Consider the following 49382-nt stretch of genomic DNA (forward strand, 5'->3'; position numbering starts at 1 on the left):
CTGCTGGTGCTGGCCAACCTGGCGCTGGGCCTGCTGATCTCCACGCGCGCGCGTTCGCAGTTCCAGGCGATGCAGATGACCCTGTTCCTGTTCCTGCCGTCGATCCTGCTGTCGGGCTTCATGTTCCCGTTCGCCGGCATGCCGCGGCCGGTGCAGTGGCTGGCCGAAGTGCTGCCGCTGACCCACTTCCTGCGCCTGGTGCGCGGCATCATGCTGCGCGGCGCCTCGCTGTGGGAGCTGTGGCACGACGCACTGGCGCTGCTGGCCTTCATCGTGGTGATGATGACCCTGGCGATCCTGCGTTTCCGCAAGCGCCTGGATTGAAGGCAGGGGGTCGGATCCCCGCAGGGGCTCCGACCCCCTTTGCCGGGGACTTATTCCGCCACCACGCGCCCGCGCAGCGAATTGGTCAGCGCTTCGGTGATCAACACATCCACGAACTGCCCGATCAGGCGCGCAGGCGCCGGGAAATTCACCGACCGCATGTTCTCGGTCTTGCCGGTCAGCTCGTTCGGGTTCTTGCGCGACGGCCCTTCCACCAGCACGGTCTGCACGGTACCGACCATCTTCTCCGAGATGCTGGCGGCGTGCGCATTGATGCGCTCCTGCAGGCGCGACAGGCGCGCATGCTTCTCGGCATCGCTGATCGTGTCCTCCAGATCGGCCGCCGGCGTACCCGGTCGACGCGAATAGATGAAGGAGAAACTGTGGTCGAAGCCGATGTCCTCGATCAGCTTCATGGTCTTCTCGAAGTCGGCATCGGTCTCGCCGGGGAAGCCGACGATGAAGTCCGAGCTGATTGAAATGTCCGGGCGCACCGCGCGCAGCTTGCGGATCTTCGACTTGAATTCCAGCGCGGTGTAGCCGCGCTTCATCGCCGACAGCACGCGGTCGCTGCCGGCCTGCACCGGCAGGTGCAGGAAGTTGGCCAGCTGCGGAACGTCGCGGAACGCATCGATCAGCGAATCGCTGAACTCGAGCGGGTGCGAGGTGGTGAAGCGGATGCGGCCGACCCCATCGATCTCGGCGATGGTGCGGATCAGCAGGCCGAGGTCGGCAAACTCACCGTCTCCATACGGGCCGCGATAGGCGTTGACGTTCTGGCCGAGCAGGTTGATCTCGCGCACGCCCTGCGCGGCGAGCTGCGCCACTTCCACCACCACGTCCTCGAACGGGCGGCTGACTTCGGTGCCGCGGGTGTAAGGCACCACGCAGAACGAGCAGTACTTGGAACAGCCTTCCATGATCGACACGAACGCCGAGGCACCTTCGGCGCGTGGCTCGGGCAGGCGGTCGAACTTCTCGATCTCGGGGAAGCTGATGTCCACCTGCGGGCGCTTCTGCTCGCGGCGTGCGCGGATCAGTTCCGGCAGGCGATGCAGGGTCTGCGGACCGAACACAAGGTCCACGAACGGGGCGCGCTTGATGATCGCTTCGCCTTCCTGCGAGGCAACGCAGCCGCCCACGCCGATGATGACCTCGCGGCCCTTGTTCTTCAGGCCCTTCCACACGCCGAGTTGGCTGAACACCTTCTCCTGCGCCTTCTCGCGGATGGAGCAGGTGTTGACCAGGATGACGTCGGCGTCGTCCGGGCTGTCGGTCAGTTCCAGGCCATCGCTGGCGGCAAGCACGTCGGCCATCTTGGCCGAGTCGTACTCGTTCATCTGGCAACCGTGGGTCTTGATGTACAGCTTGCCCTTGACCTGGTCAGGCTTGCGCGGACCAGCGGGCAGGGCAACGAGCGGGGTACCGCCCGGCGTGGCGGGCGGAAAGACGTCTGGCGTCCCGGTCATGGCGCTTAATCCATTCGGGTGGCGGGAAAGCGGGCAATTCTACCCGCATCCCGCGCCAGCCGCCGCGCCCTTGTAGAGCCGAGCCCACGCTCGGCTGCTCTTCCCGCTTCCCATGGGGCAGCCTGGCATGGCCTGGCTCTATTGAAGCCAGCCGAGCGTGGGCTCGGCTCTACAAGGGGGCGATGCTTACGCCGCACAAGGGGCGCTGCTTACGCGGCCGCCAGCTTCGCATCGATCTGCCGCGAACGGTCGAAGGCGGTCATCGCGCTCATCCGTGCGATGTAATCAGCCGTGGCCGGCGCAGGTTGCACCAGGCCGAAGGCCGTGGTCCAGGCCAGCGCATTGCCCCACAGCACGTCGGCGGCACTCATCGTCTCGCCGAGCAGGTACGGGCCCTGCGCCAGCTGGGCCTCGACCACCTGCAGCACGGTCTCGGCGTCGTTGTACGGCGACATCAGGCGCGGCGGCGGCTCGCGGTGCATCGCCTTGTCGATCATCGCCGGCTCGAAACAGGCACCGTAGAAGGCCATCCAGCGCAGGTAGGGGCCGCGCAGGGCGTCGCCGATCGGCGGGGCCAGCCCGGCCTCCGGATACAGATCGGCCAGGTACAGATAAATGGCGACCTGCTCGGTCACCAGTGCGCCGTTGTGAACGATGGCCGGGACCTTGCCCATCGGGTTGATGGCCAGATAGGCCGGGGCCAGGTTGGCACCGGCCTTCAGGTCCAGCACCTGCATGCGGTAGTCGGCACCCAGCGCTTCGAGCAGGGCCACGGCGCCGCTCGAACGGGATCGGGCGGCGTGGTACAGGGTGATCTGGCGTGAGTTCATGGCATTGCTCCTTGCGGTGGGTGGGTGAACTGGAAGCCATCCTGAGGCACTATTGCGGACGACTTCTGTCCTCGATTCTTCATGCGCCATACCGCCCATCGACTGCTGCGCCTGATCGCCCTGCTGCAGGCCCGCCGCCAGTGGTCCGGGGCTGAGCTGGCCGAGCGCATGGGCGTGGACCGGCGCAGCATCCGCCGTGATATCGAACGCCTGCGCGAACTGGGCTATCCGGTGCGGGCCTCATCGGGGGTCGGCGGCGGCTATCAGCTCGGGGCAGGGGCACCGGTGCTGCCGATGCTGCTGGACGAGGACGAGGCGACGACCCTGGCGATCGCCCTGCGTGCCGCGTCAGCGACCGTCGCTGGCATCGACGACACCGCGCGGGGCCTGTTGTCCAAGCTCGATCCGCTGGTCCCCACCCGTCGCCGGCGGCAGGCCGGCGAGGTGCATGCGGCGACGGCCACCCTGTCCGACCTTCCCTCTACCGACGCACGCCTGCTGGGACGGCTGGCCCAGCACTGCCGGCAGGCGTCACGGCTGGCCTTCGAGTACCGCAGTGCGCAGGAGGAGGTGACCCAGCGCGAGGTCGAGGCGCAGCACCTGGTCAACTATGGGCGGCGCTGGTACCTGCTGGCCTGGGACCTGGGCCGCCAGGACTGGCGCACCCTGCGCGTGGACCGGATGGGCGCGGTGCGCGAATGCTCCGGGCCGGGCATGCATCGGCGCCCGCCCGCGCCCCCGGACGTGATGGTGCGGCAGGCGGTCAGCCAGGCGCCCTTCGCGCTGCAGGCGATCGTCCGCCTGGCCGGCAGCCGCACCGAGCTGGAAGGGTGCATCCCGCCGTGGTGTGGTGTGCTGGAGGCTGATGGTGCCGACCATTGCCTGTTGCGCATGGGCGCCGAGAGCCGCGGCATGATGCTGGCGCAGATCCTCAGCCTGGACCGGGTGCCGGTGGCGTTGTGGACCACACCGCCGGGCCTGCGCGATGAGCTGGCACAGCGTTTGGCCGGATTGGGCCAGGTGCTGGCTGTGCCGCCGGTCACAGGCTGAGCCACATCGCTTGGCAAGCCCCGGCGAAGCTGGGACACTCGCGGCATGAAGGGGATACTGGGGACAACGGCGATCATCATCGCTGCGCTGACCGCTGCGCCGGCCAGCGCTGGCACCCTGTACAAGTGCCAGGGCGCCGACGGGGTCACCAGCTACGTTAGCAAGCGAGTGGCCGGCGCGCGTTGCAGCAGCATCAGCTACAGCCGTGATACCCGCCCGGCACCGCGCCCCGTGGTGGCCGCACCGAAGCCTGCGCCGACCTCGGTGGCCAGCATCGAACGCAATCCGGTCGCCGTGGCGGCCAGCGCCGCTGCGCCCGCTGCAGTCGCGCCGACGCCTGCTGCACCCGCGCCTGCCGCGGTACCGACGGCCTCGCGGGCCGGGCGGATGGTCAGCGGCCAGGTCTATTCCTTCATGAAGGATGGGGTGCGCCACTACACCAGTGCGCGGCCGACCCAGGTCGCCAACCTCGGCCCGGTGCGTACCATCCGCTACAGTTTCATGGAGCGCTGTTATGCCTGTGGCGTCAACCCACGCGTGGACTTCGGTTCGGTGCGCTTGAACACCACCGCGTTCCAGACCGAGATCACCTCGGCCGCACGCGAGTTCGGCGTCGAAGAAGCCGTGGTGCGCGCCATCATCCACGCCGAGTCGGCCTACAACCCGACCGCGCTCAGCCGCGCCGGCGCGCAGGGCCTGATGCAGCTGATGCCGCCGACCGCGGCCCGCTTCGGGGTCAGCGATTCCTACGATGCCGCGCAGAACATCCGTGGTGGCGTGCAGTATCTTGCGTGGTTGCTGAAGCGCTTCAATGGCGACCTGACCCTGGCTGCGGCCGGCTACAACGCCGGCGAAGGCGCGGTCGACCGCCACGGTGGCGTGCCGCCCTACAGCGAGACCCAGTACTACGTGCGCCGGGTCGGACAGCTGGCCGAGCGTTACCGCACCGCATTGACACACCAGTAGTGCCGGCCGCTGGCCGGCAACCCCGTAATCAATGTTGTTGCAATGCGTTGTGTGGCGCGCGACGGTTCCGCTACACTCGCCCATGATTCAATGCGGCTCTGGCCCCCACCGGATCCGCTGGCAGCCTTAAAGCTACCTAATCAATATCGGAGTGCCGGATGGCCAACGATGGGGTACACGATCCAGTCAACACCGGACGTCGGCGTTTTCTTTCTGCCACCACTGCTGTGGTTGGCGCCGTCGGCGTCGGATTCACCGCCGTTCCTTTCATCAAATCCTGGAACCCCAGTGCCCGTGCCAAGCTTGCCGGTGCACCGGTGGTCGCCGACATCAGCGCCCTGCAGGAAGGCCAACGCCTGATCGTGGAGTGGCGTGGCCAGCCGATCTGGATCGTAAAGCGGTCCAAGGCGATCCTGGATGCACTGCACGGGCTGGATGGCCGCCTCAAGGACCCCGAGTCCGGCGAGAAGGACCAGCAGCCGGACTACGTGCTGAAGCAGAACCCCGAGCTGCGCTCGATCAAGCCGGACATCTCCGTGCTGGTCGGCCTGTGCACGCACCTGGGCTGCTCGCCGGAAATGGTCGCCGAGATCCGGCCTGAGCCCTACGACCCGCAGTGGAAGGGGGGCTACTTCTGCCCCTGCCACAAGTCGCGCTTCGACATGTCCGGCCGCGTCTTCAAGGATGTGCCGGCACCGATCAACCTGAAGGTGCCCGCGCACCATTACCAGGACGACAACACCATCATCATCGGTGTCGATCCGCAGGGGGCAGCCTGATGGCCAATATCCTCGCCCGTACCGCCAGCGGCGTCGCCGACTGGGTCAATGCCCGCGCGCCGGGCCTGATGCCGGTCTACCGCAAGCACGTTACCGAGTATTACGCGCCGAAGAACTTCAACATCTGGTACTACTTCGGTTCGCTGGCACTGCTGGTGCTGGTCAACCAGATCGTCACCGGCATCTTCCTGACGATGCACTACAAGACCAACGCCGCCGAGGCGTTCGGCTCCATCGAATACATCATGCGTGATGTGGAGTGGGGCTGGCTGATCCGCTACATGCACTCCACCGGCGCCTCGCTGTTCTTCATCGTGGTCTACCTGCACATGTTCCGCGGCCTGCTGTACGGCAGCTACCAGAAGCCGCGCGAGCTGGTGTGGATCCTGGGCATGCTGATCTACCTGGTGCTGATGGCCGAGGCCTTCATGGGCTATGTGCTGCCGTGGGGCCAGATGTCGTTCTGGGGCGCCAAAGTGATCATCTCGCTGTTCGGCGCGATACCGGTGATCGGCAACGGCCTGACCGAATGGATCATGGGCGACTACCTGCCCAGTGACGCCACGCTCAACCGCTTCTTCGCGCTGCACGTCATCGCACTGCCGCTGGTGCTGCTGTTGCTGGTGGTGCTGCATCTGGGCGCGCTGCACGAAGTGGGGTCGAACAACCCCGATGGCGTGGAGATCAAGAAAGGACCGAAGGGCAACCGCTGGTCGCCGAATGCGCCGGCCGACGGTATTCCGTTCCATCCGTACTACACGCTCAAGGATGGTGTCGGCGCCGGCTTCCTGCTGATCATCGCCGCCTTCATCATCTTCTTCGCACCGGGCTTCGGCGGCCTGTTCCTGGAACACGACAACTTCACCGAGGCCAACCGCCTGGTGACCCCCGAACACATCAAGCCGGTCTGGTACTACACGCCTTACTACGCGATGTTGCGCGTGGTACCGAACAAGCTCGGTGGCGTGCTGGTGATGTTCTCGGCCATTGCGATCCTGTTCCTGGTGCCGTGGCTGGACAAGGCCAGGGTGAAGTCGGTGCGCTACCGCGGCTGGATCTCGAAGGTGATGCTGGGCGTGCTGGCGGTGTGCTTCGTGTGGCTGGGCGTGATCGGCTCCGGCCCGGGCACCGACGTGCATGAAACCTACATCGGGCGGGTGCTGACCTTCCTGTACTTCGCGTTCTTCATCACCATGCCGCTATGGACAAGGTTGGACAAGACCAAGCCGGTACCGGAGAGGGTGACCACGCATGACTGAGCGCTGGATGGTCCGGCTGGCCCTGACGGCCACCCTGATGCTGGGCAGTTTCCTGGCCTCCGCCGCCGAGGGCGGCACCAAGCTGCTGCAGGCCGGCAACGACCTCGGTGACCGCGCCTCGCTGCAGCGGGGTGCGCAGCTGTACATGAACTACTGCTCCGGCTGCCACGCGCTGAAGTACCTGCGCTACTCGCGGATGGCGCAGGACCTGGGCCTGACCGAAGAAGAGGTGATGAACAACCTCAACTTCACCGGCTCGGCGATCGGCGACCCGATCCCGGTGGCGATGCCCAAGGAGAACGCGGAGAAGTGGTTCGGCAAGATGCCGCCCGATCTCAGCCTGATCTCGCGCGTACGGGGCAGTGACTGGGTTTACACCTATCTCAAGTCGTTCTATCTGGACAGCAGTCGCCCGCTGGGCTGGAACAACGCGCTGTTCGCCAACGCCTCCATGCCCAACCCCCTGTGGGAGATGCAGGGGCTTCAGCATGCAGTGCACGGCAAGGCGGAAGCGCCCGGTATGGACCCGCCGGTGACCGGCCTGAAGATTGAAACGCCGGGATCGGTCGATGCCGGGCAGTACGACCAGGCCGTGCGGGACATCACCAACTTCCTCGAATACGCCGGCGAACCGGCCGCACTCAAGCGCCAGCAGCTGGGCGTGTGGGTGATCCTGTTCCTGGCCCTGCTGACCTTCCTGCTGTACCTGCTGAAGAAGGAATACTGGAAGGACGTTCACTGATTCTGCCACCGGCCATCGCATGGGCCTATTGGCTTTTGTGATGGTCGGTTGCACACTCGGGGAGGAGTCGACCGCTGGCACGGTGCCGGCGGCGCCGATGCGGCAGGCGGTCTCCTGTCGTGGGAGAGCCTTTGATGGCGGCGAGCGTACGCATGCGCAATACACTGACGCTGTTTTCCTCGAACGACGACGTACTGTGCCACCGTGTACGCCTGGTCCTGGCGGCCAAGGGCGTCACCTTCGACTTCGTTCCGGTCGATCCGCAGAACCCGCCTGAAGACCTGATCGACCTCAATCCGTACCACTCGGTGCCGACCCTGGTCGAACGCGAGCTGGTGCTGTACGCCGCATCGGTGGTCAGCGAGTACCTGGATGAGCGCTACCCGCATCCGCCACTGATGCCGGTCGACCCGTTGTCGCGTGCACGCATCCGCCTGGCCATGCTCCGCATCGAGCACGACTGGGTGCCGCAGGTGCAGGCCGTCCAGCTGGGCAACAAGACCCAGGCCGAGGCCGGGCGCAAGCGCCTGAAGGAACTGCTGACCGCCTCGCTGCCGCTGTTCAAGGCCAGCAAGTTCTTCCTCAACCCGGAAATGAGCCTGGCCGACTGCGCGATGGCGCCGATCATCTGGCGCCTGCAGTCGCTGGATGTGCCGCTGCCGAAGGACGGCAAGGCGATCGAGGACTACGGCAACCGCATCTTCCGCCATCCGGGATTTGTCCGCAGCCTGACCGAGCAGGAAAAGAAACTGCGCGACCTGCCGGTCTGATCCGGCCCCGCGTTACCCGTCTGCACGCCGACCGGCGTGCAGACGATCCGCCCCGGCGGGGCGCCGGGCGCGTACACTTCACGCATGACCGAAGACTTCTTCCACATGACCAGCCACCGCCCGTACCTGCTGCGGGCGCTGGTGGAATGGATCAACGACAACCAGCTGACCCCGCACATCCTGGTCGACGCCGGCGTCCCCGGCGTGCAGGTCCCGCCTTCGGCGGTCAAGGATGGCCGGGTCGTGCTCAACATCGCCGAACGTGCCGTGGTGCGGCTGATGATCGACAACGAAATGGTGAGCTTCTCGGCCCGCTTCTCCGGAACCAGCTACCCGGTGCAGGTGCCGATCAGCGCCGTGCTGGCGGTCTACGCCCGCGAGACCGGGCAGGGCATGGCATTGCCGGATGACATTCCGGGCAACGAAACCGCACCGACCCGCGATGAGCTGCTGCACGAGGAAGGCACGCCGCCGGACGACACGCCGCCGGCCAGTCCGCCGCCGAAGGGCCGCCCGAACCTGCGCGTGGTCAAGTAACCCTTCCGACGCCGCCTCGATGGGCGGCGTCTTCCTTTGCAGGTTTTACCGGTGGGTGCCGGAATTGTGTGGGTGCCGACCGTTGGTCGGCACACCTTCAGTTCTTACACATCCTCGGCGTCCTCCACATCCGGCCGGATCTGGCTGATCCGCGCGGCACCGGGGCCGGTGAACGAGATCAGCTGGTCGCCACGCAGCACCATGCGGCCCACGTGGCGATCGATGCCATCGTAGGAATACTCGAATTTGAAGGTGCGCTCGAAACCGAGCCGGCCATCCTCGCCACGCGACAGTCGCAGGCCGGTGGCGTGCACCGCCTGGTCCAGCCACTGCACGTCGGCGGCGCGGCAGGCATTGCGTCCCAGCTCGACCGCGCGCTCGGCGGCCGAGCGTGCGGCGTTCCAGAAGAAGTAGATGATTCCGCCGGCAATCAACAACAGCAGCAGGGTAGGCATGGCGTCAGCCGTCAGAGGTCGATCCGGGAAAGATGGCGGCGAACGTGCGCTGGATCAAGCACGGGTATCACCGCCTCGGCGGTGGCTGGCCCGTCGTCGGCGCTGCGGGCGCGTTGGCCGGTACGGCCTGCATCGGCGCTGCGGAGGGTGACGGCATCACCAATGGCGCAGTCGCGGTCAGCTGCAGCAGCGCTGCCCAGTCCTGGCGGTTGAAGCTGCATTCGTCCTCGCGGCCCGGCGTGCAGCTGGGGTCGATGCCGGTGCTGTTGCGTTCGCGTGCCGGGGGCAGCTTGATCAGCCCGGTGCGGTCCAGCGGCAGCAACCGCATCGCCACGGTGTTCATCACGTTGCCACCGACCAGGTACAGGGTCTGGTCGCCTCCCAGGTTGGCAGCCACCACCACTTCGCAATGCGATTTCCAGTGGCCCACCGAACCGTTGCCCAGCGCCTGCACCAGCCCGCTGTGGCTGAGCGTCGTGCTGCGGTCGCGCAGGAAGCACAACAGGTCGCCCGGTGCGGGCTTTGCGGTCGCGGGATCGACCAGCCGGTACGGCACGCCCGAGGGGCCGCCCTGGTACGCGGCACGGATGTAGTCGATGTGGCGCGGCGACGTGTTGAAGCCGGGAACGCCGGCCTGCACCATCACCCAGGAAATGAAAGCGGCCGACCACGGGTTGTCGATCAGGAACGCGCGGCAGTCGCTGTCGGTGTAGCGCGTGCCCAGTGGTGCCAGACAGCTGCTGGCGCCGGCGATGCTGCCCATCGCGTTGAGCGTGCCGCTGTTGCGCCAGTAGCCGGCCACGCGCTGCCAGGCGATCAGGCCGTTGTCGGCCAGGTGATCGCTTTCGGCTTCGGTGACGCTGAGGCTGGCGGCGCGGCCATCGCGATCGATGAAGGGCCGGAACCACAACCGGTGCTCGTTGCAGGCGGTATTGCGGATGGCCACCGCCAATGGGCTCAGGCCGAAGCGGGGAGGGACATCGCAGGCTTCAGCGGCTGCGGCGGACAAGGGGGCTGCCGCGAGCAGCAGACAGGCAGGCAAGAGCATCCGGCGCATGCGCGGCTCCTGTGGGGGATGCCCGCAGCGTCGCAGAGGCTGGCGTAGCCGAGCCGTGAAGGCGCCCGGGTCGTGTAGAGCCGAGCCTACGCTCGGCTCATCGCGCAAAGCGGGTGCCGGGCGCGCCGCAGATCGAGAAGCAGCCGAGCGTGGGCTCGGCTCTACAAGGTCCCGTAGGCCTCAAGCCGGCGGCGGGCCCAGCTTCAACGACAGATCGATGGCCTGCACATGCTTGGTCAGTCCGCCGATGGAGATGCAATCGACGCCATCCTCAGCGATCGAGCGCAGGCCGCCCAGGCCGACGCTGCCGGAGACTTCCAGCGGAATGCGTCCGGCGGTGATGCGCACCGCCTCGCGGCGCAGGTCGGGACTGAAGTCATCCAGCAGGATGCGTTCGCAACCGGCTTCGAGCGCCTGGCGCAGCTGTGCCAGGTCTTCGACCTCGACCACCAGTGGCAGCGCAGGCCACTGCCGGCGTGCGGCGGCCACCGCCGCGGCCAGCGAACCGGCGGCGCGGATGTGGTTCTCCTTCAGCATCACCGTGTCGTACAGGCCGAAGCGGTGGTTTTCGCCGCCGCCGCAGCGCACCGCGTACTTCTGCGCCAGGCGCAGGCCGGGCAGGGTCTTGCGGGTGTCGAGGATGCGGGTACCGGTACCGGCCACCGCGGCCACGTAGCGGGCAGTGGTGGTCGCCGTGCCGGACAGCGTCTGCAGGAAGTTCAGCGAAGTGCGCTCGGCACTGACCAGGCTGCGGCTGCGCCCGTGCAGCAGGGCCAGCACGGTGCCGGCGGTGACGGCATCGCCTTCGGCGATGTGCCATTCAATGCGCACGTCAGGGTCGAGCGCGCGATGGGTAGCGTCGAACCAAGGGCGCCCGGCGATCACCGCATCCTGCTTGCACAGCAGGTAGGCGCTGTCGGCCTGGTCGGGGAGCAGGGCGGCGGTGACATCACCGCTGCCCAGGTCCTCGGCCAGCGCGCGCGCGACATCGGCGGCGACAATGGCCGCATCCGGCGTCGGCAGCGTGCTCATGCCGCCGGGAAGTCGGCGATCTGGGCGGTCGGAATGGCTTCCTCGGCCAGCAGCACCGGGATGCCGTCGTCGACGCGGAACACCTGCTTGCGGTCACGGGTGACCAGCGCCTCGCGCAGCGGCTGCGCCAGCGGGTTGCCATCGGCCTTGGTCACCGTGCCGGCGGAAATGGCCTTGTTGAGGGCTTCCAGGCCCTTGCCATCCAGCAGGGACAGGGGCTGGCGGGTGTCCGGGGACACCAGCAGGTCGAGCAGCTTGCGATCCATGGTTCTTCGTCTTGCGTGGAAGACGGCTAGAATACGTCTTTAAGGCAGGTGACGGCCAATGACCCCCAACCCGATCGCGCCGCTTGTCGGCATCGTCATGGGTTCCCGTTCCGACTGGGAAACCATGCAGCACGCCGCCCAGAAGCTTGAAGCCCTGGGTGTTCCGTTCGAAGTGAAGGTGGTGTCCGCGCATCGGACGCCGGATGTGTTGTTCAGTTACGCCGAGCAGGCGGGCCCGCGTGGCCTGCGCGCGATCATCGCCGGTGCCGGCGGGGCCGCGCACCTGCCGGGCATGATCGCGGCCAAGACCGCCGTGCCGGTGCTGGGCGTGCCGGTGCAGTCCAAGGCCCTCAACGGAATGGATTCCCTGCTGTCGATCGTGCAGATGCCGGCCGGCATCCCGGTCGCCACCTTCGCCATCGGCAACGCCGGCGCCTCCAACGCCGCGCTGTTCGCGGCGGCGATGCTGGCCAGCGACCAGCCGGCGATCGGCCAGGCGCTCGATGCCTTCCGTGCACGCCAGACCGAAGACGTGATGGCCCACGACGATCCGCGCCAATGAGCCTGACTGTCGGCATCCTGGGCGGCGGCCAGCTCGCCCGCATGATGGTCCTGGCCGGTGCGCCGCTGGGGCTGCGCTTCGAACTGTACGACCCGGCCGCCGACGCCTGCAGCGGCCCGCTGGCGCCGCTCACCGTGGGCGCCTTCGACGACCGCCAGGCCTTGGCGGACTTCGCCGCCAAGGTCGATGTGGTCACCTTCGATTTCGAGAACGTGCCTGCCGACAGTGCACAGTTCCTGGCCGACCGCGTGCCGGTCTATCCGCCGCCGGCCGCGCTGGCGATGGCCCAGGACCGGTTGAGCGAGAAGACCCTGTTCCAGCAGCTGGGTATTCCGCTGCCGGCCTTCGCCGACATCCGCAGCCGCGACGAGCTGGCGGCGAAGGTGGCTGAGTTCGGCCTGCCGTGCATCCTCAAGACCCGCCGCCTCGGCTACGACGGCAAGGGTCAGTTCCGCCTGCGCAGCGAAGCCGACATCGACGCCGCATGGGATGCGCTCGGTGCCCAGGTGGAGCGCACCGGACTGATCCTGGAAGGCTTCGTGGCCTTCCAGCGCGAGGTCAGCGTAGTGGCCGTGCGTGGCCGCGATGGCAGCTTCGAAGCCTGGCCGGTCACCGGCAATTGGCATGTCGACGGCGTGCTGTCGGCCAGCGTGGCACCGGCGGTGCTGTCCGACGCCGAGCAGCAGGCAGCGATCGGCTATGCCCGCCGCGTCGCCGAGCACCTGCAGTATGTGGGCGTGTTCGCACTGGAGCTGTTCTGTCGCGACGGCGAACTGCTGGCCAACGAGATGGCACCGCGCGTGCACAACTCCGGCCACTGGACCATCGAAGGCAGCGAGACCTCGCAGTTCGAGAACCATCTGCGTGCGGTGCTGGGCCTGCCGCTGGGCAGCACCCGCATGCTCGGCCATGCCTGCATGCTGAACTGGCTGGGCGCGATGCCCGATCCGGCGCCGGTGCTGGGTCAGGCCAGTGGCCATTGGCACGACTACGGCAAGGAGCCGCGCGAAGGTCGCAAGGTCGGCCACGCCACGTTGCGCGACGATGATGCCGCTGCATTGGCCGATGCGCTGGACCAGGTCGGCCTGGAGCTGGACCGCCAGGCCCAGGTGGCGCCGGCAGTGCACGCGCTGCGCAACCGCTGAGCCCGGGCGTGCCGGCCAATGGCCGGCACAACCTTGTATGCCTGCAACGGTGTGGCGCGCCGGTGCAGGCATCGGCGCACCATTGCCGGTGGTAGCGTGGAGCTCCTTTCACAGGAGTCACGACCATGCTCGACTGGAATGCCTACCGCAAGGAACTGAAGGGCCGCATCGGCGAGATCGGCAAGCTCTCGCCGGACACGGTCAAGGGCTACGCCACCCTGGCCAATGCCGGTGCCCAGACCAACCATCTGGATGCCAAGACCCGTGAACTGATCGCATTGGCGGTGGCGGTGACCACCCGCTGCGACGGCTGCATCACCGTGCACGTGGACGCTGCGCTGAAGCATGGCGCCAGCCGCGAGGAAATCGCCGAAGCACTGGGCGTGGCGGTGTCGCTCAACGCCGGCGCGGCGCTGGTGTACTCGGCGCGGGTGATGGACGCGGTGGCTGCGCACGAGAACGCGTGACGCTCCGCTCTGCATTTCGGTAGCGCCGGCCGCTGGCCGGCAACCCCGGTGTCCTTGTACGTCCAGTGGGTTGCCGGCCAGCGGCCGGCACTACCCCGTGACCAAGCCGCTGCCTCAGCGCAGCTGGCTTTCGGCGAATTCCCAGTTGACCATCTGCCAGAAGGCATCCAGGTGACGCGCGCGATCATTCTGGTAATCGGTGTAGTAGGCGTGCTCCCAGACATCGCAGCACAGCAGCGGGGTGCTTTCGCCGGTCAGTGGCGTGCCGGCGTTGCGGGTGGCCTGGATGCCGAGCTGGCCACCGGGGTGCTGCACCAGCCACACCCAGCCCGAGCCGAACAGGCCCAGCGCGGTGCGGTTGAATTCCTCGCGCAGACGCTGCGCATCACCGAACTGGCGCTTGACCAGCTCGCCCAGCCGGCCCTGCGGCTCGCCGCCGCCGCGCGGGCGCAGGCACTGCCAATAGAAGCCGTGGTTCCAGGCCTGGGCGGCCGCATCGAACAGCGTGCCCTGGGCATGGCGCACGATCTCTTCCAGTGACGCCTCCTCCCACTCGGTGCCGAGAGTGCCGGCGTTGACCGCGTCAACGTAGGCGCGGTGGTGGTGGCCGTGATGCAACTCAACGGTCTGCGCGGACAGGTGGGGCTGCAGGGAGCCGGGGAGGTAGGGCAGGGCAGGCAATTCGACGGGCATGGACAGGTTCGTGGCCAGGGGACGGCGGTAGCCTGTTCCATCCGCTTACAATGGCGGCTACCGTGGGCAGTCTAGCCGACCATCACGGTCGGTTTGTCCGGCGAAGCAAGGAGTGTGGTTGTGGCGGTAATGCAGCAAATCCAGGCCGAGGTCGATCGTTACCCGCTCGTGCTGTTCATGAAGGGCACCCCGCAATACCCGATGTGCGGCTTTTCCAGCCGCGCCGTGCAGGCGTTGATGGCAGCCGGCGCCGTCACCCTGCGCACTGTCAACGTGCTCGAAGAGCCGGAGATCCGCGCCAACCTGCCGCGCTTTTCCAATCTGCCGACCTTCCCGCAGCTGTTCATCAATGGTGAGTTGATCGGCGGCTGCGACATCGTCATGGAACTGTTTGAATCCGGCGAGCTCAAGCGCATCGTCGAAGAGGCGACCCAGGGATGAGTGCCTGGCCGTCGACGTCACCGACTGACGGGGCGATCGATGGCCGCCCGTTGCAGGATCGCGTCGTGCTGGTCGCCGGCGCCGGGGGAGGGCTGGGCAGTGCCGCGGCGGTCGCCGCAGCCGCAGCCGGTGCCACCGTGGTCCTGCTGGGACGCAAGCCGCGCCGGCTGGACCGGGTCTATGCCCAGGTCCAGGCGGTCGGTCCGGAACCGCTTCTGTACCCGCTGGACCTGGAAGGCGCCAGCCCCGATGACTATGCCGAACTGGCCCAGGCCCTGCAGCGCGAGCTGGGGCGACTGGATGGACTGCTGGTCTGCGCCGCGCATTTCCCCGGGCTGACTCCGTTTGAACTGGCTGACCCGGCCAGTTTCGCCCGTGCGGTCCATGTCACCCTGACCGCACCGGCCTGGCTGGCCCAGGCCTGCCTGCCGCTGCTGCGGCAACGCGAGGATGCCGCCATGGTGTTCGCGGTCGATGCTCCCGAACGGGTCGGACAGGCCTATTGGGGGGGGTATGGCGTGGCCCAGCACGGCCTGCGTGGCCTGATCGCCAGCCTGCACGATGAACTGGGCCGCAGTCCCGTCCGGGTCAGCGGCCTGTACCCAGGCCCCCTGCGCACGGCGCTTCGGGCCCGCGCCTATTCCGTGGACCAGGACCCGGCTGCGCAAGGCCCGGAAGCCGCGGCGGCCGCCGCGGTGACCCTGCTGTCCGCCGCTGGGAGCACCTGGCGCGGGCAGATTCTCGATGCCAGTGAGACGCCCCGGGAAAGGTGAGCCCTGTGGAAAGACGGAGTGAAGAACCCGTCACGATTGCGTTGCGAACCGGTGCCGTTTGTCGCACAACCGTCACATTGATGGCGTAGCGTGTTAATCTAGTGTTAACCGTTAGGGCTGCCTTCAGCCGAGCGGTAGGGAACCCCAGATAACTCTCCGATCAGCCACCCGCAGGGCTGCTTGGATGCGCTTTTTTTCCGCCATCGCCAACTCGCATCGAGGCTACCGAAAAATGACCCACCCACTCCGGATGTCCAAGCTTACCCTTGGTCTCGTGGCTGCACTTGCTGCCGCTCCCGCCTTCGCCCAGAGCAGCACCTCCGCCGGTGTCGGCGGCCAGGTGATGTCCGCTGCAGGCCAGCCTGTCGCCGGCGCTGAAGTCACCATCACGCACACCGAGTCGGGCACTGTTTCGCGTGCCACCACCGATGCGTCGGGCCGATACAACGCGCGCGGCCTGCGCGTGGGTGGTCCGTACACCATCACCATCACCAAGTCCGGTGAAGGCACCAAGACCGAGGAAGGTGTCTACCTGAACCTGAACCAGGTCAACACCGTCAACGCCAACCTGGGCGGTGACCTGGCTGCAACCAACCTGGACGCGGTGAACGTTGTTGCCACCGCCGGCGGCCTGGACCTGTTCAGTGCCAACAAGATGGGCACCGGCACCAACGTGACCCGCGAAACGATGGATGCGCTGCCGTCGGCCAGCCGCAACATCCAGGACTACGTGCGTCTCGACCCGCGCATCTCGCAGGTCAGCAAGGCGGACGGCGCGATCTCGGCCGGCGGCCAGAACACCCGTTACAACGCCATCCGCATCGACGGCATCAGCGCCTCCGATCCGTTCGGCCTGGGTTCCAACAACCTGCCGACCGAGCGTCAGCCGGTGTCGATGGACGCCATCCAGGAAATCAACATCGACCTGGCCAACTACGACACCACCATCGCCGGTGGCACCGGCGCGGTGATCAACGCCGTGACCAAGTCGGGTACCAATGAATTCCACGGCACCGTGTACGGTTCGTACCGCGACAAGGACATGGTCCGCTCGCGCCTGGAAGGTGACAAGCAGGACTTCAACGGCTTCGAGGACGAGAAGACCTACGGCATGACCTTCGGCGGTCCGATCGTCAAGGACAAGCTGTTCTTCTTCACCAACTATGAAAAGTACGAGCGCTCGGCTGCCGGCGTCGCCCTGAGCGACACGCCGATCGGCCGTGGCACCATCACCCAGCAGCAGATCACCGACGTCCAGAACTTCCTGGGCAAGCTGGGCTACGACCCGGGCAGCCTGGCGGCGCCGAACAGCAAGACCGAGATCGAAGAGTATGCGGTCAAGCTGGACTGGAACATCAACGAGAACCACCGTGCGGCCCTGCGCTACAACAAGATGGAGCAGAACGTCGTTCGCTTCCCGCAGGTCAGCAGCAGCGCCATCTCGCTGAGCAACTTCTGGTACCAGCAGCCGACCCAGTACGAAACCTGGATGGGCGAACTGTTCAGTGACTGGTCCGAGAATTTCTCGACCGAGTTCAAGGTCTCGCACAAGGATTACTCGGCCAACCGCGTCCCGCTGGTGGACATGCCGCAGATCCGCATCAAGTCGGGCAACGATTCGCTGTACGTCGGTACCGAACAGAACACCCACGTCAACATCGTCGAGTCGAAGGAACTGAGCGCCTTTGGTGCCGGTACCTGGTACATCGGTGACCACACCGTCAAGTTCGGCTTCGATTACTCGAAGAATGACCTGATGAACTTCTACGGCCGCAACCTCAACGGCGTGTACGAATTCAACAGCGTCAACGATTTCCTGTCGGGCAAGGCTTCGCGCTACCAGCTGCGTGCTCCGCGCGCCGATGGCAGCCGCAGCGACATCCCGGCCGACTTCACCCTGAAGAACACCGGCGTGTTCGTGCAGGACACCTGGGCGATCAACTACAACCTGAACCTGATGTTCGGCGTGCGCATCGACATGCCTGACTTCAGCACCCAGCGACTGTACAACCCGCGCATCGAGCAGCTGTACGGCTTCAACAACACCAAGCTGGTCGACAAGAACCTGGTGCAGCCGCGCGTCGGCTTCAACTACACCTTCGACAGCGATCGCCCGACCCAGCTGCGCGGTGGCGTGGGCCTGTTCGGCGGCGCCGCCCCGAACGTGTGGCTGGCAGGTGCCTACCAGAACACCGGCCTGAACTACATCGAGTACGACGAGCGCAGCATCCCGGCCGGTGCCTTCACTCCGGACGGCAACAACCCGTACATCCCGGCCGGTGGCCCGGCTTCGGCCCGTCAGAACGTCGACATCATCGCGCCGGGCACCCGCCTGCCGTCGGTGTGGAAGGCCAACCTGGCGTTCGACCATGAGCTGCCGTGGTACGGCATCGTCGCGTCGGCCGAAGTGCTGTTCACCAAGGTCAAGGACGGCATCTACTTCGACCGTCTGGACGTGTCGGCGCCGACCGCCTTCGGTCAGGATGGCCGCGCGATCTACTGGAACGCCGCTGGCCGCAACCAGGCCAATACCCGTATCGACAAGGGTGTCGACTACGGCATGTCGACCGGTACCAAGGGTGCGGTTGACCGCGCCAACCGTCCGTCCGACATCGGCGATGTGCTGGTCCTGCGTAACACCGACAAGGGCCGCGGCACCCAGGCCACCTTCTCGCTGGCCAAGCCGTTGACCGAGAACTGGGGCTGGTCGCTGGGTTACACCTACACCAAGTCCACCGAAGTCAGCCCGCTGTCCAGCTCGCAGAACACCTCGAACTGGAACAACACGCTGATCTTTAATGCCAACGAGAACGTGGCCTACAACTCGCGTTATGCGATGAAGGACCGCGTCACCGGCACCCTGGAGTGGAAGCACAACTTCTTCGGTGACAACGCCACCCGCGTCGGCCTGTTCTACGAAGGCCGTTCGGGCCGTCCGTACAGCTACATCTTCTACAACGATGCCAACGGCGACGGTGCTGCCACCAACGACCTGTTCTACGTGCCGAAGGGTCCGGGCGACGTGCTGTTCACCGGCGGTGCCGCGATGGAGAAGCAGTTCTTCGACTGGCTGGCGCAGAACCCGGAACTCGATGCCTACCGTGGCAGCGTGGTCCCGGCCAACCGCCACCGCGCCTCGTGGGTCAACAGCTTCGACGTCCGCGTCAGCCAGGAATTCCCGGGCTTCATGAAGGGTCACAAGGGTGAAGTCGCCCTGGACATCATGAATGTCGGCAACCTGCTGAACAAGAAGTGGGGCCTGATCGACGACTACGGCTTCTACTCGACCCGTCGCGTTGCCAACTACGCAGGTATCGATCCGGCCACCGGCAAGTACGTGTACTCCTTCACTGGTTCGACCGACAACCCGTCGGTGCAGGAAAACAACAACGACAAGGGCAACACCGCCGTGTCGCGTTGGTCGATGCAGCTGACCCTGAAGTACAAGTTCTGATCCATCAGCGCTTGAAGCGGTAAGTGGAAACGGCCGGGGAAACCCGGCCGTTTCCCGTTCAGGCGAAAGTCCTTGCAGGGCGTGGGGCAACGGCGTAGCATCCAGAAATGTGCGCGGTGCCAACGCCGCCGATGCGGTCCCGGAATGGCGGACGCGGGTGGCACACATCCAACGGTCGGGTTTCCCGGCCGTTTTGCTTTTTAAGGGGGCGGCAGTACAGTCGGAAACCTTGAAGGAAGCGAAAAATTGGATATGACCACGAACGAAAAATCGGCCCGTGCACTGCCGGTGCAGGATGCCCGGATCTACCCGCGCGGTGGGCTGGATGTGCTGTCGCGGGCCGAGGTGGCCCGCCTGCGCGATGCCTCCGCCGGCGGCATGCATGAGCTGCTGCGCCGCTGCGCGCTGGCCGTGCTGACCAGCGGCAGCGCCTCGGACGATCCGCGCGCCGCGCGCGATCTCTACCCTGATTTCGACATCCAGGTGGCGCAGCAGGATCGTGGCGTGCGCATCGATCTGGTCAACGCGCCGGCGATGGCCTTCGTCGACGGCGAGATCATCCGCGGCGTCGCCGAACTGCTGTTCGCCGTCGTGCGCGACCTGGCCTACATGGCCATCGAAATGGGCCCGGCCTACGCGGCCGAGCTGGAGTCATCCGAGGGCATCACCAACGCGGTGTTCGGCCTGCTGCGCAACGCGCGCATCCTCAATCCGGGTGATCCGAACCTGGTGGTGTGCTGGGGCGGACACTCGATCTCGCGCGACGAATACCTGTACACCAAGCAGGTGGGCTATGAACTGGGCCTGCGCGGCCTGGACATCTGCACCGGCTGTGGCCCGGGTGCGATGAAGGGCCCGATGAAGGGTGCCACCATCGCCCACGCCAAGCAGCGCCGTACCGCGACGCGTTACATCGGCCTGACCGAGCCGGGCATCATCGCCGCCGAGTCGCCGAACCCGATCGTCAACCACCTGGTGATCATGCCGGACATCGAGAAGCGCCTTGAGGCCTTCGTCCGCATCGGGCACGGCATCATCGTGTTCGCCGGTGGCGTCGGCACCGCCGAAGAGATCCTGTACCTGCTCGGCATCCTGCTGCGCGAGGAGAACAAGGACCTGCCGTTCCCGCTGATCCTGACCGGCCCGACGGTAGCGGCACCGTACTTCGAGCAGATTGATCGCTTCATCCGCCTGACCCTGGGCGATGCGGCTGCCGAGCGCTACGAGATCATCATCGGCGACCCGGTGGCGGTTGCGAAGAAGATGGCCACTGGCATCAAGCGCGTGCGCGAGCACCGCCTGGCGCAGAAGGACTCGTTCTTCTTCAACTGGTCGATCGAGATTCCGTGGGAGTACCAGCAGCCGTTCGTACCCACCCACGAAGCGATGGCGGCGTTGGACCTGCACCACGGGCGTGCCCCGCACGCGCTGGCGGCCGACCTGCGCCGCGCGTTCTCGGGCATCGTCGCCGGCAACGTGAAGGAAGACGGCATGCGCCGCATCGAGCAGTTCGGGCCGTTCCAGATCCACGGCGACCCGGACATGATGCAGGCGCTGGATGCGCTGCTGCGCGCCTTCGTCGAACAGCGCCGGATGAAGATCTCCGGCGAGTACCAGCCCTGCTACCAGGTGCTGGCCTGAACCCGGGCCGGCGCGATGGGGATCGCGCCGGCACTGGCAGGGAAGGGCGGGTCGTCAAGCCTTTGACGCCCGTCGCCCCGGATTGACCGTTCATCCTGCCGCCGCTTGCCGGTGGCGGGGCGATGGCCCATCGTGGCCACCAACACGCTGGGGAGCGTCCAATGTCTTTGCGCCGGCAAAACGGCTTCACGCTGGTTGAACTGATGGTCACGCTGGCCGTCTTCGTGGTCCTGGCGTCGATCGCCTATCCGAGCTTCCGCGGCATGATCCGCTCGAACCGGCTGGCGACCGCCAACAACGAGCTGATCGCGCTGGCCAACCTGGCCCGCAGCGAAGGCATCCGCAACAGCAACGGTGGCGGCGTCTGTGGCAGCGCCGATGGCAAAGCCTGTGATGGCGACTGGTCCAAGGGGGTACTGGCCTGGTCGGACCTGGATGGCGACGGCCAGATGGGCAGCAATGACGTCGCGCTGCGCTTTTCACAGGGCAATCCGCAGCTGAGCGTAGTTGGCCCGCCGGGCGCGGTCATCGCCTTCGACGGGCGCGGCCGGCGCAGGGCGGTCGCCGATCAGACGCTGGTGCTGTCGCCGGATGCGTGCAAGGCCGGCGAATCGAAAAGCACGTTGACGATCAACCAATCCGGCCAGGTCCGGGTGACCAAGGGAACCTGCTCATGAGCCGCCGCAACCTGGCCCGCCCGCGTTCGTCGCAGGGGGGCTTCAGCCTGATCGAAGTGATGGTGGCGGTGCTGATCCTGGCATTCGGGCTGCTGGGCTTCGCCCTGCTGCAGACCACCAACGTCCGCTTCGTGCAGAGCGCGAACTACCGCACCCAGGCGACCAACCTGGCCAACGACCTGATCGAACTGATGCGCGCGCAGCGCACCGACACCCTGGCCGGTGGCGCCTATTCCTCGGCCTCGTTCTCGGCCGGCTCGGTGAAGCCCAGCGGCGCCTGCGCCTGGCCGACCGGCGCCGCCGTGACGCCGCAGGCGAACGTCGCGCGCTGGCAGTGCGAGGTCGCACGCACGCTGGGCGAGAAGGCCAGCGCACAGGTGACCTTCGTGCAGAGCACCGGCGAGGTCACCGTGGCCATCAGCTGGGGTGACCAGCGCTGGGATCCGAAGGACCCCGACAGCCTTACCACCTTCGGCCTGACGACCTTCCTGTGAACATGCCCATGAGTCCAATTTCGCGCACCCGAGGCCTGTCGCTGATCGAACTGATGATCGCCATGGTCATCGGCCTGGTCCTGATGCTGGGCGTCACCCAGATCTTCATCGCCTCGCGTGCGGCATCGCGCCTGTCCGAAGGTGCGGCCCGTACCCAGGAGAACGCGCGCTTCGCGCTGGACTTCCTGCAGCGTGACCTGCGCATGGCCGGCCACTTCGGCTGCGTCAACGACCAGGCCCATGTGGTCAAGAACACCGGCGATGTGGGTTATCACCTGGGCATCAGCTCGGGCAGTGGCGACCCGCAGGATTTCTCGGTTCCGGTGCAGGGGTATGAGGCGGCAGGTACGGCGCCGGGCGCCACCCTGACCCTGGGCCGCGCGTGGAGCGCGGCGCAGTCGGTGCCGAAGAGCATCGCCAACCTCAAGCCGGCGCCACTGCCGGGCAGCGACATCCTGGTGCTGCGCCTGATGAGTCCGGAAGGGGCCGTGGTGACCGGCATCTCCGTGGCCGCGGGCGCGACCACGCTGACCGTCTCCAGTGATGGCATGGCCCGGCTGAAGGCCAACGCCGCAGGTGCGCCGACGGTCTTCGGCATAGCCGACTGCACCCGTGCCGACGTGTTCCCGGCCACCATCAGCGGTTCGACGGTGAAGGTGGACAAGGTCGACCTGAGCAACTATTCGATCAACAACGCGATGACCATGCTGTATCGCGCCGATGGCATGGCGTACTACATCGCGACCAATCCCAATGGCGAGCCGGCGCTTTACCGGGCACGCGCGAATGGCGCCGGCGGCTACGCAGATGGCGAGGAGCTGGTGGAAGGCATCGAGAACATGCAGTTCCTGTACGGACTGGATGCCACCCCGGATATCGCCCTGCCCACGCCGCCGACCGGTCGCATCGTCGACCAGCGCGTGGCCAGTGCGGTCAGCACCGGTACCGATGCCACCGCCGCAGGGCAGTGGCGCCGCGTCGGCATGGTGCAGGTCGGCCTGCTGGCGCGCAGCCCGCAGCGTGCGTCGGCCGAGGCGCCGGGCAGCGCGGCCACCTATCCGGCCATCCTCGGGGTGGGCTTTGCCCCGGCCAATCCTTACGACCAGCGCCATCGGGGCGCCTATGAAGCGTCCGTTGCGCTGCGCAACCGCTTGTTCGGGAACTGACGACCATGCGCACTCATCCTTCCTCCCGACGCCGTCCCTTCGTTGCCCAGGCACGACAGCAGGGTGCCGTTCTCTACGTCGCGCTGATCATGCTGGTGCTGCTGGCCCTGCTGGGCGTCATCGGCATGCAGGTGGCCGGCATGCAGGAGCGCATGGCGGCCGGCTACCGGGCGACCAACATGGCGTTCCAGAACGCCGAAGGCGCGGCACGCAGCGCCGAGAACGCGGTGGAGAACATCGCCAATCGCAAGGATGCCGGTGCCAATCCGGCCGTAGCGTCCGCCGACATCAGCCAGCAGTGCGATGACGGCTTCGATCCGTCGGCCTGGGTCGCGAAAACCAAGCTGGGCAGCAAGCCGGCCATCTATGTCCGTGAGATCCAGGGTTGCATCCAGGGGGAGGGTGCGCTGGACATGGGCAAGTCGGTGGAGAAGCCAACGCCGGTCTACCAGATCACGACCTATGCCGGTGATACCACCAGTGATGCGACGTCGCGTGCGGCGATCGATACCGTATTCAAGCTGTGAGGGTGGGGAGCCCATGAACACTCGCAACCGCAGGATCCTGGCAGGCGTTGGCCTTGCCGTGTTGGCCGCTGGCGGCTATCTGGCGCATACCTTGTTTGCCGCACAGGCGCAGGGCGTGCTGGCACAGGAGCCGATGAACGTGCAGACCCGCGCGACACCGGCGTTCATCATGGCGGTGGACGATTCGGGTTCGATGAACTTCGAGCGCATGTTCCCCGGTGGTGACGGCCGCATGCGCTGGAACAGCAACACCAACAGCTTCTTCAACAACGACGGAAGCTTCTTCAGCGTGGGCTCGGCGTGTGCCAACAACTCGGTGGACTGTTACCTCTACCTTTACCCGCACGCGGAATTCAACAAGGAATATTCACCGGGCCGGGCCATTCCGCCGTTGGACATCTACGGCTTCGCGCGTTCGCATGTCTACAACGCCAGTTACTTCAATCCGGCAGTGACCTACCGGCCGTGGACCAATGCCGACGGCACGCTGTGGCCGAATGCCTCGATCACCCAGACCCGCGCCGATCCCCGGTCCGGGCAGCGCGGCTACAATGCCGTGTACAACATGACCGTCAATCGCGCCGAGACGTCGGAGAAGTTCCAGTTCGTCAGCGGCATGCGGATTCCCGACCTGTCCGGCACCGGCAATGAATACTATGTCGACAGCTGGTGGGATGGCGGGTGGAAGACCGCTGCGATCAGCAACACCGGCAATACCACATACGCGATCAGCTACTTCCCGGCCACCTTCTACCTGCCGGCCGCAGCGCCTGCACCGGACGGATACAAGACCGACGACGCCAGTCGCCCGGTGATCAAGGGTGCCTGTGGTCCGGGCTGCGACATGCGCCGCTACCAGATCAAGCCGGGCAACTACTCGAGCCCGGCCGCCTACAACGCCGCGATCCAGAATTTTGCCAACTGGTTCCAGTACCACCGCAACCGCGTGCTGGCGATCGTCGGTTCGTCGACTGCGGCGCTGGTGAGCGTCGATACGATGCGCGTGGGCTACTTCACCATCAACAAGCTCAGCAACGCGACCATGTATGACATGGTCACCAATCGTGCCGATCTCTACAAGCAGATCTACACGCTCACCGGCAATGGCGGCACGCCCAACCGCCGCGCGGTTGAATATCTGGTCGACCAGTTCCGTCGTACCGATGCCGACGCCCCCGTGCAGCTGGCCTGCCAGCGCAATGGCGGCATGCTGTTCACCGACGGCTACACCAACTCCGGCAATGCACCCAACGGATCGTTCGGTGATGCGGACTCGGTGAATTCCACGCACCTGCCGTCCATTCCGTTCGCCGATGGCTACAGCAATACCATCGCCGACATCGCGGCGGCGGCCTATGCCGGCGCCCGCACACCCCTGCGCACCGGCACCAGCTTCCCGGCCGGCCAGGTGCCGGTCAGTGACAAGTGCAGTTCGCTGGACAAGAGCAGCCCGGACTGGAAGCGCCTGGACTGCCAGACCGACCTGCACATGAACTTCTACGGCGTGACCCTGGGCGCGCAGGGCAAGATCTATGGCGTCAACCAGGCAGCGACCGACGATCCCTACAAGAACCCGCCGAACTGGGCTGGCAACGGCAACCCGCTGAATGTCGACGACGGTACGGTCATCGATGAACTGTGGCACGCGGCCGTCAACAGCCGTGGCGAGTTCATCAATGCGCAGACGCCGGCCGACGTCACCGAGGCCATGCGCCGGGTACTGTCCTCGATCACCGGTGGTGCGTCGCCTTCAGGCACGATCGGTATCAGTGGTGCACGCATCGGTACCGGTTCGTTGGCGGTCACCCCGCGTTATGACATCACCAACAGCGGCACTGATTGGTCGAGCAAGCTGACCGCGTCCAGCGTCAAGGTCAACGCCAACCAGGTGGCCGAGCTCACCGAGGTGTGGGAAGCCTCCAGCCGCCTGACATCGTCCGGTCGCCGGATCGTCGCCAACAAGCTGGGTTCGCCGGTGGATTTCAACAGCGCCCGCATCAGCCTGCAGGACCTGTGCAGCAAGCCCAGCGGCAAGTACGCGACGATGCTGGTGTGCTCCACCGACAAGCTGACGGCGATCAAGGCTGATCTGGCCAGTGCCATCAACTATCTCAGTGCCGACAGCTCGACCGAGGTCCGCAACGGCGGCAAGTATCGTGACCGCACTACGCCGCTGGGTGACATCGTCAATTCGGCGCCGGTGGTGAGCTCGCCGCTGGACGACTACGGTTACCGCCAGTTGGGTGGCACCTACGCAAAGAGCTATACGGACTACCTGGCCACCAAGGCCAAGTCGCAGCGGTACATGGTCTATGTCGGCGCCAATGACGGCATGCTGCACGCCTTCGACGGCGGCATGAAGGCCGATGCCAAGCAGGACGGCACCGGTGGCACGGAGAGCTTTGCCTACATCCCGGCCACCGCGCTGGGCCACATGGCCAACCTGCTGTTCCCCTACAAGTCCGACACGGCCGACCAGACCTTCCGTCATCGTTACTACGTCGATGGTCCGGTGACGGTGTCCGATACGTTCAACGGCACCGCCTGGCAGACCAGCCTGGTAGGCACCACGGGTGCGGGTGGCCGTTCGGTGTTCGCACTGGACGTCACCACGCCGGGCAGCTTCGGCACCGGCAACGTGCTGTGGGAAATCAGTGACATCAATTCGTCGCTGCGGGATGAGGTGCGCAACAACATCGGTTTCGTGCTGGGCAAGCCGGTGATCGTGCCGGTGAAGAGTGGCACCGGCGTGGCCTGGAAGGCGATCTTCGGTAATGGCTACGGCAGCGCCAACGGCAAGGCGGTGTTGTTCGTGGTCGATATGGCCAGTGGCGACATCCGGATGATCGAAGCCGTCGAGGGTACCTCGGGCGCTGGCATCTCCGGTGACAACGGATTGGGCAATGTGGTCGTTGTCGATCGTTGGACCGGTACCAATCAGGATGCGCGCGGTCGTGATGGCCTGGCCGACACCGTCTATGCCGCCGATCAGCGTGGCGCCGTGTGGAAGTTCGACCTGACCAGCAGTGCGAATACCACGTTGACCGTGCCGATGTTCACCAGCCAGGTTGCCCAGGACTCCTCCAACAGGACCTACCGTCAGCCGATCACCGGTGGCATGACCGCCGCGACCGGTCCTTCGGGCGGCGTGATGCTTTACTTCGGCACCGGCAGCTTCTCCTTCACCAGCGACAAGGATGACAAGTCGCAGCAGGCGCTGTACGCCGTGAACGATCTGTCGGGCAAGACGGTGACCTCGACGGTGACCGCTGCCAACCTGGTTCCGTACACGGCCGCGGCCGCCGCTGCAGGCGTTGATGAGCGCAAGATCACCGCGGGTGCGGCGCCGGCCAACGCCCGCGGCTGGATGATCCAGCTGCCTGCCGGCAACGGTGAACGCGCAGTAGGTAACCCGATCCTGGTCAGTGGCATTGTCTTCATGCCGACCTATGTACCCAACATGGAAACGGTTGGCTGTTCGACCAGTGGTTCGAACTGGCTGTTCGGGTTGTCGTCGATCAGCGGCCTGCCGATGCTGGAGAACGTCCGTTATGGCTCGCCGACCGGCAGCCGACCCGCCTCCGGCACCGCGGCCATTGCATTGAAGACAGGAGGAACCGCGCCGGTGCGTGACGTTTCGCTGTCGGTGTTGCCACGTCCGACGGACAACAAGGCACCGCCCGGTGGCAGCTCCTGCTGGATGGCGGTGGGCGCTGCGGGCAGCCAGTCGCTGTATCTGCCTTACCCGTGCGGTCGCCAGTCCTGGCGCCAGCTCCAGTAACCCAAGTGCGAGGATCCACGCCCATGTTGCACACTCCCATGCCTCGCCGCGCGGCTGGCTTCACGCTCATTGAATTGATGATCGTGGTGATCGTCATCGGCATCCTGGCGGCGATCGCCATTCCGTCTTACCAGGAGTACGTGCGCCGATCGCATCGCGCCGTGGTGAAGGCGGACCTGGCCGAGTATGCGCAGCGTGCGGAGCGCTACCACACCAGCAACAACTCCTACACCGGCTACGCACTGCCGACCAAGGTGTCGCCGCGTGATGGAGGGACTGCACGCTACAACCTGGATTACAAGGGAGACGGCACCAGCTTCACCATCACCGCCACCCCGCAGGGCACGCAGGCCAAGGACAGCTGTGGCAAGTTGAGCGTGGACCAGGCCAACCGCAAGACGGCCGACGGTGGCGTTGCCAGCTGCTGGTGAAACAGGTGTTGATCTTCCTGTAATCGACCAGTACAATGCGCCTCCCCGCCCGAATAGCTCAGCCGGTTAGAGCACTTGACTGTTAATCAGGGGGTCGTTGGTTCGAGTCCAACTTCGGGCGCCAGATACTGCAGAAGCCGCGAGAAATCGCGGCTTCTGCTTTTCTGCGCAGGCATTCAGCAGGGTGTATCGCGGTTCACGCGCTCACTCCGGACGCGGCCGCCATTGTTGACGATCAATGCGCCATGCAGCTGGTTGCCCGCGCAGATGCGCAGGGTCAGGTTGGCCCCCGGGCTGCGTCCATCTGCCTGGAAGAACAGCAGCGGACGCCCGCTGCTGGCCTGGGCAAGGATCGAGACGTCCGAGCGCCCGGTGTGGTGGCTCAGGATCGCCTCCGGCGAGGCAGGTCCTCCGCGCTGGTCGCCGCTGCGGTAGATGATCCAGCCGGCGCTCCAGTCGTCACTGCAGTGCCGGCCGTCGACACTGGCGCAGAGGCCGATCAGCTCCCGTCTGCGCACGGCCTCGCTGCGTGCGCCGGACAGGCTGGCATGCAGGGTCAGTTGCAGTGCATCGGCGCGTTGCCGCAGCAGCAGGGGCTGCAACGCCGGCCAGGACGCGGCCAGCAGCACCGCCAGCACAGTGATGACCACCAGCAGTTCGGTCAGGTGCACGCCCCGCGCAGAGCGGGGGCCGAGCGGGCAGGGGGCTTGGGCAGTGCGCATGCATCCAGCCTCCGCGCCCGGCTGTGCGGCCGCCATCGGGAATCCCCGTAGCGGTCTGCCCGGAGACCCCTCAGCCGGCCGTCACCCCTCGCCCCGTATACTGACCCTTCCCGGGAACTGGCAACACCATGAGCGACAGTTTTGAACTTGTCTCGCCGTATTCGCCGGCGGGCGACCAGCCCAACGCCATCGCGAAGCTGACCAGCAACTTCGAGGCCGGCATCGCCAAGCAGACCCTGCTGGGCGTGACCGGCTCGGGCAAGACTTACACCATCGCCAACGTCATCCAGAACGTTCAGAAGCCGACGCTGATCATGGCACCGAACAAGACGCTGGCGGCGCAGCTGTATGGCGAGTTCAAGGCTTTCTTCCCGCACAATGCGGTGGAGTACTTCGTCAGTTATTACGACTACTACCAGCCCGAAGCCTACGTGCCGTCGTCGGACACCTTCATCGAGAAGGACAGTTCGATCAACGAACACATCGAGCAGATGCGGCTGGCCGCGACCAAGACCCTGCTGTCGCGCCCGGACGCGATCGTGGTGGCCACGGTGTCCGCGATCTATGGCCTGGGTGCGCCGGAAGACTACCTTTCACTGCGCCTGATCCTGTCCAAGGGCGAGCGCATCGACCAGCGCGACCTGATCAACCACCTGACCCAGCTGCAGTACACGCGCAATGAGTACGAGCTGCAGCGCGGTACCTTCCGCGTGCGCGGCGAAGTGATCGACGTGTTCCCGGCCGAGTCGGACAGCGAAGCACTGCGCCTCGAACTGTTCGATGGCGAGGTCGAGAAGATCACCCTGTTCGATCCGCTCACCGGCGAGACGCTGCGCAACATGCAGCGCTTCACGGTCTACCCGAAGACCCACTATGCGACCACGCGCGAGCGCGTGCTGGCGGCGATCGAGACGATCAAGGTAGAGCTGAAGGAGCGGCTCGAGCAGCTCTACGCGCAGAACAAGCTGGTGGAGGCGCAGCGCCTGGCGCAGCGCACGCAGTTCGACCTGGAAATGATGGCCGAGGTCGGTTACTGCAACGGCATCGAGAACTACTCCCGGCACCTGACCGGCAAGAATGCCGGCGAGCCGCCACCGACCCTGTTCGACTACCTGCCGCCGGATGCGCTGCTGGTGATCGATGAATCGCATGTGACCATTCCGCAGATCGGCGCCATGTTCAAGGGTGACCGCTCGCGCAAGGAAACCCTGGTTGAGTTCGGTTTCCGCCTGCCGTCGGCGCTGGACAACCGCCCGCTGCGCTTCGAGGAATGGGAGGAGCGCTGCCCGCGCAGCATCTACGTGTCGGCCACGCCCGGGCCCTATGAACTGCGTGAAGCCGGTGACGAGATCACCGAACTGGTGGTGCGCCCAACCGGCCTGATCGACCCGGTGGTGGAGATCCGGCCGGTCGGTACCCAGGTCGACGACCTGATGAGCGAGGCCAACGCGCGCATCAAGGCGGGCGACCGCGTGCTGGTCACCACGCTGACCAAGCGCATGGCTGAAAACCTCACCGAGTACCTCACCGAACACGGTATCCGCGTGCGCTACCTGCACTCGGACGTGGATACGGTCGAGCGCGTGGAGATCATCCGCGACCTGCGCCTGGGCAAGTTCGACGTGCTGGTCGGCATCAACCTGCTGCGTGAAGGCCTGGACATGCCCGAGGTATCGCTGGTGGCGATCCTCGATGCCGACAAGGAAGGCTTCCTGCGCTCCACCGGCTCGCTGATCCAGACCATCGGCCGCGCCGCACGCAATGTGCGCGGCAAGGCGATCCTGTACGCCGACAAGATCACCCGCTCGATGCAGGCGGCGATCGATGAGACCGACCGGCGCCGTGCCAAGCAGGTCGAGTACAACGAAGAACATGGCATCGTGCCGCGCTCGGTGGCGCGCCCGATCGTCGATGTCCTCGAAGGCGCGCGTTCGGATGCCGCCGAGAAGGAAGCCAAGAAGGGTAAGGGCAAGGGCCGGGCGAGTGTGGCCGAAGAAGCGGCCGACTATCGTTCGCTGTCTCCGGCGCAGCTGGCGACCCGTCTCAAGGCGCTGGAACAACAGATGTACCAGCACGCCAAGGACCTGGAATTCGAAGATGCCGCACGGGTGCGTGACCAGATCCGGCAGCTGAAGGAAGCCAGCCTGGGCTGAACGTGGCAGTGCAGCATCATCTTCACAAAAGTGTTGCGCTTCACGGCCCGCATCCGTAATATACGCGGCCTGCACCGACGCAATCGCGGAAATGCAGAAGCAAAACGGGCGGTTAGCTCAGCGGTAGAGCACTACCTTGACATGGTAGGGGTCACAGGTTCGAACCCTGTACCGCCCACCACGAAGTCCTCGGAAGAGGGCTGTCGTGAACTGCAAAGCCCGGCCCTGGCGCCGGGTTTTTACGTAACAAGGCCAGCCTTCGGGCGGCAAGAACAAGATGGGCGGTTAGCTCAGCGGTAGAGCACTACCTTGACATGGTAGGGGTCACAGGTTCGAACCCTGTACCGCCCACCACGAAGTCCTCGGAAGAGGGCTGTCGTGAACTGCAAAGCCCGGCCCTGGCGCCGGGTTTTTACGTAACAAGGCCAGCCTTCGGGCGGCAAGAACAAGATGGGCGGTTAGCTCAGCGGTAGAGCACTACCTTGACATGGTAGGGGTCACAGGTTCGAACCCTGTACCGCCCACCACCTGCTCCCGGCGTTGCCGGTGAAGTGGTGGAAACGATGAAAGCCGGCCCCGGGGCCGGCTTTTTTCGTTCCGGGGAGCCTGGCGTTCCCGCGAAGCTGCATCCGTGCCGGTTCAGTGGCATGAAATCAGTGGGTAATGCTGATCGAACGCTGGATGCGCCAGTGGCCGTCGACGCGTTCCCACAGCTGCGCCACACCTACCCGGGCCAGCGCAGGATGAGGGCTGGCGCCAGTGTCGTCTGGCGATTGCTGGCTGCCCAGCCGCAGCACGCGGTCCTGGCGCAGGTGATAGAGCTGAAGGGGCTGCGCTTCATGCATGGCCTGCCGATCTTCGTTGCGCAGGATCTGGCTGCGCAGGGCATCCTCGGTGGGCCCGCAGCCGTCGCCGAACAGGCTGGAGAACAGCAGGATCAGGGCAAGCATCGGCATGGCACGGTGCTCCAGCGGGAAAGTGCGTGCAGACTGGCATGGTCGGCCGGGCACCGCAGCCGGCCTGCGACGAAGGCGGGGATTGGGCCGCCAAAGGCAGGCAGATGGCGATGAATCCGGGCCGCGCAGGCGTAGACTCGGCGCTACTGCGCAACTGCGCAATTACTGCAAGGAACTGCCGCATGAGTGATCACGTCCCGGTGTCCAGGCCCAATCCGCTCCTGGAACGCCTGTTCGGCGGCAACATGCTGGAAGGCACGTTCAAGGCAGTGATCTGGGTCGCAATCCTGAGCGCGCTGCTGGCGTGGACCACGCTGCGCTGAACGACGCTGCCGCGCCGGGCCTGCCGGGTGGCGGGACCTGCTGACCCGATGACTCCCGCTGCCGCTGGTGCGGCGGCAGTGCCTGTGCGGGTGCTGTCAGGCGCTGAAGGCCTGGCGCAGGCTGCGCAGGGTGGCCTGGCGATGTTCCCTGGCCGTTGGCTCGCCCATCTCCAGCTCCTGCAGGCGCAGTCCGACCAGAGTCATCGACAACGCATAGCCGCGTGCCGCGTCGGCAACGCGTGACAGGCCCACTGCACGGCGGGCCAGTGCGTTCACATGTTCAAGGTCGGGCATCAGTCCCAGATAGGCGCGTTCTGCGCTGTCCAGGTCCGGTGCACGTAGGATCGCGTGAGCGTCTGCGGTGGGGAAGACGGAGGCCATGGGGGTCCTTGTCCGTAGCGGGGGCGCTCGTTCAGAACGAGCGCATCAGGGAAATGAAGGCCGAGGTCTGCGTGCCGCGTCGTGCCATCGGGCTGTCCTTCACTGCATCGCCGAACCACTGGTTGGCCACCACGCCGGTCGCGCGCCACTTCATGCCCAGTGGCGTGCTGACCGCGATCTGCAGACTCGGTGAGGTGGCACTACCCGGACGGTAGCTGGCAAGGCCTGAGCGCAGTGCCTCTTCGTCACTGATGCCGTAGTAGTAGTCGAGCAGCCGTGCACTGGAATGCACGACACCCACCCGCGGCACCCAGGTGAAGCGGCCTGCCTGGATCGGATGGCTGTAATGCAGGCGCGACTCGATACCACCGCCATGGCCGGTCACGTCCCGCATCACGCTGGCCTCGACCATGCCCCAGTCGGCACTGTACTCACCGTTGATGCCCGCCATGGCCGACATCTGCCGGCTGTGCAGGCGGCGCAGCTGAGCATCATTCACGTCGCCGGTCTTGAAGCGCAGGGTGTAGGGCGTGACCGCCGCCGACAGCCGCCACCCCCGATCCTTGTAGAGGTACATGCCAAGTGAACCGGGGCTGGCGAAGAAGCGCTCGCCCTGCCAGGCGATGGCCGGTACCACCAGCGGTTTGACGTCATAGTGCGCGTACGCACCGGAGGTCGCGCCAGCGCTGATGCCGGCCTGCACGCCGGGGTTCTGCCCGGCAGCGTGGGCGAGCAACGGCACGCCGAGGGCCGTGGTGAGCAGTAGCGGGCGCAGCAGGTGCGGGGACAGCGACGGCATCGATCAGCCACGTTGCAGGGGATGGCTGCGCATGGTGACGGGGCAACATTGTCAGAACATTGCGCCCGCGCGTTCGGCATGCATGGGCGCAAAATCACGGCGCCAGGCACTATGATCGGCAGCGTTTCCGGTTGACGAGTCCCTGATGCGCATCCTCCTGGTCGAAGACGATCCTGATCTGTCCCGCGCCCTGCAATCGGGCCTGGAGCGGCAGGGCGTGGTCGCCGATGTGGTCGGCAGCCTGGCCGAGGCCGCGCTCGCCTTGCGCGAACCGGTGCACCAGCTGCTGCTGCTCGATCGCCAGCTGCCCGATGGCGATGGCGCCGGATTCGTCGCGACGGCGCGTGCGCTGCGGCCGAACCTGGCGGTGATCATGCTCACCGCCAAGGGGACGCTGTCGGACAAGGTCGAAGGCCTGGACGTCGGTGCCGATGACTATCTGGTCAAGCCGGTGGCGATCGAGGAACTGATGGCACGCATCCGCGCGGTATCGCGCAGGCCTTCGGCGATGGTGACGCCGAGCCTGCGGCTGGGGCGGCTCGAGTTCGATTTCGAATCGCTGCAGGCACAGGTGGAGGGCCAGCCCCTGGCATTGCCACGTCGGCAGGTGCTGGTGCTGCAGGCGTTGGCGATGCGGCAGGGCCGCACGGTTACCCGCAGTGCCCTGGAGGCTGCAGTGTACGGGTTCGATGATGAGATCCAATCCAATGCGCTCGATGCGCATATCTCCAAGCTGCGCAAAGCGCTGCAGCAGGCCGGGGCGGGGGTGGAGATCCACGTGATCCGCGGCGTCGGCTACCTGCTGGCGGAGGCCTGAGATGGCCCGTCCGATCCGTTCGATCACCCTTGGCCTGGCTTGGCGCCTCTTCCTGGCGCAGGCCTTCACCGTACTGTTCGCGGTGGTCGCATTGATCCTGACCTGGGGTGACAAGGACTCCTGGGGCATGGACATGTTCGTTGCCGAGGCGGTGGCCAAGGCGGTGCACAGCGAAGGCGGGCGCCTGGTGCTGGACCAGGCGCGCTGGGACAAGCTCGATGCCAACGCCGGGGGCAATCTCTGGTTCGCCGCGGTGGATGACAAGGGCATGTGGCTCGAGCGCGGCACCATCCCAGCCATCCACGCGCCGATGCTCGCGCGGCTGCCGACCGTGGGCGCCACGGAACTGGGCTCGCTGGTGCCCCCCTATCTGGACGTGGCGCGGGTGATGATCCGCAACGAGGACGGGCGCCGCATCACCGTGATGGTCGGTGGCGCGCCCAAGGGCGGGCTGCTGGATGGCGCGCTGATGGTGCTGCGCCTGATCGGCCTGTGGTTCTTCCTGCCACTGATCGTGGTCACCCTGCTTGTGATGCCGACCGTGATCCACCGTGCCATGCGCGGCGTGCGCCGTTCTGCGCAGCAGGCCAAGGAACTGGATATCGGCCAGCCCGGTGCGCGGCTGGATGCGCGGCTGGTCTCCACGGAAGTGGCGCCGCTGGTGGAAGCCTTCAACGATGCCATCGACAAGGTGCAGCAGGGCTATGCAGCGCGCGACAAGTTCCTCGCCGACGCGGCGCACGAATTGCGCGTGCCGATCGCCGTGGTGCAGGCGCGACTGTCTCAGCTGCCGCAGGGCGAGCTGAAATCGCAGTTGCTGACCGATGTGGCGCGGCTGGGCAATGTTGCCGAGCACCTGCTTGATCTGCAGCGCCTCGACCGCAATGTCGGCGCATTGCAGCGGCTGGACCTGGCCCTGCTGGTGCGTGAGGCAGCCGCGGACCTGGCGCCGTTGGTGGTGGGCGCCGGCTATGGATTCGAAGTGGACGCGCCGGAATCGCCGGTGTGGATCCACGGCGACAGTCTGGCGCTGGGGCGGGTGATTGCCAACCTGGTGCACAACGCGATCGTGCATGGTGGTGGCCGTGGCACCATCTGCGTGCGGTTGGATGCGCGCGGCTTGCTGGAGGTCAGCGATCAGGGTGCGGGCATTCCAGTGAGCGACCGCGAGGCGATCTTCGAGCCGTTCCATCGCCTGCGCGCGGCGGGCAGCGGCAGTGGCCTGGGCCTGCACCTGGTGAAGGAGATCGTGCAGCACCACGGTGGCTCGGTCAGTGTCGGTGAGGCTGCGGGAGGCGGCGCAAGCTTCCGGGTCAATTTCCATCGCGGTAGCGTCCGGCGCTGACGCGTTTGCGGGGAAAGTCCCGATAGGCAAGCTGCCGCCGGTAGCGGCAGGCTGGACCCATGGCCGTCCAGCTTTCCCCGTCTCCCTTGCTGGGCAGTGGCGCCGCTGCGGCGCTGACACTGGGGGCGCTGGCCTGCGTGCAGCTGCCGCGGCTGCCGCCGCTGTGGGTCTGCACGGTGATGATCGTGCTTGGCATGGCGGGGTGGGGCCTGCGTTGGCGGGGGCGCCTGCCCGCGGTCGTGCTGTTCGGTGCCGGATGGACGGCGCTGCACGGGCACTGGGCAATGCAGGAACAGCTGCCGCCAGGCCAGCCAGCACGGGATGTGGTGGTCAGTGGACGGGTCATCGATCTGCCGGACCATGGAGCCGCGCACACCCGCTTCCTGCTGCAGGTCAGCGAGAGCAGCGAACTGCCATCGCTGCGCGGCAAGCGCCTGCAGGTCACCTGGAACGATGCCTGGCGTGCCGCTGACGCCACCGACGCCGGGCGTGGGCGCCATCAGGTCCTGGCCGGCGCGCAGTGGCATCTGGCCTTGCGCGTGCGGGCGCCGCGTTCGCGGATCAATCCCGGTGGTTTCGACGGTGAACGCCACGCGCTGCTGCGCGGCGTGTCCGGCAACGGCACGGTGCGGGCGCCGGCCAGCGCGCGCGAGCTTCAGGCCGCGCATGGCCTGCCGGCATGGCGTGAACGCACCAGCGCCGCCATCGCCGCGCAGGTGGCCCATCCAGCCGCGCGCTTCGTGCAGGCACTTGCCCTGGGCGATACGCGTGGCCTGTCCGACGCCGATTGGGATCAGCTGCGGGCGCTGGGCCTGACCCATCTGGTGGCCATTTCCGGATTCCATGTCGGGGTGGTGGCCGGGCTGGGGGCGTTGCTGTGTCGAGGGCTGTGGTGGCTGTGCCCGCTGCTGGCCCGGCATTGGCCACGCCCCCAGGCGGCGGCCTGCGCCGCGGCCCTGTCCGCAGCGGGCTATGCGGTGCTGGCCGGCGGTGAATTGCCGACCGTGCGCACTGCACTGATGATCGGGCTGGTGGCGCTGGCGCGTAGCGGGCGGCGCCCACTGGGTCTCGTGCAGGGGCTTGCACTGGCGGCGCTGGCGCTGCTGCTGCCGGCGCCCCTGTCAGTGCTGTCCGCAGGCTTCTGGCTCAGCTTCGGCGGCGTCCTGTGGCTGGTCTGGTGCCTGCCGCAGGGACGTCCGCGTGGGGTGATCGCCAACCTGCGCGGGTTCCTGGCCGCACAAGGGGTGGCCAGCGTCGGCCTGTTGCCGCTGGGCATCGCCTTGTTCGGTGGCACCGCCTGGCTGGGGCCGTTGGTGAACCTGCCGGTCATCCCGTGGTGGACATTGCTGGTGGTGCCCTTGTCGCTGCTCGGCACCGCCCTGCAGGTGCTGCATGACGGCGCCGGGCGCTGGGCGTGGCGCGCAGCGGCGTGGTTGTTCGAAACCAGCTGGCAGGCCCTGCAGCCACTGGCGGCGCATCCACAGGCGATGTGGTGGTTGGCCGAGGCACCGGCCTGGGCAGTGCCGGCGGCGCTGCTGGGCGTGTTCTGGTGGCTGCTGCCACGCGGTGCCGGGGGCGGGCTGGCTGGCCTCCTGCTGTGCCTGCCGCTGCTGTGGCCGTTGCGCGAGCGGCCGGCCGAGGGAGAGCTGGAGCTGCTGGTGCATGACGTCGGGCAGGGCACGGCGGTATTGCTGCGTACCGCGCGGCATGCGCTCTGGTACGACGTGGGGCCGCCGATCGGAGGTGAGGGCAGCGAGCGGGTCCTGGTTCCGTCATTGCGGGCGCTGGGGCAGGCACGGCCCGACCGCGTGCTGATCAGTCACGACGATCTCGATCATGCCGGCAACCTGCCGAGCCTGCGCCTTCAGTTGCCGGAGCTGCCCCTGTTGGCGCCGCCGGGCAGCACGATCGCCGGGGCCGGGCGCTGCCAACGCGGCCTGCGCTGGCGCTGGGACGGCGTCGACTTCCAGGTGCTGCACCCGGATGCCGGCAGCCAGCGGGCTGAAAACGAGGACAGCTGCGTGCTGCGCGTGGCCAGCGCGCATGGTGGGGTCCTGTTGCCTGGGGACATCGGCCGCCCGGCCGAACAGGCGCTGCTGCGGGCGTCTCCGGCGGCGCTGAAGGCGGATGTGGTGCTGGTGCCGCACCATGGCAGCGGCGGCAGCTCCAGCGCGCCCTGGGTGGCGGCGGTGTCAGCCCGGCTGGCGCTGGTTTCGGCCGGGCACCAGAACCGCTTCGGCCACCCGCGCCGGGACGTGGTCCGGCGCTGGCAGGCGCAGGGAGCCGAGGTGGTGTCCACTGCGGAGTCCGGGGCGATCCGCGTATGGCTTGGCGCACAAGGGCTGCAGCTGCGTGAACAGCGTATCCATGCATCCCGGTGGTGGGATGCCGCTGGGCGGGCGCGGTCGGCTGTTATCCTATCGCCGATCAAACAAGCGGCCGTTGGGCCGGAGGGTTGAAACGTGTGGGAACTGGTCAAGGCCGGTGGCTGGCCGATGGTGCCGCTGCTGCTGTTGGGCGTACTGGCTTTGGCGATCATCCTGGAGCGTTTCTGGTCCCTGCGGCGGACTGAAGTGCTGCCGCCCGGCCTCGGCCAGGAAGTGCGCAACTGGGCCGCACGCGGCAAGCTTGACCCGGCGCACCTGCAGACCCTGCGTGCCAACTCGCCGCTGGGGGCATTGCTGGCGGCCGCGCTGGAAGCCCGCAATCGTCCGCGCGACCAGATCCGCGAGCGCATCGAGGACACCGGCCGCCACCTGGTGCACCGCATGGAACGTTTCCTCAACGCGCTGGGCACCATTGCCTCGGCCGGCCCGCTGCTGGGCCTGCTGGGCACGGTGATCGGCATGATCCAGATGTTCCTGGGCATCCTCGACCATGGGGTGGGCGACGTGAACCAGCTGGCCGGCGGTATCGGCAAGGCGCTGGTGTGCACCGCCACGGGCATGATCGTGGCCATTCCGGCACTGATGTTCCATCGCTACTTCAAGGGCCGCATCCACGGCTACGTGGTGGAAATGGAGCAGGAAGCCAGTGCCCTGCTGGACACGCTCGACGGTCGCCCCGGGGTGATGAACCCGGCCGCGCCGGCGCGACCGGCCAACGCCGCGACGGCGAAGGCCTGATCGATGCGTATCGGCAATGACCGCTCCCAGGATGAGCCGCATATCGATCTGGTTCCGCTGATCGACGTCATCCTGGTGCTGATCATCTTCTTCGTGGTCACCACCACCTTCGATGCGCGCTCGACGCTGCAGGTGCAGCTGCCTACCGCCAGCCAGCAGCCCAACAACGAGCCGCCGCGTTCGCTCAGCGTGCTGATCAACGCCGAAGGCCGCTATTTCATCAATGACCAGGAAGTGCTGCGCAGCGACGTCGAGTCGGTCAAGCAGACCATCGCGTCCGTGGCCGGCAGTGACCGCAGCCAGCCCGTGCTGCTGCGCGCCGACGCACGCACTCCCTACCAGGCCGTGGTGACCGCGCAGGACGCGCTCGGTCAACTCGGTTTCCGTCGTATCGCCATTGCAACTGCGCCAGAGGTGCGTCCATGAGTTCCCATCACGCGCCGGTGTGGCCGATCTACAAACGTCTGCTGGGCTACACCCGCACCTACTGGGTGTTCATGGTGGGCGCGGTCATCGCCATGGTGGTCGAGGCCCTGGCCGGCTACCACTTCACCAAGCTGATGGAGCCGCTGGTCAACGAAGGTTTCGTCGACCCGCAGCCGCGCGCGGCCGTGGTGCTGCCGCTGACCATCCTCGGCCTGTTCCTGATGCGTAGCGTGGCCACCTGGGTCAGCGACTACACGCTGGCCAAGACTGGCCGCAGCGTGGTCCGCGACCTGCGTGAGCAGGTGCTGCAGAAGTACCTGCACCTGCCGTCGTCGCACTTCGATACCGAAGCGACGCCGGTGATGGTCAGCCGCCTGAACTTCGATACCGAGCAGGTCACCCAGGCCAGCGCCGACGCGCTGAAGACCGTGGTGGCCGACACCCTCACCATCATCGCGATGCTGGCGGTGATGCTGCAGATGAGCGTCAAGGTGACCTTGGCAATGCTGCTGGTGGTGCCGCTGATCGGTGGCATCGTGTCCTACGTGGGCAAGCGCTACCGCCGCATCAGCCGCGGCATTCAGGACGGCATGGGCACCATGGCGCAGACTGCCGAGCAGTCGCTGGCCGCGCAGCAGGAAGTGAAGGTGCACGGCACCCAGCAGCATGAGATCTCGCGCTACTCGCGCCTGGCCAACCGCATGCTGGCGCTGAACATGAAGGTCGAGGTCACCCGCGCCGCCGCCTCCAGCGTGGTGCAGTTCCTGGCCGCACTGGCGCTGGCGGTGATCGTCTGGGTATCGACCCGCGAGGCCCTGGCGGGCCGGCTCAATGCCGGCCAGTTCATGGGCCTGATGACATCGATGATGGCCATCATTCCATCGCTGCGCCGCCTGACCAGCGTACAGACGTCGATTTCGCGCGGTGTCTCTGCTGCCGAGCGCCTGTTCGGCATTCTCGACATGCCAGTGGAGCGCGACCAGGGGCAGCGACACGTGCAGCGCGTGCGGGGCGAACTGGCGTTCGACCACGTCATGCTGCGTTACCGCGAGGACAGCGGCATCGCCCTGGATGACATCAGCTTCGTTGCCAAGCCAGGCACGGTGACGGCCATTGTCGGCCGTTCCGGCAGTGGCAAGACCAGCCTGATCCGGCTGGTGCCACGCTTCTACGAGCCCAGCGGCGGTGTCATCACCCTCGACGGCGTGGCACTGGACGACTACCCGCTGGCCGACCTGCGCCGGCAGGTGGCAATGGTCGGGCAGAAGGTCATGCTGTTCGATGACACCATCGCTGCCAACATCGCCTATGGCATGGAAGCGACCGACGAGCAGATCCGCGCGGCGGCCGAGGCCGCCAACGCGTGGGAGTTCATCGCACGCATGCCGCAGCAGCTGCAGACCCCGGTGGGCGAGAATGGCGCGCTGCTGTCCGGTGGCCAGCGCCAGCGCCTGGCGATTGCCCGCGCGATCCTGCGCGACGCCCCGATCCTGATCCTCGACGAAGCCACTGCGGCGCTGGACAACGAATCCGAGCGCCTGGTGCAGGACGCGCTGCAGCGCCTGATGCCCGAACGCACCACGCTGGTCATCGCGCACCGGCTGTCGACCATCGAGCATGCCGACCAGGTACTGGTCATGGATCATGGCCGCATCGTTGAACGCGGCACGCACAAGGAGCTGCTCGAACTGGGCGGCCTGTACCAGCATCTGCACAGCATGCAGTTCCGCGAAAGGCAGGACTGATGGCCGGCAAGGGCACCCAGACCCCGCCGTACTGGTATGACGGCACCCCGGTTCCGTGGGCGATGCGCCTGCTGGCGCCGCTGTACGCAGGTGTCACCGCACTGCGCCGGCGCGCCTATCGGCGTGGCTGGCGCAAGCGCCACTCGCTGCCGGTGCCGGTCATCGTGGTCGGCAACATCACCGCCGGTGGTACCGGCAAGACGCCGCTGACGATTGCCCTGGTCGAGCGCCTGCGCGCGGCCGGCTGGAAGCCGGGCGTGGCCAGCCGCGGCTATGGTCGCGAAGACGCCGACAAGCCGCTGTGGGTGCAGGCCGATACGCCAACCGCGAAGGGCGGTGACGAACCGGTGCTGATCGCCTGGAAGACCGGCGTGCCGGTGCGCGTGGACCGTGACCGTGTCGCCGCCGGCAAGGCGCTGATCGAGGCCGGCTGCGATGTAATCGTCTGCGACGACGGTTTGCAGCACTACCGGCTGGCGCGCGACATCGAGATCGAACTGGTCGATGCCCAGCGTCGCTATGGCAATGGCCGGATGATCCCGGCCGGGCCGTTGCGCGAGCCGGTCAGCCGCGCGAGCGAGTGCGATTTCCGCGTGGTCAACCTCGGCCAGGCCGATGAGCAGACCGCGGCACAGGCCTGTGGCTTCGGCCAGTGGCCAATGTCCCTGCACATCGACAGTGCGCAGCCGCTGGCCGGTGGCCGCGCGCGCCCGCTGGCGTACTTCAAGGGCCAGCGGGTGCACGCGGTGGCCGGCATCGCCCATCCACAGCGCTTCTTCGACATGCTGCGCGCGCGCGGGATCGGCGTGGTGCCGCATGCGTTCGCCGACCACCAGGCCTACCAGCCGCAGGACCTGTCCTTCGGCAGCCAGTTGCCGGTACTGATGACCGAAAAGGATGCGGTGAAATGCCGGGCGTTCGGCAACGACTGGCACTACGCGGTTCCGCTGCGCGCCGAGTTGCCCGCCGCGTTCTGGGTGGCGTTGACCGATCGCCTGGACAAGCTGCGACCGAACTGAGTGGCGCGGCGGCGCTTGCATTCACGCGCCGCTGGCCGCATTCCCGTTGTAACGAGCCTGCCGAGAACCGCCCGCATGACCGAATTCGTCGTCGCCATTCCGGCCCGCTTTGCCGCCTCGCGGCTGCCGGGCAAGCCGCTGCGCCCGCTGGGCGGTGAGCCGCTGGTGCTGCATGTGGCGCGCCGCGCGCTGCAGGCCGGTGCCCGCGAGGTCTGGGTGGCGACCGACGACCAACGCATTTCCGGTGCGCTGTCCGGGTTGGCCGAGGTGAAGGTGGCGATGACCGCGACCACGCATGCCTCGGGCACCGATCGCCTGGCCGAGTGCGCACGCATTGCCGGCTGGGCCGATGACACGGTGGTGGTCAACCTGCAGGGCGACGAACCGTTCGCGCCGGCGACCGGCATCCGCGCGGTGGCCGATGCTCTGGTCGCTGGCACTGCGCCGATGTCGACTCTCGCCACGACCGTCGAGGACGCGCACACCCTGTTCGACCCGAACGTCGTGAAGCTGGTGCGCAACGTGCGCAACGAGGCGATGTACTTCAGCCGCGCGCCGATCGCCTGGCACCGCGACGGCTTCGCACGCAGCCGCGACACGCTGCCGGACGGCCATCACTGGCTGCGCCACATCGGCATCTATGGCTATCGCGCCGGCTTCCTGCAGCAGTTCGCGGCGATGCCGCCGGGCCAGCTGGAGCAGGTCGAATCGCTGGAGCAGTTGCGCGTGCTGGAAGCGGGCTACCCGATCAGCGTGGCGATCTCGCCCGAGCCGTTCCCGCCGGGCATCGATACGCCCGAGGACCTGGAGCGCGCCGAGGGGCTGCTGCAGGCGATGGCCGCGCGATGAGGCTGCTGGTCGTCTGCCTCGGCAACATCTGCCGTTCGCCGATGGCCGAAGGCGCGCTGCGCGCACGCCTGGATGCCTCGCCGCTGGCCGGGCGGGTGCAGGTCGATTCGGCCGGCACGGGCGACTGGCACGTGGGCGAGCCGCCGGACCGCCGCGCGATCGCCTGCGCGGCCGGGCACGGCGTGGACATCGGCGGCCTGCGCGCACGCCAGCTGCAGGCCGTGGATTTCGAACGTTTCGACTGGATCCTGTGTGCCGACGAGGCCAACCTGCGTGATGCCGGGCGCCTGGCGACGGCGGCCCAGCGTGAACGGCTGGCGTTGTATCTGCCCTGGTCCGGCGGGCAGGGGCGGGTAGCCATCCCTGATCCCTACACCGGCGGCAGCGATCATTTCGAACAGGTCTGGTCGCTGGTCGACGATGCTGCAAAACGTGCGGTGGCACGACTGTTGCATGACGCCGACTCCGGCATAATCAGGTCATGAACGTCCAGCCCGTCCCGGACCTGCCCGAATTCGCCACCTGGCTCAATGCCACCCCCTGCACCCTGACCGAGCTGCGCGGCCGGCCGGTCGCGCTGCTGTTCGTCAATGCGGCCTCCGCCTGGAGTGCGCAACGCCTGGCCGAGTTCGGCCAATGGCTGTCGCGCCACCCGGGCAAGCTGCAGCCGCTGGTGCTGCAGGTGCCGCGTTTTGATTTCGAACGCGATGCCACGGCCGCACTGAAGCTGCTGCGCCGTCAGGGCCTGACCATGCCCGTGCTGCTCGATGCCGACTGGGATGGCTGGCGCCGCTTCGGCGTCACCGCCTGGCCGACCATGGTGCTGCTGGACGCGCAGGGCCGTGAACAGCAACGGCTGGTCGGGCAGGGCGCGCCCGGTGAACTGGAGCGCGCCTTGAACGCGCTGTGCCAGGGCGCACCTTCGGCGCCGCCGCGTGGCGGCAGCGAACTGCATCCGGAACCGCGCCAGGCCCTGCGCTTCCCGCAGGGGCTGGCGGTCAGCACCGAACGTCTGTACATCGCCGACAGCGGTCATCACCGCATTCTCGAATGCAGCCATGGCGGCCGCATCCTGCGTCAGTTCGGCCTCGGCACCGCCGATTTCATGGATGGCAATCTCGCCGAAGCGGCGTTCCACCGCCCGCAGGCGCTGGTGCTGGAGCGCGATTCGCTGTACGTCGCCGATACCGGCAACCATGCCGTGCGCCGCATCAATCTGCTGACCGGCATCGTCGACACGCTGTGCGGCAACGGGCGACCCGGCGCGCCGGTGGAGGGCCCGGTGGCGCAGGCGCGGCAGGTCTCGCTGGACCATCCGGTTGGCCTGGCCATCGCCGACAACCAGCTGCACATCGCAATGGCCGGCGACAACCGCATCTGGAGCTACCACCTGGGCCAGCGCAGCCTGCAATGGCGCGCCGGCAGTGGTTCCATCGACGAGCGTGATGGCAGTGGCCATCTGGCTGCCTTCGCGCAACCGACCGCGCTGGCCGTGGTGCAGCAGGTGCTGTACGTCGCCGATGCGTTGGGATCCTCGATCCGTGCACTGCAACTGCGTGGTGACCTGGTGCAGACACTGGTCGGGCAGGGGCCGTGGCGCTTCGGCAGTGAAGACGGCCCGCGTGCGCAGGCCAGCCTGCAGTTCCCGCAGGCGATCGCACTGGGCGCGGACGCCCCGCTGCTGTGGATCGCCGACACCGGCAACGGTCGCCTGCGCACGCTGCGCCTGGGCGGCGGTGAACTGACCACCCAGCCGCTGCCGCGCCGCCTGCACGGCCCGGCTGGCCTGGCCGTGGGCGCAGGTGCAGTGTGGATCGCTGAGACCGACGCCCATGCCGTGCTGCGATTCGACCCCGACAGCGGCGTGCTCAGCGAAGTCCCGATCAGCGAATGACCGACGTTCCCGCCCCGGCCTTCGACGGCAAGGCCTTCGCGGCCCAGCTCAGCACCGCCCCCGGCGTGTACCGCATGTACGCGGCCGACGACACCCTGCTGTACGTGGGCAAGGCGCGCGCGCTGCGCAACCGCGTCGGCAGCTATTTCAACGGCAGCCCGAAGAACGCGCGGATCATGTCGATGATCTCGCAGATCACGCGCATGGACGTGACCGTGACGCGCTCGGAAGCCGAGGCGTTGCTGCTGGAGAATCAGCTGATCAAGTCGCTGTCGCCGCGCTACAACGTCTCGCTGCGCGACGACAAGACCTACCCGCATGTACTGCTGACCCGCGAGGACTGGCCGCGCATCGCCCTGCATCGGGGCCCGCGCGCCATTCCCGGCCGCTATTTCGGGCCGTATCCGGGCGTGACCGCAGTGCGCGAAACGCTGAACCTGATGCACAAGCTGTTCAAGCTGCGCAGTTGCGAGGACAGCGTGTTCCGAAACCGCTCGCGGCCGTGCCTGCAATACCAGATCGGCCGCTGCAGCGCGCCCTGCGTGGAGCTGGTGCCGGCCGCGGACTACGCCGAATCGGTGCGCCGTGCTGCGCTGTTCCTGGAAGGCAAGAGCGACGAGCTGACCCGCGAGCTGGGGGAGCAGATGCAGGCCGCCAGCGAGGCCCTGGAGTTCGAGCAGGCCGCGCGCCTGCGCGACCTGATTTCCTCGCTGCGCAGCATGCAGACGCGCCAGTACGTGGACGGCCGCGCCGCCGACCTGGACGTGCTGGCGGTGGCCATGCAGGGTTCGCAGGCCTGCGTGCTGCTGCTGGCTTTCCGCGATGGCCGTAACCTCGGCACCCGCCCGTTCTTCCCGCGCACCAACGGCGAGGAGAGTCCGGAGGAAGTGCTGGCCGCGTTCGTCTCGCAGTACTACATCGAATTCGAGCCGCCGCGCGAGATCCTGCTGGATCGCGAGATTCCCGATGCCGACCTGCTGGTCGCGGCGCTGTCGGCCTCGGCCGAGCGCAAGGTGCAGCTGAAGTGGAACGTGCGCGGCGAGCGCGCCGGCTATGTGGAGCTGGCCAGCCGCAACGCGCAGCTGACCCTGGCCACTGAACTCAACAGCCGCAATGCGCAGCATGCGCGCAGCGATGCACTGCGCGAGATGCTGGGCCTGGCCGAGCCGGTCAAGCGGGTCGAGTGCTTCGATATCAGCCATACGCTGGGCGAGGCCACTGTGGCCTCGTGCGTGGTGTTCGACGCCGCCGGTCCGGTGCGCGCGCAGTACCGCCGTTTCAACATCAGCGGCATCGAGCCGGGCGACGACTACGCCGCGATGCGCCAGGCCATCGATCGGCGCTTCCGCCGTGCGGTGGAAGAGCAGGGCGTGCTGCCGGACGTACTGCTGATCGACGGTGGTGCCGGTCAGCTGGCGCAGGCGCAGGCTGCGCTGGCCGACCTGGGCGTGGAAGGCGTGCTGCTGGTGGGCGTGGCCAAAGGCGTGGAGCGCCGCGTCGGCCACGAAGCGCTGGTGATGCCCGATGGCCGCGAGCTGCGCCCGGGCGCGGCCAACCCGGCGCTGCAGTTCATCCAGCAGGTGCGCGACGAGGCGCATCGCTTTGCCATCACCGGCCACAGGGGGCGCCGCCAGAAGGCGCGGATGACCAGCAAGCTGGAGGATATCCCCGGCATCGGGCCGCGCCGCCGCGCCAGCCTGCTCAAGCATTTCGGCGGTCTTGTGGGCCTGAAAGCCGCTGGCGAAGCGGAAATCGCCAAGGTGGAAGGCATCAATGACGCCCTCGCGGCACGTATCTACGCTAACCTGCACGGGTTGGCCACGCCTGATGCGGCCGAGTAGAGAGAGAAGCACGCAAGCATGAAGTTGACCCTGCCCACCTGGCTGACGTTGTTGCGGATCGTGATGATCCCGGTGCTGGTGCTGGTGTTCTACCTGCCCTACACCTGGACCAACTTCGCTTCGGCGGCGATCTTCGGCCTGGCCGCGATCACCGACTGGCTCGACGGCTGGATCGCACGCCGTTACCAGCTGGAGTCGGCCTTCGGCGCCTTCCTCGACCCGGTCGCGGACAAGCTGATGGTGGCAGTGGCGCTGTTCCTGATCGTGCAGGGCCACCCGACGCCGTGGATGGCGTTCTGGGCGGCGGTGATCGTCGGCCGTGAGATCGCGGTATCGGCGCTGCGCGAATGGATGGCCGAGCTGGGCCAGCGCGCGAAGGTGCGCGTGGCGATGATCGGCAAGATCAAGACCACCGCGCAGATGGTCGCGCTGCTGTGCCTGCTGTATTCGGTGGCGCCGAACGTGCCGGTGGAAGACATCTGGATGGGCTGGCCGGTGTTCCACATCGGCGACTGGACCCTGGCGATTGCCGCGGTGCTGACCCTGTGGTCGGGCCTGCAGTACCTGCACGCCGCTTGGCCGAGCCTGCGCGATGACGAGCGCGCCGCGCGCGAGCGTGCACGGCAGAAGAAGCTGGGCAACTGAGCCCCGGGGTCGGATCCCTTTCCGAAGGAAAGGGCTCTGACCCCATCGATGCGCTATCCACGCATGGCGTGGATGTACTGGAAATGCTGCGTCCACGGATGGTGCGGATCCATCGGTTTGCGGGGATGCCGTGGTAGATCCACGCCATGCGTGGATAGCGCGGTGCTGGGCGTCTCGCAGGTCCTGAAAAAAGCGCTTGACGCCATTCTTGGAATAGGTAAAATTTCGCCTCCCAAGCGGGAATAGCTCAGTTGGTAGAGCGCAACCTTGCCAAGGTTGAGGTCGCGAGTTCGAGTCTCGTTTCCCGCTCCAGATTCAAGAAGAACGCTCCCGCAAGGGGGCGTTTTTCGTTATGGGCCGTCAACGTGCCCCGAGGTGATTTCGAGCAGAGTATGGGAGTGGCTTGATGTGGTGGGCATCGCCATCTGCTTGCGAGGCTAGGTGCATTGCAGGAAGAGGGCCTAGAACGGCAACCCTCCGGAGACGATCGCCAGTTTTCCGTGCTTGTCGAATGTCATATGGATTCGATAGTTGCCGCATATCCAGCGCATGCGGCTGTTCTCCGGGTTCTTCCATTCTGGTTCGCCAAACATTGACAGGATTTCGTCCCTGCCTTGGCCGAAAGTGAGGTCGTGGGGCAAGGCACCTTGGTAAATGGAAAAGTCCCCAATCTGCCGTCCGTAGTAGCGGAAGTTGGATAGCACCAGCGCATTGGTCGGATAGTCGCGGGCAGGGGAGACCAAAGACTCAGAATCCGAGAGGGTCAGCTCGATACCTAGTGACTCATTTGATAGGTAGGCATCCGTCCATTCGGATTCCAACACGGGAACATCGACTATGCCAAGCTCCATCAGAAGGTGCTGGATTTCTTCTTCGCCGTAGTAGTATCCAAGATGGTCAAAGTGATCCATGTGCGTTCTCGAATGTTCTGATCCGGGCTGGTCGCTCGTCCCTGATTTCCATTGGGAGAAGACGTTGCGTGGAGTGTTCAGTTCCCCGCCGGCCGATTGACAACGTTCAATCGCTTCTGCCAATGCTCACCTGCAGCTTGCCGTTCTCATGTGACGGGTATCGGTTTGATTGGCAATCCCCAAGACTGGCTTGGTGATTCACTGACCGCAAAATATCGATGGTCATCCTGACTCAGTCCATACAAGTTTTCTGAATTGCTGGCTGATCGGAAGAGGTGGCTTCATCCCCACTTCACCCACACCCCATCGCCCTACCATCCGCGCTGGCGAACCTGCATCTCCGATTCTCCAAGGCGATGCAGCCATGCCCCAAACTCCTTCCGCCTACGACCATGATGTGGTCATCGTCGGCGCCAGTTTCGCCGGTGCCGCCTGCGCATTGGCCTCTGTCCAGTACGGGCTGCGCGTCTGCGTGGTGGAACGCAAGGCCGACCCCGGCGGGCGGCTGCACACCACCGGCATCGTGGTGAAGGAAGCGATGGAGCAGACCTGGCTGGGGCGCATGCCCGAACATCTGGTGCAACGGGTCGCCAACGTGCGCCTCTATGCGCCGAACCTGCGCAGCGTATTGCTGGCCGCACCGGGTTACTACTTCCTCACCACCGATACGCCGAACCTGATGCGCTGGCTGGCCAGCGAACTGCACGCGAACGGTGTCGAGCTGCGCCTGCAGCAGTCCTTCACCGACGCCCGTCGCCGCGGTGACGGCTGGCAGGTGGAAGGGGCAGGGAGCTGCGCCTATCTGGTTGGCGCCGATGGCGCGCGCTCACGCGTGGCCCGGCGCACCGGCCTCGGCCAGGTACGTGACAACCTCTACGGCGTAGAACGTGAGTTCGCCGGTCAGCAGGTGGCGCAGGGCGATGCGCTGCATTGCTTCGTCAGCAAGCGCTACGCCCCGGGCTACATCGGCTGGGTCGCCCAGAATCCGAGCGGTCTGCAGGTCGGGTTGGCGCTGCGTCACGATCCGCAACGGGTGCGGCCGCCGGACATTGAGGGTTTCCTCGACCACGTGCGCGGTGTGGTCAACATTCCGCCTTCGGCGCGCCCCTCGGCCACCCGCGCCGGCCTGGTGCCCTGCGGCCGACCGGATGGTCCGATCACTGGCCACCGGCTGATCCTGACCGGCGACGCGGCGGGCATCGTCTCGCCGCTGTCCGCCGGGGGCATCCACTCTTCGCGGCGGCACGGCTGGGCGGTCGGTGAGGCGATTGCCCGCCATCTGCGTGGGCAAGGGCCAGAAGCGGAACGGGTGGCGCGTCAGGTCGCCCCGGCGTTCCATGGCAAGCGCGTGCTGCGCTGGGCGATGGATCATCTGCAGGCCGATTGGCCGCTTGATGTACTGCTGCATACAGCGGTCATGCGGCGCATCGCCGAACAGGTCTACTTCCATCGCCGCGGGCTGCGCACGTGAAGGGAACAGGCAGGGGCGCCTGAACGCCACCCCTGACCCCACGTGAAAATTCCTGTTGACGCCGTGCAGCAATGCCGACACAATAGCGCTCCTTCGACGCAGGTCGAACGAAATCTGCGGGAATAGCTCAGTTGGTAGAGCGCAACCTTGCCAAGGTTGAGGTCGCGAGTTC

General features: G+C 66.6%; 48 protein-coding genes and 6 tRNA genes (2 of these 54 running past the window's edge). 42 read left to right on the forward strand and 12 right to left on the reverse strand.

The features are described from left to right. On the forward strand, positions 1-324 hold the 3' end of the coding sequence (locus PEM_RS05290) for an ABC transporter permease (protein ID WP_111127089.1). The gene continues 789 nt to the left of window position 1, outside the view; 324 of the gene's 1113 nt are visible here — the last part of the coding sequence; its start codon lies off the left edge, out of view; it ends in the stop codon at positions 322-324. 50 nt (positions 325-374) lie between these two features. Here PEM_RS05290 and miaB read toward each other — a convergent pair whose 3' ends face one another. Both miaB and PEM_RS05300 read right to left on the reverse strand, forming a co-directional pair. Continuing rightward, positions 375-1793, reverse strand: a complete 1419-nt coding sequence (gene miaB, locus PEM_RS05295; protein WP_111127091.1) for a tRNA (N6-isopentenyl adenosine(37)-C2)-methylthiotransferase MiaB — start codon at positions 1791-1793, stop codon at positions 375-377. A gap of 209 nt (positions 1794-2002) precedes the next feature. Continuing rightward, entirely contained in the window at positions 2003-2623 is a 621-nt protein-coding gene (locus PEM_RS05300) for a glutathione S-transferase (protein ID WP_111127093.1), read from the reverse strand. A gap of 81 nt (positions 2624-2704) precedes the next feature. On the opposite strand from PEM_RS05300, the gene PEM_RS05305 reads away from it, so the two are divergent. The 7 genes from PEM_RS05305 (at position 2705) to PEM_RS05335 (ending at position 8726) form a co-directional block, all read left to right on the forward strand. Continuing rightward, positions 2705-3673 (forward strand): WYL domain-containing protein, encoded by a 969-nt coding sequence (locus PEM_RS05305; protein ID WP_095378745.1) that lies wholly within the window; start codon positions 2705-2707, stop codon positions 3671-3673. A gap of 45 nt (positions 3674-3718) precedes the next feature. Beyond that, a complete protein-coding gene (locus PEM_RS05310) occupies positions 3719-4639 on the forward strand; it encodes a lytic transglycosylase domain-containing protein (RefSeq protein WP_070489546.1) in 921 nt (306 codons plus the stop codon). Between the two features lie 158 nt (positions 4640-4797). Continuing rightward, positions 4798-5418, forward strand: a complete 621-nt coding sequence (gene petA, locus PEM_RS05315) for a ubiquinol-cytochrome c reductase iron-sulfur subunit (RefSeq protein WP_004151998.1) — start codon at positions 4798-4800, stop codon at positions 5416-5418. Next, positions 5418-6677, forward strand: coding sequence for a cytochrome bc complex cytochrome b subunit (locus PEM_RS05320; RefSeq protein ID WP_005415946.1), 1260 nt, complete (start codon positions 5418-5420; stop codon positions 6675-6677). The genes petA and PEM_RS05320 overlap by 1 nt, the downstream gene beginning before the upstream one ends. Then, a complete protein-coding gene (locus PEM_RS05325; protein ID WP_005415947.1) occupies positions 6670-7419 on the forward strand; it encodes a cytochrome c1 in 750 nt (249 codons plus the stop codon). The genes PEM_RS05320 and PEM_RS05325 overlap by 8 nt, the downstream gene beginning before the upstream one ends. A 134-nt stretch (positions 7420-7553) precedes the next feature. Next, the gene (locus PEM_RS05330) at positions 7554-8189 is read left to right on the forward strand and encodes a glutathione S-transferase N-terminal domain-containing protein (RefSeq protein ID WP_111127095.1); all 636 of its coding nucleotides are present in this window, start codon (positions 7554-7556) and stop codon (positions 8187-8189) included. Between the two features lie 84 nt (positions 8190-8273). Continuing rightward, positions 8274-8726: a ClpXP protease specificity-enhancing factor gene (locus PEM_RS05335; protein WP_005415949.1), complete on the forward strand. Its 453-nt coding sequence runs from the start codon at positions 8274-8276 to the stop codon at positions 8724-8726. 104 nt (positions 8727-8830) lie between these two features. On the opposite strand, the gene PEM_RS05340 is transcribed toward PEM_RS05335, so the two are convergent. The 4 genes from PEM_RS05340 to PEM_RS05355 form a co-directional block, all read right to left on the reverse strand. After that, positions 8831-9181: a DUF3301 domain-containing protein gene (locus tag PEM_RS05340; RefSeq protein WP_005415950.1), complete on the reverse strand. Its 351-nt coding sequence runs from the start codon at positions 9179-9181 to the stop codon at positions 8831-8833. A gap of 67 nt (positions 9182-9248) precedes the next feature. Then, complete coding sequence (locus PEM_RS05345) at positions 9249-10238, reverse strand: DUF2272 domain-containing protein (RefSeq protein ID WP_111127097.1); 990 nt, start codon at positions 10236-10238, stop codon at positions 9249-9251. A gap of 180 nt (positions 10239-10418) precedes the next feature. Then, positions 10419-11270 (reverse strand): carboxylating nicotinate-nucleotide diphosphorylase, encoded by an 852-nt coding sequence (nadC, locus tag PEM_RS05350; protein ID WP_069137946.1) that lies wholly within the window; start codon positions 11268-11270, stop codon positions 10419-10421. Next, a complete protein-coding gene (locus PEM_RS05355) occupies positions 11267-11536 on the reverse strand; it encodes a Trm112 family protein (protein WP_005415953.1) in 270 nt (89 codons plus the stop codon). The genes nadC and PEM_RS05355 overlap by 4 nt, the downstream gene beginning before the upstream one ends. A gap of 58 nt (positions 11537-11594) precedes the next feature. On the opposite strand from PEM_RS05355, the gene purE reads away from it, so the two are divergent. The 3 genes from purE to PEM_RS05370 all read left to right on the forward strand — a co-directional run bounded on the left by purE (position 11595) and on the right by PEM_RS05370 (position 13710). Beyond that, positions 11595-12098, forward strand: coding sequence for a 5-(carboxyamino)imidazole ribonucleotide mutase (gene purE / locus PEM_RS05360; protein ID WP_005412808.1), 504 nt, complete (start codon positions 11595-11597; stop codon positions 12096-12098). Beyond that, positions 12095-13243, forward strand: coding sequence for a 5-(carboxyamino)imidazole ribonucleotide synthase (locus PEM_RS05365; protein ID WP_111127099.1), 1149 nt, complete (start codon positions 12095-12097; stop codon positions 13241-13243). The genes purE and PEM_RS05365 overlap by 4 nt, the downstream gene beginning before the upstream one ends. Positions 13244-13368: 125 nt before the next feature. Then, positions 13369-13710, forward strand: coding sequence for a carboxymuconolactone decarboxylase family protein (locus tag PEM_RS05370; RefSeq protein WP_019659022.1), 342 nt, complete (start codon positions 13369-13371; stop codon positions 13708-13710). A 114-nt stretch (positions 13711-13824) separates the two neighbouring features. Here the strand turns inward: PEM_RS05370 and PEM_RS05375 are convergent, their stop codons facing one another. Beyond that, entirely contained in the window at positions 13825-14403 is a 579-nt protein-coding gene (locus PEM_RS05375; protein WP_111127101.1) for a superoxide dismutase, read from the reverse strand. A 120-nt stretch (positions 14404-14523) separates the two neighbouring features. Here PEM_RS05375 and grxD point away from each other — a divergent pair, with 120 nt between their 5' ends. From grxD to PEM_RS05430, 11 genes are all read left to right on the forward strand, one after another. Then, a complete protein-coding gene (grxD, locus tag PEM_RS05380) occupies positions 14524-14844 on the forward strand; it encodes a Grx4 family monothiol glutaredoxin (RefSeq protein WP_005415957.1) in 321 nt (106 codons plus the stop codon). Further along, complete coding sequence (locus PEM_RS05385) at positions 14841-15617, forward strand: SDR family NAD(P)-dependent oxidoreductase (protein WP_111127103.1); 777 nt, start codon at positions 14841-14843, stop codon at positions 15615-15617. The genes grxD and PEM_RS05385 overlap by 4 nt, the downstream gene beginning before the upstream one ends. 232 nt (positions 15618-15849) lie before the next feature. Then, positions 15850-19071, forward strand: coding sequence for a carboxypeptidase regulatory-like domain-containing protein (locus tag PEM_RS05390; protein WP_119706071.1), 3222 nt, complete (start codon positions 15850-15852; stop codon positions 19069-19071). A gap of 252 nt (positions 19072-19323) precedes the next feature. Continuing rightward, positions 19324-20712: a nucleotide 5'-monophosphate nucleosidase PpnN gene (gene ppnN / locus PEM_RS05395; protein ID WP_005415960.1), complete on the forward strand. Its 1389-nt coding sequence runs from the start codon at positions 19324-19326 to the stop codon at positions 20710-20712. A 161-nt stretch (positions 20713-20873) separates the two neighbouring features. After that, the gene (locus PEM_RS05400) at positions 20874-21389 is read left to right on the forward strand and encodes a Tfp pilus assembly protein FimT/FimU (protein ID WP_005415961.1); all 516 of its coding nucleotides are present in this window, start codon (positions 20874-20876) and stop codon (positions 21387-21389) included. Continuing rightward, positions 21386-21883 (forward strand): type IV pilus modification protein PilV, encoded by a 498-nt coding sequence (pilV, locus tag PEM_RS05405; RefSeq protein ID WP_005415962.1) that lies wholly within the window; start codon positions 21386-21388, stop codon positions 21881-21883. The genes PEM_RS05400 and pilV overlap by 4 nt, the downstream gene beginning before the upstream one ends. 8 nt (positions 21884-21891) lie before the next feature. Beyond that, positions 21892-23049 (forward strand): PilW family protein, encoded by a 1158-nt coding sequence (locus tag PEM_RS05410; protein ID WP_065186108.1) that lies wholly within the window; start codon positions 21892-21894, stop codon positions 23047-23049. A 5-nt stretch (positions 23050-23054) separates the two neighbouring features. Continuing rightward, on the forward strand, positions 23055-23576 hold the full coding sequence (locus PEM_RS05415) for a PilX N-terminal domain-containing pilus assembly protein (RefSeq protein ID WP_032954069.1): 522 nt from the start codon (positions 23055-23057) through the stop codon (positions 23574-23576). Between the two features lie 13 nt (positions 23577-23589). Next, positions 23590-27357 carry a PilC/PilY family type IV pilus protein gene (locus PEM_RS05420; RefSeq protein WP_119706072.1) on the forward strand — a complete coding sequence of 1256 codons (3768 nt, stop codon included), beginning with the start codon at positions 23590-23592 and terminating at the stop codon, positions 27355-27357. A gap of 23 nt (positions 27358-27380) precedes the next feature. Next, entirely contained in the window at positions 27381-27788 is a 408-nt protein-coding gene (locus PEM_RS05425) for a type IV pilin protein (protein WP_005415966.1), read from the forward strand. A gap of 47 nt (positions 27789-27835) precedes the next feature. Continuing rightward, positions 27836-27912: transfer RNA gene (locus PEM_RS05430), tRNA-Asn, on the forward strand. Between the two features lie 52 nt (positions 27913-27964). Here the strand turns inward: PEM_RS05430 and PEM_RS05435 are convergent. After that, the gene (locus PEM_RS05435) at positions 27965-28510 is read right to left on the reverse strand and encodes a GspH/FimT family pseudopilin (RefSeq protein ID WP_111127109.1); all 546 of its coding nucleotides are present in this window, start codon (positions 28508-28510) and stop codon (positions 27965-27967) included. 128 nt (positions 28511-28638) lie between these two features. Here PEM_RS05435 and uvrB point away from each other — a divergent pair, with 128 nt between their 5' ends. The 4 genes from uvrB (at position 28639) to PEM_RS05455 (ending at position 31190) form a co-directional block, all read left to right on the forward strand. Next, positions 28639-30663, forward strand: coding sequence for an excinuclease ABC subunit UvrB (gene uvrB / locus PEM_RS05440; RefSeq protein ID WP_005415968.1), 2025 nt, complete (start codon positions 28639-28641; stop codon positions 30661-30663). Positions 30664-30769: 106 nt separating this feature from the next. Further along, positions 30770-30844 (forward strand) — tRNA-Val (locus tag PEM_RS05445). A gap of 98 nt (positions 30845-30942) precedes the next feature. Beyond that, a tRNA-Val gene (locus tag PEM_RS05450) sits at positions 30943-31017 on the forward strand. Positions 31018-31115: 98 nt separating this feature from the next. Next, positions 31116-31190, forward strand: a tRNA-Val gene (locus PEM_RS05455). A gap of 126 nt (positions 31191-31316) precedes the next feature. Here PEM_RS05455 and PEM_RS05460 read toward each other — a convergent pair. Next, positions 31317-31619 (reverse strand): hypothetical protein, encoded by a 303-nt coding sequence (locus PEM_RS05460; RefSeq protein WP_005415969.1) that lies wholly within the window; start codon positions 31617-31619, stop codon positions 31317-31319. A gap of 182 nt (positions 31620-31801) precedes the next feature. Between PEM_RS05460 and PEM_RS20225 the strand changes: the two genes are divergently transcribed. Then, complete coding sequence (locus tag PEM_RS20225) at positions 31802-31942, forward strand: hypothetical protein (protein ID WP_005415970.1); 141 nt, start codon at positions 31802-31804, stop codon at positions 31940-31942. Between the two features lie 96 nt (positions 31943-32038). Here the strand turns inward: PEM_RS20225 and PEM_RS05465 are convergent, their stop codons facing one another. Then, positions 32039-32323 carry a hypothetical protein gene (locus tag PEM_RS05465; protein ID WP_005415971.1) on the reverse strand — a complete coding sequence of 95 codons (285 nt, stop codon included), beginning with the start codon at positions 32321-32323 and terminating at the stop codon, positions 32039-32041. Between the two features lie 31 nt (positions 32324-32354). Then, positions 32355-33122 (reverse strand): MipA/OmpV family protein, encoded by a 768-nt coding sequence (locus tag PEM_RS05470; RefSeq protein WP_111127111.1) that lies wholly within the window; start codon positions 33120-33122, stop codon positions 32355-32357. Positions 33123-33267: 145 nt separating this feature from the next. Here PEM_RS05470 and PEM_RS05475 point away from each other — a divergent pair, with 145 nt between their 5' ends. From PEM_RS05475 to PEM_RS05535, 13 genes are all read left to right on the forward strand, one after another. After that, positions 33268-33939, forward strand: coding sequence for a response regulator transcription factor (locus tag PEM_RS05475; protein WP_005415973.1), 672 nt, complete (start codon positions 33268-33270; stop codon positions 33937-33939). Between the two features lies 1 nt (position 33940). Further along, entirely contained in the window at positions 33941-35284 is a 1344-nt protein-coding gene (locus PEM_RS05480; protein ID WP_095378765.1) for a HAMP domain-containing sensor histidine kinase, read from the forward strand. Between the two features lie 59 nt (positions 35285-35343). Next, positions 35344-37743 (forward strand): DNA internalization-related competence protein ComEC/Rec2, encoded by a 2400-nt coding sequence (locus PEM_RS05485; RefSeq protein WP_111127113.1) that lies wholly within the window; start codon positions 35344-35346, stop codon positions 37741-37743. A gap of 3 nt (positions 37744-37746) precedes the next feature. After that, positions 37747-38409, forward strand: coding sequence for a MotA/TolQ/ExbB proton channel family protein (locus PEM_RS05490; RefSeq protein ID WP_005415976.1), 663 nt, complete (start codon positions 37747-37749; stop codon positions 38407-38409). Between the two features lie 3 nt (positions 38410-38412). Then, positions 38413-38835, forward strand: coding sequence for a biopolymer transporter ExbD (locus PEM_RS05495; RefSeq protein ID WP_005415977.1), 423 nt, complete (start codon positions 38413-38415; stop codon positions 38833-38835). Then, positions 38832-40580: a lipid A export permease/ATP-binding protein MsbA gene (gene msbA / locus PEM_RS05500; protein ID WP_005415978.1), complete on the forward strand. Its 1749-nt coding sequence runs from the start codon at positions 38832-38834 to the stop codon at positions 40578-40580. Before PEM_RS05495 ends, msbA begins: the two co-directional genes overlap by 4 nt. Next, complete coding sequence (lpxK, locus tag PEM_RS05505; RefSeq protein WP_111127115.1) at positions 40580-41599, forward strand: tetraacyldisaccharide 4'-kinase; 1020 nt, start codon at positions 40580-40582, stop codon at positions 41597-41599. Before msbA ends, lpxK begins: the two co-directional genes overlap by 1 nt. A gap of 75 nt (positions 41600-41674) precedes the next feature. Continuing rightward, a complete protein-coding gene (gene kdsB, locus PEM_RS05510) occupies positions 41675-42448 on the forward strand; it encodes a 3-deoxy-manno-octulosonate cytidylyltransferase (protein ID WP_111127117.1) in 774 nt (257 codons plus the stop codon). Continuing rightward, positions 42445-42933: a low molecular weight protein-tyrosine-phosphatase gene (locus PEM_RS05515; protein ID WP_065177369.1), complete on the forward strand. Its 489-nt coding sequence runs from the start codon at positions 42445-42447 to the stop codon at positions 42931-42933. The genes kdsB and PEM_RS05515 overlap by 4 nt, the downstream gene beginning before the upstream one ends. Then, the gene (locus PEM_RS05520) at positions 42930-44342 is read left to right on the forward strand and encodes an NHL repeat containing protein (RefSeq protein WP_005415983.1); all 1413 of its coding nucleotides are present in this window, start codon (positions 42930-42932) and stop codon (positions 44340-44342) included. Before PEM_RS05515 ends, PEM_RS05520 begins: the two co-directional genes overlap by 4 nt. Next, positions 44339-46183 carry an excinuclease ABC subunit UvrC gene (gene uvrC, locus PEM_RS05525; RefSeq protein ID WP_111127119.1) on the forward strand — a complete coding sequence of 615 codons (1845 nt, stop codon included), beginning with the start codon at positions 44339-44341 and terminating at the stop codon, positions 46181-46183. Before PEM_RS05520 ends, uvrC begins: the two co-directional genes overlap by 4 nt. A gap of 18 nt (positions 46184-46201) precedes the next feature. After that, positions 46202-46828: a CDP-diacylglycerol--glycerol-3-phosphate 3-phosphatidyltransferase gene (gene pgsA, locus PEM_RS05530; protein ID WP_005412825.1), complete on the forward strand. Its 627-nt coding sequence runs from the start codon at positions 46202-46204 to the stop codon at positions 46826-46828. 236 nt (positions 46829-47064) lie between these two features. Further along, positions 47065-47140, forward strand: a tRNA-Gly gene (locus PEM_RS05535). Between the two features lie 149 nt (positions 47141-47289). Here PEM_RS05535 and PEM_RS05540 read toward each other — a convergent pair. Next, positions 47290-47739, reverse strand: coding sequence for a hypothetical protein (locus PEM_RS05540; RefSeq protein WP_057500270.1), 450 nt, complete (start codon positions 47737-47739; stop codon positions 47290-47292). A gap of 364 nt (positions 47740-48103) precedes the next feature. Here PEM_RS05540 and PEM_RS05545 point away from each other — a divergent pair, with 364 nt between their 5' ends. Together PEM_RS05545 and PEM_RS20230 are read left to right on the forward strand one after the other, a co-directional pair. After that, positions 48104-49210, forward strand: coding sequence for an NAD(P)/FAD-dependent oxidoreductase (locus tag PEM_RS05545; protein ID WP_111127121.1), 1107 nt, complete (start codon positions 48104-48106; stop codon positions 49208-49210). A gap of 116 nt (positions 49211-49326) precedes the next feature. Further along, positions 49327-49382 (forward strand) — tRNA-OTHER (locus PEM_RS20230) (it continues 75 nt past the right edge of the window).

The organism is Stenotrophomonas sp. Pemsol (genome assembly GCF_003586545.1).
Classification (GTDB): Bacteria; Pseudomonadota; Gammaproteobacteria; order Xanthomonadales; family Xanthomonadaceae; genus Stenotrophomonas; species Stenotrophomonas sepilia.

Excerpts from the sequence above, each read along its gene's own strand:
- PEM_RS05470 (WP_111127111.1), bottom strand. The coding sequence starts at position 33,122 with ATGCCGTCGCTGTCCCCGCACCTGCTGCGCCCGCTACTGCTCACCACG.
- PEM_RS05475 (WP_005415973.1), top strand. The coding sequence starts at position 33,268 with ATGCGCATCCTCCTGGTCGAAGACGATCCTGATCTGTCCCGCGCCCTG.
- PEM_RS05435 (WP_111127109.1), bottom strand. The coding sequence starts at position 28,510 with ATGCGCACTGCCCAAGCCCCCTGCCCGCTCGGCCCCCGCTCTGCGCGG.
- PEM_RS05425 (WP_005415966.1), top strand. The coding sequence starts at position 27,381 with ATGTTGCACACTCCCATGCCTCGCCGCGCGGCTGGCTTCACGCTCATT.
- PEM_RS05340 (WP_005415950.1), bottom strand. The coding sequence starts at position 9,181 with ATGCCTACCCTGCTGCTGTTGTTGATTGCCGGCGGAATCATCTACTTC.
- PEM_RS05390 (WP_119706071.1), top strand. The coding sequence starts at position 15,850 with ATGACCCACCCACTCCGGATGTCCAAGCTTACCCTTGGTCTCGTGGCT.
- PEM_RS05480 (WP_095378765.1), top strand. The coding sequence starts at position 33,941 with ATGGCCCGTCCGATCCGTTCGATCACCCTTGGCCTGGCTTGGCGCCTC.
- PEM_RS05345 (WP_111127097.1), bottom strand. The coding sequence starts at position 10,238 with ATGCGCCGGATGCTCTTGCCTGCCTGTCTGCTGCTCGCGGCAGCCCCC.
- PEM_RS05410 (WP_065186108.1), top strand. The coding sequence starts at position 21,892 with ATGAGTCCAATTTCGCGCACCCGAGGCCTGTCGCTGATCGAACTGATG.
- msbA (WP_005415978.1), top strand. The coding sequence starts at position 38,832 with ATGAGTTCCCATCACGCGCCGGTGTGGCCGATCTACAAACGTCTGCTG.
- PEM_RS05485 (WP_111127113.1), top strand. The coding sequence starts at position 35,344 with ATGGCCGTCCAGCTTTCCCCGTCTCCCTTGCTGGGCAGTGGCGCCGCT.
- PEM_RS05355 (WP_005415953.1), bottom strand. The coding sequence starts at position 11,536 with ATGGATCGCAAGCTGCTCGACCTGCTGGTGTCCCCGGACACCCGCCAG.
- PEM_RS05330 (WP_111127095.1), top strand. The coding sequence starts at position 7,554 with ATGGCGGCGAGCGTACGCATGCGCAATACACTGACGCTGTTTTCCTCG.
- PEM_RS05540 (WP_057500270.1), bottom strand. The coding sequence starts at position 47,739 with ATGGATCACTTTGACCATCTTGGATACTACTACGGCGAAGAAGAAATC.
- nadC (WP_069137946.1), bottom strand. The coding sequence starts at position 11,270 with ATGAGCACGCTGCCGACGCCGGATGCGGCCATTGTCGCCGCCGATGTC.
- PEM_RS05305 (WP_095378745.1), top strand. The coding sequence starts at position 2,705 with ATGCGCCATACCGCCCATCGACTGCTGCGCCTGATCGCCCTGCTGCAG.
- petA (WP_004151998.1), top strand. The coding sequence starts at position 4,798 with ATGGCCAACGATGGGGTACACGATCCAGTCAACACCGGACGTCGGCGT.
- PEM_RS05325 (WP_005415947.1), top strand. The coding sequence starts at position 6,670 with ATGACTGAGCGCTGGATGGTCCGGCTGGCCCTGACGGCCACCCTGATG.
- PEM_RS05520 (WP_005415983.1), top strand. The coding sequence starts at position 42,930 with ATGAACGTCCAGCCCGTCCCGGACCTGCCCGAATTCGCCACCTGGCTC.
- lpxK (WP_111127115.1), top strand. The coding sequence starts at position 40,580 with ATGGCCGGCAAGGGCACCCAGACCCCGCCGTACTGGTATGACGGCACC.
- PEM_RS05310 (WP_070489546.1), top strand. The coding sequence starts at position 3,719 with ATGAAGGGGATACTGGGGACAACGGCGATCATCATCGCTGCGCTGACC.
- pilV (WP_005415962.1), top strand. The coding sequence starts at position 21,386 with ATGAGCCGCCGCAACCTGGCCCGCCCGCGTTCGTCGCAGGGGGGCTTC.
- PEM_RS05415 (WP_032954069.1), top strand. The coding sequence starts at position 23,055 with ATGCGCACTCATCCTTCCTCCCGACGCCGTCCCTTCGTTGCCCAGGCA.
- PEM_RS05460 (WP_005415969.1), bottom strand. The coding sequence starts at position 31,619 with ATGCCGATGCTTGCCCTGATCCTGCTGTTCTCCAGCCTGTTCGGCGAC.
- PEM_RS05375 (WP_111127101.1), bottom strand. The coding sequence starts at position 14,403 with ATGCCCGTCGAATTGCCTGCCCTGCCCTACCTCCCCGGCTCCCTGCAG.
- PEM_RS05495 (WP_005415977.1), top strand. The coding sequence starts at position 38,413 with ATGCGTATCGGCAATGACCGCTCCCAGGATGAGCCGCATATCGATCTG.
- miaB (WP_111127091.1), bottom strand. The coding sequence starts at position 1,793 with ATGACCGGGACGCCAGACGTCTTTCCGCCCGCCACGCCGGGCGGTACC.
- PEM_RS05545 (WP_111127121.1), top strand. The coding sequence starts at position 48,104 with ATGCCCCAAACTCCTTCCGCCTACGACCATGATGTGGTCATCGTCGGC.
- PEM_RS05370 (WP_019659022.1), top strand. The coding sequence starts at position 13,369 with ATGCTCGACTGGAATGCCTACCGCAAGGAACTGAAGGGCCGCATCGGC.
- PEM_RS05420 (WP_119706072.1), top strand. The coding sequence starts at position 23,590 with ATGAACACTCGCAACCGCAGGATCCTGGCAGGCGTTGGCCTTGCCGTG.
- PEM_RS05515 (WP_065177369.1), top strand. The coding sequence starts at position 42,445 with ATGAGGCTGCTGGTCGTCTGCCTCGGCAACATCTGCCGTTCGCCGATG.
- PEM_RS05465 (WP_005415971.1), bottom strand. The coding sequence starts at position 32,323 with ATGGCCTCCGTCTTCCCCACCGCAGACGCTCACGCGATCCTACGTGCA.
- PEM_RS05385 (WP_111127103.1), top strand. The coding sequence starts at position 14,841 with ATGAGTGCCTGGCCGTCGACGTCACCGACTGACGGGGCGATCGATGGC.
- PEM_RS05335 (WP_005415949.1), top strand. The coding sequence starts at position 8,274 with ATGACCGAAGACTTCTTCCACATGACCAGCCACCGCCCGTACCTGCTG.
- pgsA (WP_005412825.1), top strand. The coding sequence starts at position 46,202 with ATGAAGTTGACCCTGCCCACCTGGCTGACGTTGTTGCGGATCGTGATG.
- kdsB (WP_111127117.1), top strand. The coding sequence starts at position 41,675 with ATGACCGAATTCGTCGTCGCCATTCCGGCCCGCTTTGCCGCCTCGCGG.
- PEM_RS05400 (WP_005415961.1), top strand. The coding sequence starts at position 20,874 with ATGTCTTTGCGCCGGCAAAACGGCTTCACGCTGGTTGAACTGATGGTC.
- PEM_RS05365 (WP_111127099.1), top strand. The coding sequence starts at position 12,095 with ATGAGCCTGACTGTCGGCATCCTGGGCGGCGGCCAGCTCGCCCGCATG.
- PEM_RS05300 (WP_111127093.1), bottom strand. The coding sequence starts at position 2,623 with ATGAACTCACGCCAGATCACCCTGTACCACGCCGCCCGATCCCGTTCG.
- ppnN (WP_005415960.1), top strand. The coding sequence starts at position 19,324 with ATGACCACGAACGAAAAATCGGCCCGTGCACTGCCGGTGCAGGATGCC.
- uvrC (WP_111127119.1), top strand. The coding sequence starts at position 44,339 with ATGACCGACGTTCCCGCCCCGGCCTTCGACGGCAAGGCCTTCGCGGCC.
- PEM_RS05320 (WP_005415946.1), top strand. The coding sequence starts at position 5,418 with ATGGCCAATATCCTCGCCCGTACCGCCAGCGGCGTCGCCGACTGGGTC.
- PEM_RS20225 (WP_005415970.1), top strand. The coding sequence starts at position 31,802 with ATGAGTGATCACGTCCCGGTGTCCAGGCCCAATCCGCTCCTGGAACGC.
- uvrB (WP_005415968.1), top strand. The coding sequence starts at position 28,639 with ATGAGCGACAGTTTTGAACTTGTCTCGCCGTATTCGCCGGCGGGCGAC.
- purE (WP_005412808.1), top strand. The coding sequence starts at position 11,595 with ATGACCCCCAACCCGATCGCGCCGCTTGTCGGCATCGTCATGGGTTCC.